The 57,671-nt window shown below is 68.2% G+C and carries 49 protein-coding genes and 5 pseudogenes (2 of these 54 running past the window's edge); 29 read left to right on the top strand and 25 right to left on the bottom strand.

Going from position 1 to position 57,671, the window contains the following annotated elements:
- Window positions 1-141, top strand: the 3' portion of a protein-coding gene (locus tag C8250_RS00290; RefSeq protein WP_138359539.1) for a dihydrofolate reductase family protein. It extends 432 nt beyond the left edge of the window; 141 of the gene's 573 nt are visible here — the last part of the coding sequence; its start codon lies beyond the left edge, outside the window; its stop codon occupies window positions 139-141.
- A 454-nt stretch (window positions 142-595) separates the two neighbouring features.
- Here C8250_RS00290 and C8250_RS00295 read toward each other — a convergent pair whose 3' ends face one another.
- The 4 genes and pseudogenes from C8250_RS00295 to C8250_RS00310 all read right to left on the bottom strand — a co-directional run bounded on the left by C8250_RS00295 (window position 596) and on the right by C8250_RS00310 (window position 3,604).
- Complete coding sequence (locus C8250_RS00295) at window positions 596-1,537, bottom strand: Tn3 family transposase (RefSeq protein ID WP_138359537.1); 942 nt, start codon at window positions 1,535-1,537, stop codon at window positions 596-598.
- Between the two features lie 201 nt (window positions 1,538-1,738).
- Complete coding sequence (locus tag C8250_RS00300) at window positions 1,739-2,296, bottom strand: XRE family transcriptional regulator (RefSeq protein ID WP_138359535.1); 558 nt, start codon at window positions 2,294-2,296, stop codon at window positions 1,739-1,741.
- Window positions 2,297-2,302: 6 nt separating this feature from the next.
- Window positions 2,303-3,034, bottom strand: a pseudogene (locus C8250_RS00305) (transcriptional regulator); the annotation flags it as partial.
- Window positions 3,035-3,409: 375 nt separating this feature from the next.
- Window positions 3,410-3,604, bottom strand: coding sequence for an antitoxin (locus tag C8250_RS00310; RefSeq protein WP_138359716.1), 195 nt, complete (start codon window positions 3,602-3,604; stop codon window positions 3,410-3,412).
- Between the two features lie 586 nt (window positions 3,605-4,190).
- Between C8250_RS00310 and C8250_RS00315 the strand changes: the two genes are divergently transcribed.
- Complete coding sequence (locus C8250_RS00315; protein ID WP_138359041.1) at window positions 4,191-4,982, top strand: IS5 family transposase; 792 nt, start codon at window positions 4,191-4,193, stop codon at window positions 4,980-4,982.
- Here the strand turns inward: C8250_RS00315 and C8250_RS00320 are convergent.
- A pseudogene (locus C8250_RS00320) lies at window positions 4,939-5,466 on the bottom strand (hypothetical protein). The gene C8250_RS00315 and the pseudogene C8250_RS00320 sit on opposite strands and share 44 nt — an antisense overlap.
- A gap of 304 nt (window positions 5,467-5,770) precedes the next feature.
- Window positions 5,771-6,520 carry a transposase family protein gene (locus C8250_RS00325; RefSeq protein ID WP_138358128.1) on the bottom strand — a complete coding sequence of 250 codons (750 nt, stop codon included), beginning with the start codon at window positions 6,518-6,520 and terminating at the stop codon, window positions 5,771-5,773.
- A 264-nt stretch (window positions 6,521-6,784) separates the two neighbouring features.
- Here C8250_RS00325 and C8250_RS00330 point away from each other — a divergent pair.
- The 4 genes and pseudogenes from C8250_RS00330 to C8250_RS00345 all read left to right on the top strand — a co-directional run.
- A pseudogene (locus C8250_RS00330) lies at window positions 6,785-7,799 on the top strand (IS110 family transposase); the annotation flags it as partial.
- 353 nt (window positions 7,800-8,152) lie between these two features.
- The gene (locus C8250_RS00335) at window positions 8,153-9,172 is read left to right on the top strand and encodes an alpha/beta hydrolase-fold protein (protein ID WP_244808912.1); all 1,020 of its coding nucleotides are present in this window, start codon (window positions 8,153-8,155) and stop codon (window positions 9,170-9,172) included.
- A 289-nt stretch (window positions 9,173-9,461) separates the two neighbouring features.
- On the top strand, window positions 9,462-10,244 hold the full coding sequence (locus tag C8250_RS00340; protein ID WP_138358124.1) for a polysaccharide deacetylase family protein: 783 nt from the start codon (window positions 9,462-9,464) through the stop codon (window positions 10,242-10,244).
- Between the two features lie 212 nt (window positions 10,245-10,456).
- Complete coding sequence (locus C8250_RS00345; RefSeq protein ID WP_244809768.1) at window positions 10,457-11,473, top strand: beta-propeller fold lactonase family protein; 1,017 nt, start codon at window positions 10,457-10,459, stop codon at window positions 11,471-11,473.
- A 73-nt stretch (window positions 11,474-11,546) separates the two neighbouring features.
- Here C8250_RS00345 and C8250_RS00350 read toward each other — a convergent pair whose 3' ends face one another.
- Both C8250_RS00350 and C8250_RS00355 read right to left on the bottom strand, forming a co-directional pair.
- Window positions 11,547-12,590: a bile acid:sodium symporter family protein gene (locus C8250_RS00350; RefSeq protein ID WP_138358134.1), complete on the bottom strand. Its 1,044-nt coding sequence runs from the start codon at window positions 12,588-12,590 to the stop codon at window positions 11,547-11,549.
- Window positions 12,591-12,666: 76 nt separating this feature from the next.
- Window positions 12,667-13,914: a CoA transferase gene (locus C8250_RS00355; protein WP_244808913.1), complete on the bottom strand. Its 1,248-nt coding sequence runs from the start codon at window positions 13,912-13,914 to the stop codon at window positions 12,667-12,669.
- A 479-nt stretch (window positions 13,915-14,393) separates the two neighbouring features.
- Here C8250_RS00355 and C8250_RS00360 point away from each other — a divergent pair, with 479 nt between their 5' ends.
- Entirely contained in the window at window positions 14,394-15,107 is a 714-nt protein-coding gene (locus tag C8250_RS00360; RefSeq protein ID WP_138358120.1) for a response regulator transcription factor, read from the top strand.
- On the opposite strand, the gene C8250_RS00365 is transcribed toward C8250_RS00360, so the two are convergent.
- Together C8250_RS00365 and C8250_RS00370 are read right to left on the bottom strand one after the other, a co-directional pair.
- The gene (locus tag C8250_RS00365) at window positions 15,100-16,500 is read right to left on the bottom strand and encodes a HAMP domain-containing sensor histidine kinase (RefSeq protein WP_138358118.1); all 1,401 of its coding nucleotides are present in this window, start codon (window positions 16,498-16,500) and stop codon (window positions 15,100-15,102) included. The genes C8250_RS00360 and C8250_RS00365 overlap by 8 nt on opposite strands.
- Before the next feature lie 179 nt (window positions 16,501-16,679).
- Complete coding sequence (locus C8250_RS00370) at window positions 16,680-17,750, bottom strand: glycosyltransferase family 39 protein (protein WP_187144659.1); 1,071 nt, start codon at window positions 17,748-17,750, stop codon at window positions 16,680-16,682.
- A gap of 551 nt (window positions 17,751-18,301) precedes the next feature.
- On the opposite strand from C8250_RS00370, the gene C8250_RS00375 reads away from it, so the two are divergent.
- Window positions 18,302-18,889 carry a response regulator transcription factor gene (locus C8250_RS00375; RefSeq protein WP_244808914.1) on the top strand — a complete coding sequence of 196 codons (588 nt, stop codon included), beginning with the start codon at window positions 18,302-18,304 and terminating at the stop codon, window positions 18,887-18,889.
- 19 nt (window positions 18,890-18,908) lie between these two features.
- Here C8250_RS00375 and C8250_RS00380 read toward each other — a convergent pair whose 3' ends face one another.
- The 4 genes from C8250_RS00380 to lanKC form a co-directional block, all read right to left on the bottom strand.
- Complete coding sequence (locus tag C8250_RS00380) at window positions 18,909-20,654, bottom strand: ABC transporter ATP-binding protein (protein ID WP_138358114.1); 1,746 nt, start codon at window positions 20,652-20,654, stop codon at window positions 18,909-18,911.
- Window positions 20,651-22,420 carry an ABC transporter ATP-binding protein gene (locus tag C8250_RS00385; protein WP_138358112.1) on the bottom strand — a complete coding sequence of 590 codons (1,770 nt, stop codon included), beginning with the start codon at window positions 22,418-22,420 and terminating at the stop codon, window positions 20,651-20,653. Before C8250_RS00385 ends, C8250_RS00380 begins: the two co-directional genes overlap by 4 nt.
- A 110-nt stretch (window positions 22,421-22,530) precedes the next feature.
- The gene (locus C8250_RS00390) at window positions 22,531-22,662 is read right to left on the bottom strand and encodes a SapB/AmfS family lanthipeptide (protein WP_138358110.1); all 132 of its coding nucleotides are present in this window, start codon (window positions 22,660-22,662) and stop codon (window positions 22,531-22,533) included.
- Window positions 22,659-25,319: a class III lanthionine synthetase LanKC gene (gene lanKC, locus C8250_RS00395; protein WP_138358108.1), complete on the bottom strand. Its 2,661-nt coding sequence runs from the start codon at window positions 25,317-25,319 to the stop codon at window positions 22,659-22,661. The genes C8250_RS00390 and lanKC overlap by 4 nt, the downstream gene beginning before the upstream one ends.
- A 499-nt stretch (window positions 25,320-25,818) precedes the next feature.
- Here lanKC and C8250_RS00400 point away from each other — a divergent pair, with 499 nt between their 5' ends.
- Together C8250_RS00400 and C8250_RS00405 are read left to right on the top strand one after the other, a co-directional pair.
- A complete protein-coding gene (locus tag C8250_RS00400; RefSeq protein ID WP_138358106.1) occupies window positions 25,819-26,349 on the top strand; it encodes a hypothetical protein in 531 nt (176 codons plus the stop codon).
- A 642-nt stretch (window positions 26,350-26,991) separates the two neighbouring features.
- Window positions 26,992-27,276 carry a hypothetical protein gene (locus C8250_RS00405; protein WP_138358104.1) on the top strand — a complete coding sequence of 95 codons (285 nt, stop codon included), beginning with the start codon at window positions 26,992-26,994 and terminating at the stop codon, window positions 27,274-27,276.
- A 299-nt stretch (window positions 27,277-27,575) separates the two neighbouring features.
- On the opposite strand, the gene C8250_RS00410 is transcribed toward C8250_RS00405, so the two are convergent.
- Complete coding sequence (locus C8250_RS00410; protein ID WP_138358102.1) at window positions 27,576-28,370, bottom strand: nucleotidyltransferase domain-containing protein; 795 nt, start codon at window positions 28,368-28,370, stop codon at window positions 27,576-27,578.
- 259 nt (window positions 28,371-28,629) lie between these two features.
- A complete protein-coding gene (locus C8250_RS00415; protein WP_187144660.1) occupies window positions 28,630-28,767 on the bottom strand; it encodes a hypothetical protein in 138 nt (45 codons plus the stop codon).
- 358 nt (window positions 28,768-29,125) lie between these two features.
- On the opposite strand from C8250_RS00415, the gene C8250_RS00420 reads away from it, so the two are divergent.
- Window positions 29,126-29,617: a ricin-type beta-trefoil lectin domain protein gene (locus C8250_RS00420; RefSeq protein WP_187144661.1), complete on the top strand. Its 492-nt coding sequence runs from the start codon at window positions 29,126-29,128 to the stop codon at window positions 29,615-29,617.
- 489 nt (window positions 29,618-30,106) lie between these two features.
- Here C8250_RS00420 and C8250_RS00425 read toward each other — a convergent pair whose 3' ends face one another.
- The gene (locus C8250_RS00425) at window positions 30,107-30,403 is read right to left on the bottom strand and encodes a hypothetical protein (protein WP_138358098.1); all 297 of its coding nucleotides are present in this window, start codon (window positions 30,401-30,403) and stop codon (window positions 30,107-30,109) included.
- 810 nt (window positions 30,404-31,213) lie between these two features.
- Here C8250_RS00425 and C8250_RS00430 point away from each other — a divergent pair.
- The gene (locus tag C8250_RS00430; RefSeq protein ID WP_138358096.1) at window positions 31,214-31,579 is read left to right on the top strand and encodes a hypothetical protein; all 366 of its coding nucleotides are present in this window, start codon (window positions 31,214-31,216) and stop codon (window positions 31,577-31,579) included.
- Window positions 31,580-31,679: 100 nt separating this feature from the next.
- On the opposite strand, the gene C8250_RS00435 is transcribed toward C8250_RS00430, so the two are convergent.
- Both C8250_RS00435 and C8250_RS00440 read right to left on the bottom strand, forming a co-directional pair.
- Window positions 31,680-32,015 carry a hypothetical protein gene (locus C8250_RS00435; protein ID WP_138358094.1) on the bottom strand — a complete coding sequence of 112 codons (336 nt, stop codon included), beginning with the start codon at window positions 32,013-32,015 and terminating at the stop codon, window positions 31,680-31,682.
- Between the two features lie 387 nt (window positions 32,016-32,402).
- Window positions 32,403-32,693, bottom strand: a pseudogene (locus C8250_RS00440) (transposase); the annotation flags it as partial.
- A gap of 101 nt (window positions 32,694-32,794) precedes the next feature.
- On the opposite strand from C8250_RS00440, the gene C8250_RS00445 reads away from it, so the two are divergent.
- The 5 genes from C8250_RS00445 (at window position 32,795) to C8250_RS00465 (ending at window position 39,463) form a co-directional block, all read left to right on the top strand.
- Entirely contained in the window at window positions 32,795-34,405 is a 1,611-nt protein-coding gene (locus C8250_RS00445; RefSeq protein ID WP_187144662.1) for a hypothetical protein, read from the top strand.
- Between the two features lie 10 nt (window positions 34,406-34,415).
- Window positions 34,416-35,060: a hypothetical protein gene (locus C8250_RS00450; protein ID WP_138358090.1), complete on the top strand. Its 645-nt coding sequence runs from the start codon at window positions 34,416-34,418 to the stop codon at window positions 35,058-35,060.
- Window positions 35,061-35,682: 622 nt separating this feature from the next.
- On the top strand, window positions 35,683-37,374 hold the full coding sequence (locus C8250_RS00455; protein ID WP_187144663.1) for a DUF4331 domain-containing protein: 1,692 nt from the start codon (window positions 35,683-35,685) through the stop codon (window positions 37,372-37,374).
- A gap of 12 nt (window positions 37,375-37,386) precedes the next feature.
- A complete protein-coding gene (locus tag C8250_RS00460; protein WP_244808915.1) occupies window positions 37,387-38,082 on the top strand; it encodes a class F sortase in 696 nt (231 codons plus the stop codon).
- Window positions 38,083-38,095: 13 nt separating this feature from the next.
- Window positions 38,096-39,463 (top strand): tetratricopeptide repeat protein, encoded by a 1,368-nt coding sequence (locus tag C8250_RS00465; protein ID WP_244808916.1) that lies wholly within the window; start codon window positions 38,096-38,098, stop codon window positions 39,461-39,463.
- Between the two features lie 177 nt (window positions 39,464-39,640).
- On the opposite strand, the gene C8250_RS42885 is transcribed toward C8250_RS00465, so the two are convergent.
- Entirely contained in the window at window positions 39,641-40,780 is a 1,140-nt protein-coding gene (locus tag C8250_RS42885) for a transposase (protein ID WP_244808917.1), read from the bottom strand.
- Between the two features lie 206 nt (window positions 40,781-40,986).
- Window positions 40,987-41,400 (bottom strand): annotated as a pseudogene (locus C8250_RS44650) (transposase); the annotation flags it as partial.
- Between the two features lie 194 nt (window positions 41,401-41,594).
- On the opposite strand from C8250_RS44650, the gene C8250_RS00475 reads away from it, so the two are divergent.
- The 3 genes from C8250_RS00475 (at window position 41,595) to C8250_RS00485 (ending at window position 45,978) form a co-directional block, all read left to right on the top strand.
- Window positions 41,595-42,971: an IS1380 family transposase gene (locus tag C8250_RS00475; RefSeq protein ID WP_138359177.1), complete on the top strand. Its 1,377-nt coding sequence runs from the start codon at window positions 41,595-41,597 to the stop codon at window positions 42,969-42,971.
- 1,035 nt (window positions 42,972-44,006) lie between these two features.
- Entirely contained in the window at window positions 44,007-45,452 is a 1,446-nt protein-coding gene (locus C8250_RS00480; RefSeq protein WP_138359179.1) for a DUF4331 domain-containing protein, read from the top strand.
- A gap of 115 nt (window positions 45,453-45,567) precedes the next feature.
- Window positions 45,568-45,978, top strand: coding sequence for a hypothetical protein (locus C8250_RS00485; protein WP_138359181.1), 411 nt, complete (start codon window positions 45,568-45,570; stop codon window positions 45,976-45,978).
- Window positions 45,979-46,025: 47 nt separating this feature from the next.
- Here the strand turns inward: C8250_RS00485 and C8250_RS00490 are convergent, their stop codons facing one another.
- Both C8250_RS00490 and C8250_RS00495 read right to left on the bottom strand, forming a co-directional pair.
- A complete protein-coding gene (locus C8250_RS00490) occupies window positions 46,026-46,448 on the bottom strand; it encodes a hypothetical protein (RefSeq protein ID WP_138359659.1) in 423 nt (140 codons plus the stop codon).
- Window positions 46,445-47,275: an IS5 family transposase gene (locus tag C8250_RS00495; protein ID WP_138359657.1), complete on the bottom strand. Its 831-nt coding sequence runs from the start codon at window positions 47,273-47,275 to the stop codon at window positions 46,445-46,447. Before C8250_RS00495 ends, C8250_RS00490 begins: the two co-directional genes overlap by 4 nt.
- Between C8250_RS00495 and C8250_RS00500 the strand changes: the two genes are divergently transcribed.
- The 9 genes from C8250_RS00500 (at window position 47,186) to C8250_RS00540 (ending at window position 55,272) form a co-directional block, all read left to right on the top strand.
- On the top strand, window positions 47,186-48,313 hold the full coding sequence (locus tag C8250_RS00500) for a tetratricopeptide repeat protein (protein WP_187144664.1): 1,128 nt from the start codon (window positions 47,186-47,188) through the stop codon (window positions 48,311-48,313). The genes C8250_RS00495 and C8250_RS00500 overlap by 90 nt on opposite strands.
- A complete protein-coding gene (locus tag C8250_RS00505; RefSeq protein WP_244808919.1) occupies window positions 48,310-50,067 on the top strand; it encodes a nickel transporter in 1,758 nt (585 codons plus the stop codon). Before C8250_RS00500 ends, C8250_RS00505 begins: the two co-directional genes overlap by 4 nt.
- A gap of 54 nt (window positions 50,068-50,121) precedes the next feature.
- The gene (locus tag C8250_RS00510; RefSeq protein ID WP_138358330.1) at window positions 50,122-50,439 is read left to right on the top strand and encodes a hypothetical protein; all 318 of its coding nucleotides are present in this window, start codon (window positions 50,122-50,124) and stop codon (window positions 50,437-50,439) included.
- A 202-nt stretch (window positions 50,440-50,641) separates the two neighbouring features.
- On the top strand, window positions 50,642-51,427 hold the full coding sequence (locus tag C8250_RS00515; protein WP_138358328.1) for a ferritin-like domain-containing protein: 786 nt from the start codon (window positions 50,642-50,644) through the stop codon (window positions 51,425-51,427).
- Entirely contained in the window at window positions 51,424-52,230 is an 807-nt protein-coding gene (locus C8250_RS00520) for a ferritin-like domain-containing protein (protein WP_244808920.1), read from the top strand. Before C8250_RS00515 ends, C8250_RS00520 begins: the two co-directional genes overlap by 4 nt.
- A 225-nt stretch (window positions 52,231-52,455) precedes the next feature.
- A complete protein-coding gene (locus tag C8250_RS00525; protein WP_269289597.1) occupies window positions 52,456-52,791 on the top strand; it encodes a cupredoxin domain-containing protein in 336 nt (111 codons plus the stop codon).
- Between the two features lie 49 nt (window positions 52,792-52,840).
- Entirely contained in the window at window positions 52,841-53,329 is a 489-nt protein-coding gene (locus tag C8250_RS00530) for a hypothetical protein (protein WP_187144665.1), read from the top strand.
- A 20-nt stretch (window positions 53,330-53,349) separates the two neighbouring features.
- Window positions 53,350-53,910: an STAS domain-containing protein gene (locus C8250_RS44655; RefSeq protein WP_346268715.1), complete on the top strand. Its 561-nt coding sequence runs from the start codon at window positions 53,350-53,352 to the stop codon at window positions 53,908-53,910.
- Window positions 53,911-54,942: 1,032 nt separating this feature from the next.
- Window positions 54,943-55,272, top strand: coding sequence for a chaplin (locus tag C8250_RS00540; protein WP_138358324.1), 330 nt, complete (start codon window positions 54,943-54,945; stop codon window positions 55,270-55,272).
- A gap of 155 nt (window positions 55,273-55,427) precedes the next feature.
- Here C8250_RS00540 and C8250_RS00545 read toward each other — a convergent pair whose 3' ends face one another.
- Window positions 55,428-56,582, bottom strand: a complete 1,155-nt coding sequence (locus C8250_RS00545; RefSeq protein WP_138358322.1) for a multicopper oxidase domain-containing protein — start codon at window positions 56,580-56,582, stop codon at window positions 55,428-55,430.
- A gap of 592 nt (window positions 56,583-57,174) precedes the next feature.
- Window positions 57,175-57,671, bottom strand: partial view of a hypothetical protein gene (locus tag C8250_RS00550; protein WP_138358320.1) — the 3' portion only. It continues 91 nt past the right edge of the window; the window shows 497 of its 588 coding nt (coding positions 92-588); its start codon lies off the right edge, out of view; it ends in the stop codon at window positions 57,175-57,177.

The following is a 57,671-nucleotide window of genomic DNA, read 5'->3' on the forward strand; positions in this document are numbered from 1 at the left end:
CTGCTGGTCTTCCCGCTTCTGCTCGGCGCCGGCAAGCGGCTGTTCAGCGCCACGGACAAGGACACCCAGAAGCTCAAGCTGGTCGAGCACGAGGCCTACCCCAATGGTCTGCAGAAGAACGTCTTCGACGTCATCCGCTGACAAGGTCCCCGTATGACGACGCCGGTGATCACGTCCGGCACGGGTGCCCAGAATGAGCAGGCGGGTGGCCTACGGGCACTGACGATTGCTCCGGCGGACTGCTCGACACCTACCGCAGCCAGCACGGCAACGGAGCCAGGTCCTCACGGGCCGGGGCCTGTCAGGGACGCAGTCCGAGAGGACCCTGGACGGTCGACCTATCGACCCACCTGTCACGAGCCCGGTGACAACGCCCCGGCGACGAAACGTCATGACGAAATATCACCCGATAGGGGTGGCTCTGAAACTCACTGCCGATCATGATCCACCGGCACCGCCAACGCTCCACGAACGGAGCAACGTGGCTCCCACTCCCGCTAACCAAGTGGCTCCCATCCGACCTGTCGAAAACACTGGTCTCGTAGGGCGGCACCGGGCGGGCCGGTGCCGCCCGCTTCCGAAGCGGCGGTGACGATCAGGAAGCCGCGGCCGGGTCTTGCGGGTCGAGCTTGGTGAAGTCGACGTCCAGGTGCGGCTCGTACGCCTCCGGGGCCAGGTCCAGCTCATGGGTGGAGTACTCGCCGAACCGCATGATCTTCTCGGTCAGGTAGGGCGAGACCTCGGCCAGGTCCTCCGGCTCGGTCTTCCAGCCCTCCGCCTGCAGCTCGCGCACCGCCTGGGCGATGTCCAGGGTGTTGTGGAAGATCAGGCAGTTGGTGAGCAGGGCGTTGAACTTCACCGCCTTCTCCTGCTCGACGGGGTCGTTGTCGGCGATGATGCCCCGGTTGCCGAAGCGCACCCACTCAGAGAAGCCGTTGAACGCCTCGACCTTGTTGGTGGCGGCCGTCACCCGCCGGCGCATCTGCGGATCCGTCAGGTACCGCAGGAGCTGGATGGTGCGGATCACCCGGCCGACCTCGCGGAACGCCGCGTAATGGGCGTTCTTGCGCGACCCGGAGCGCAGGCGCCGCAGCAGCAGGACGGAGGACACCTTGCCGCCCCGCACCGACAGCGCCACCCGCATGAGGTCCTTGAAGTGCGACTCGATCAGGTCCCAGTCGATGACGTTGCGCCCGGCCGCGCCGAACAACGCGTCGATGTGCACATAGGAGGTGTGCTTGGTCGGGCGGAAGAACACCAGGTCCTTCCAGTTCCGGATCCGGGGCATCAGCTCGAAGCCGAGCAAATGGGCGAGGCTGAACACCGGGAAGCTCTGGCCCTGCGTGTCCGCGTGGATCGTGGTCGGCTGCAGCTCGGACTCGTTCTTCAGCAGCCCCTCGATGATGTAGACCGCCTCCCACACGCCGCACGGGATGAAGTGGGTGAACAGCGCGATGTTGGTGTCGGCGATGTGGTGATACGCGATCCCTCCGGGCCGGCCGTAGCGCACCGAGGTCTCGGCGACCAGATTGTTCAGGTAGGTGTCCGGCTCGCCGCGCGTGCAGGAGGGAAGGGCGGTCGCTGGGTCGTCTGCGGGGGGAGCGCAGGATCAGCTCCCTACGCTCAGCTGGCCAACTACACCGCCCAGTGGCCAGTTCAGACGGGCGGCATCTCGCACGCAGCACGAAGGGGCCGGGGAGTTCCCCGGCCCCTTCTGTGTGTCCGCCCCCGTGTCGGCCTACAGGCCGAACCGGATGCTCTGCACATCGGTGAAGTGCACTTCCTCCAGGCTTCCGGCGCGCCGGCCGTTGTCTTGGAAGTACACCTCCTTGAGGGCTTCGGCAGTGATCTCCTGGAGCTCGGTGTCGGTGGCGCCGCGCTCTTGGGCGTCGAACAACCGGGCGGCGTAGCGCGGGGGCAGGGCGACTTCGAGGTGGCGCATCCGGTCTTCGTCGGTGGTGTTGATCGGGGCCTTGTAGCCGATGCGGGCGTAGGTGTCGATGACGATGCCGTCGCTGGTGGCCGCGGTCTTCCTGGCCTTCGCCCGGACCTGCGGCTGCCAGCGTGTCTTCACCTCGCGCTCCAGGCGCGCTCTGAGGTCCTTGCGGGGCTTTCTGATCTGCTCTTTGACGTACCGCTCGACGGTGCGCTGGGAGATCCCTAGCGCCTGGGCTACGGCCTGGGTGCCCTTGAGTTGCTTGACCAGGTATCGCACTTGGGCGCCGGCCGCCTTCGGGATCGGGCGGGTGAACGCCTTCTGGACCGCCGTGTCCAGGCTGTCGCCGAACATGCTCATCGCGGTCTACTCCCCGTCGTCCTGGTTGGTGACGTGTCCGTCCTTGATGTAGCGGGCAAAGTTGAGCTCCGGGGCCTTGAACTGCTCGCGAACGCTCTTCCCCCAGAAGGTGGTCTGGGTGCCTTCGTGCTTGACCATGCCGGGGTTCACCCCGATCCGCCAGCCGCCCGGCAGCGGCTTGCCGTCCGAGTAGGGCAGGAAGTCGAGCGGGGTTGGTCCGTCGGACGCGTACACGGCGCAGTCCGAGTTGACCGCGACCGGGTACTGGCCCGTCGCCGCCGCATGCTTGACGATCTTGCGGTGCATGTTGATCCGGGTGCGGGAGATGACCGCGGCCCGGATGTCGGGCCGCCACGTCGGACGGGACAGCGCCCGCCACGGCTGACCGGGGCGCCAGTCCTCCCCGCGGGGGCGTTCGCGCAGCTTGCCCAGGCCGCCCTTCACAGTCGCCTTCACCGCGGTGACCACGATCGCCAGGTGCGGGTCGCGCTGCCGGTAGCCGTCCATCGCCGTCAGGAAGTCTTCCGGCGACAGGTCAGCGCCCACGCCGAGGTCGGCCATCGTGGCCAGGTAGGCGTCACGCAGCCGGTTGTACCAGCCGTCCAGGTAACGGCTGTTGTCGTCCCGCACCCACGCCTCGATCGGCGCGACGTCGTATCCGAGCTCCACCGCGTACGCCACGCTGGGTGTGGCGTACCAGGCCGGACCCGTCGGACGGTCGCCCGTGGGCGTGAACGGGCACCAGCGCGTCCGCCGCCGCTGGGGAGACCCAGGCCGGTGGCGCAGACGACGCTGAACGATCACCGGTGCCGCCGACCGGCCCGGGGTCAGCCGGCGCCGGGGCACCGGCGCCTCAGGCCGCCACGTCGGCCGCAGGGGACCGATCCGCCCGTTCCGCCGCTGCCCTGCCCGCGGCCCCACCCCGCCATCCCGCCCGGGTCAGGGGAAGGGCAGGCAGAGGGGGAAGCCGGCGTCCAGAACCCCCCATCAGACATCACTAGTGCAGGTCACAGCCCCCAAACGCGGGAAGCGGCGGGGAGCGGTGCACGCATGGTTGAACGGGCGGTTGCCGAGATCATCACCGCCCCGGTACGAGCCGGACGGGCGGACGGGTTACCGGCCTGCCTCGTCGTTGGGCGGACGCGTGCCGCCGAACTGCTCGTTCATCTTGTCCTGGGCCGTGTCGACCTGACCGGTGTACTTGTTCTCCGTCTTGCGGTCGACGAAGTCGCCGCCCTTCTCGACACCTTGCCGGGACTGGTCCTCGTGACCCTTGAGCATGCCTTTGATCTTGTCGAGCATGGACATGTCGACCTCCTCGTGTGATGGGCAACATGTCCAGGATCTACGCAGCGGACAAGGCTCGCATTACGAGCCACGAGCCACGAGCCACGGGCTACGAGCTACGAGCTACGGGCGAAGCCGAGCGCCCGGCGCCGCGCCCCCCGCCCCGCCCGGGCGCACGGGACGGGACGTGGCGGGCCCAGGTCCGCCAACCCGGCCCCGCCGCCCCACCACCCCGGGTTACCGGAGCGCAAGCCCAGTCTCCCGGCTTTCTCCACCCCCGATGACACCGCCCGCCGGCGGACGAACACCGGTACAGCGGTAACCACGGCGTGGAGTCCTTAGTAGCTGTTGTCGTTCCGATCTTGAGGGGTGTGCGTCGAACGGGAGTCTCGATCGGGTGATCGCAGCTGGTCCCGGGCATGAAGGCAGGGCCTCTTGGTAGCTCGGGGTTGCGAAGCCAACCGAGATCCAGGAGACCCTGTTGCCGCAGTTCTACGTGCTCACGCCGGTGGAGTTCAACTCGGCTGCACCGACGTGTGATTGTGTCGCTCATCGGTTCGGAAACGCGGCCGATCACCCGGAACGTGTTCGGCGGTATCCCTCGGACATGACGGACGTGGAGTGGGACCTGGTCCGGCCGCTGCTGCCGGTGCCCGGCTGGCTGCGCGGCCGGGGCGGACAGCCGGAGGCGTACTGCCACCGGGCAATACTCGATGCGATCCGCTACCTCGTCGACAACGGCATCAAGTGGCGGGCGATGCCCGCCGACTTCCCGCCGTGGGACCGCGTCTACGCGTTCTTCCGCCGTTGGCGCGACCACGCCCTGGTCAAGGAGTTCCACGACCGGCTGCGATCGAGGATCCGCGAGAGGGAGGGGCGGACTGCGGAGCCGACAGCCGGGGTGATCGACTCGCAGTCCGTCAAGGCGGACTCGGTCGTCGGCTTGGACAGCCGTGGCTTCGACGGCGGAAAGCTGGTCAACGGGCGCAAGCGGCACGTCGTGGTCGACACCCTCGGCCTGCTGCTGGGCGTGATGGTCACCGCCGCGGATGTCGGCGATCGCACCGCCGCACAGGTCCTGCTGCGGCAGGTCGCCGATGCCCACCACCGGTTGGAGCTGGTCTGGGCCGACGGCGGCTACACCGGCCCCCTCGTCGAGCACTGCCTCACCGTGCTCGCCCTGGTCTTGTCGATCGTCAAACGCAGCGACGACATGCGTGGCTTCGTGGTCCTGCCCAAACGGTGGATGGTCGAGCGCCTCTTCGCCCACCTGATGCGCACCCGCCGCCTGGCACGCGACTACGAACGCCGCACCACCAGCGCCGAAGCGATGATCTACTGGTCGATGATCCTGCTCATGACCCGTCGCCTCGCCCGGCCACACCCTGCGCGAGCGTGAACCGGCCCGGCTGCCGCTCTGCCAGCCAGCCCCGCGCGACCAGGCGTTTCGCCTTCGACCGCAGCGCCTCCACCCGTCTTAAGCACCGCGTCCAGACCGAACAGCACGGCCAACTCCTGGCAGGTCAGCGGACCTTGATGGAGCCGGTCCCGGTCCGCTAGCGCGGTAGGATGCGCTGATAGTCCACCGACAGCACCGACCCCGCCAGTCCCTCACGCCATACCGGGACCTGCGACCTCGCCCTCGGCGCCTGCCGGGACGTCGAGCCCGCGACCGGGCCGGAGACGGCCTCCTCGACAACGGTGCTCTCGCCGTCCGGAGCCAGGACCGTGCCCACTCGCCTGCGGGCGATCACCCACTCCTGCCAATCCTCTTCGGCCGCGGCCAGCTCGGCCTGGATGCGATCGGCTTCCTCACGCAACCCCTCGACACGACGACGAGCAGCGAGCTCGTGCTGTTCCAGCAGTCCGACCACCGACGGCATCCGTGACCTCCCGGGGAGTGACGACACGACATGCCACCACTCCCACCGAATCGCCGACCCTATGCCGACCAGCGAAAACATCGCCCTCAGATTCGGAACGACAACAACTTCTTACAGTCTGCGGTTGTCCACCTGCTCGCCCAGCGACCCCGCCGTTGCCCCCAGAGAACACCCGCACCGCCGGGAGCGCCGCAGGCACCACCCCGGCCGGCTGACCCGCCTGACGTCAGAGCGGCACCCCGACCACGGTCCGACCTGGGACAAAGGGGCACCCAGTCGGGAGCGTCAGTGTCAGTGAGCATTTTCAGCGTTGTCTCTCCAGGGTGAGGACTGCCTTGGCGATTGACGTCATTCGATTTGGGCTGCATCGCGATCTTCGGAAGATCCGCCAGGATTTGAGTAGTGCCATCCCGCGTTCGACGGGAGCCCGGGACGTGGCCAGTGCCCGGTTGACCGTCCGTTCTGTTGGGGTCAGCTGGCCGCCGGGCGGGCGTCTTCGCCCGGTGGTGACCCAAGGTCCGGCGCCCGTATAGGCGCGGTCGGCCAGGATGGGGACGCCCTGGCGTTCGCAGATCCGGATGATCCGGTGAGTGCGGGCTGCGGTCAGGTCGTGGCACCGGCCCGGCAGGGCCGGAGAGATCCACAGCACCTGCCCGGCCGTGTCGGTCACGACCTGCACGTTCACACCGTGGCGACGGTGCTTGTGCGAGTAGTCGGTCCGGCCGTCGCCCACCCGGTCGCACTCGGCGAGCGTCCCGTCGAGCAGGACGTACTCGGGCTCGTGGTCGCGCAGAACTTTCAGCAGGCCGGGTGCCCGGGCGGCCAGCAGGTCGATCACCGCGGTGGTGTAGGCGTGGGCGGTGCCGACCGAGATGCCAAAGCCGGCCGCTATCTGGGCCAGGGTGTCGTGCTTGCGCAGGTACACCAGAGCGACGAGCGCGCGTCGGTGCGGCGGAAGCTTGCAGCGGCGGTCACCCTCGCGGGTGACGATGAGCATGGTGACCCACTCGACCAGCGCATGAGGCAGGTCGAGTGCGGCAGGATAGGGAACCAACGAGGCACCTGCGCTGATGAGTTGAGACGTCGAACACCTCCCTCAACGGCACGGGTGCCTCGTGCGTTGCGGCCAATCTGGCCGTCACCCCATCGGTGGCCAATCTGAAAACGCTCAGTGTCGTCGGACCCGGAGGCATCGACGGACCGCTGATGAGGGGCTTGAGTACCGGCTGCACCCGAGCCGGAAGAGCTCTCATAACGTGGGTGTGGCAGCTCGGTGCCCTGGCAAGGCCGGACGAAAGCGTGATGGAGGGGCCTGCACGTGATCGACACCAGCGACATCGACGTCTTCCTCGGCCTGGACGTCGGCAAGGGCAACACCACGCCACCGCCGCGACACCAGGTGGGAAGAAAGCCTTCGACAAGCACCTGCCCAACACCGAACCCAAGCTCCGCGAGCTGTTCGCGAAACTCCAGGCCAAGCACGGGACCGTGCTCGTCGTGGTCGATGAGCCGGCCTCGATCGGGGCCCTGCCGCTGGCGGCCGCGCGGGACATGGGCTGCCCGGTCGCCTATCTGCCGGGGCTGACGATGCGGCGGATCGCCGACCTCTACCCGGGCTAGGCCAAGACCGACGAAGGACACGTTCATCATCGCGGACCCATCCCACGCCCTCACCCACACTCTGCGGGCGATCGACGGCGAGGACGCAACGATCGCCGAGCTGGGAATGATCGTCGGGTTCGACGACGACCTGGCCGGCGAAGCGACCCGGGTCGCGAACCAGCTGCACGGCCTGCTGACCAGATCCATCCCTCGCTGGAGCGAGTTCTGGGGCCGCGGTTGCAGCGCCCGACAGTCCTCACGCTGCTGGAACGGTTCGGGCCACCGGCCCAGATCCGCAAGGCCGGCAGGCGCCGACTGGTCACCCTGTTACGGTCGAAGGCCCCGAGAATGGCCGAGCGCCTGGTCGAGGAGATCTTCACCGCACTGGACGAGCAGACGGTGATGGTGCCCGGCACCGAGGCGGCCGCGCTGCTCGTCCCGAACCTGGCCGGATCCCTGGCCGCCGTCCTTGACCAGCGGAAACTGCTGGCCGGGCGGATCAAGGAACTCCTCAAGACCCACCCCCTTTCGATGGTCCTGATCTCGATGCCAGGAGTCGGCGTCAGGACCGGAGCCCGCATCCTGATCGAGGTCGGCAACGGCAGCACCTTCCCGACCGCCGGCCACCTCGCCGCCTACGCCGGCCTCGCCCCGCCCCCGCCACCCGCAGCTCCGGCTCCTCGATCCGCGGCGAACAACCCTCCCGCAGAGGGAACAGGGGTATTTCACGGATTGAGCCAGGTTTTAGCACTTTCCCCGGCCATCCGTCACTCAATGAGGCGCCTGGGGCTCCAGCCGGGCGGGAGGTTAGGGAGACGCTGCGGACGTCGGGGTCGCAGACCCGGCCAAGGCCGTGCACCAGCGGCGTTTTGTCACATGGGATGGAATGTCAACGGCAGGCGCCGGGCGACTGTCCCACCAAGGGGACAAAGTAGACAATGGGGAAATCTCCTGACCGGACGGCGGCGACACCATGGGATTGACCAGTCACAAACTGCTGGTCCTGTCGGCAGTGATCACAGTGCTGACGGTCGTTGGTACGCTGTGGATCTGGCCCTGGCTCGCGGTACGAAGCTGGCCGGCTATGTTCCTCCGTCTCAGCGCCCTCTTGCTCACCCAGGCATTCCTCCTCTCCACGCTCGGGCTGCTGGCCAACGACTATTTCGCCTTCTACAGCAGTTGGTCCGACCTCCTGGGTCGCAACCAGGACACCGGCGTCATCCAGGGCGCCGTCGACCCTGGCGCGCACCGTGGCCATGTCCAGGTGCTCGGCAGCGACAACATTCCCGGCCACGGCGCTCTCCACAGCAACCCGGCGCAGGTGGGCAGGCTCGACCGGGTGCGCATCTCCGGCACGGGCACGAGACTGTCCACCGACGGCTACATCTATCTGCCGCCCCAGTACTTCCAGCGCGCGTTCAAGAGCAAGCGGTTCCCGGCCCTGCTCGCCCTGACAGGTTTCCCCGGTGACGCGAGGAATCTCGTCACGAAACTGCGGTATCCCTCCACCGAGCTGCAAATGCTCAAAGACAAGGCCATGGAGCCTCTCATCCAGGTTTTGATGCGGCCATCCCCGTCGATGCCCCGGGACAGTGAGTGCGAGGACATCCCCGGTGGCCCGCAGTCGCAGACGTACTTCACCACTGAGATTCCCCAGAGCATTCGAGCCTCCTACCGGGTACTGAGCGGTCCGGGCAGTCTGGCCCTCATGGGCGACTCCACGGGCGGTTACTGTGCGGCGAAGCTCGCTATGGAGCACCCCAAGGTGTTTTCCGCCGCGGTTTCCTTGTCCGGATACTTCAAGGCCGCGGAGGACATCACCACCGGCGACCTCTTCGGTGGCAGCAAGGCACGCCGTGACCGGGCCGACCTCAACTGGCGGCTCGCCCACCTTCCTGCGCCCGCTGTCGCCCTGCTGCTCGCCGACAGCAAGCAGGACGGCCATACCTACGCCGACTCCCAGCGCTTCGCAGCCTCGGCACGCCGTCCCATGATCGTCACTCAAGCGACTGTGGAAACCGGAGGCCACAATTTCACAACCTGGATCCGGCTCCTGCCGCCCTCCTTCGGCTGGCTCAGCACTCACCTGGCCAAGCCCCAGTGACCATGCAGGGCCCCGTGACGGTGCCGACCGCTGGAGCGTGCTTGCCGTTTCCGTCCTATGACCAGCTGCCGCGTGGATGCGTTCGGCCATCTGGCCGAAAATACGCGGCGCGTGTCGGCTCGGGTGTCAACCGAATGGTCCTCGGTAGGGTTGGGCACGCTGACAGCTGTCCGGCGCGGGGCCGACCCTCGGCCTGGCACATGGTCACGTGCGCACGCGCTCCGTAAGCGCCTGGCCTATCTCTGGCCTCCAGCCCGGTCCTGCACGCCTGACGTCGAAGGTGGCATGAATGAGTGTCGAACGCCGCAGTGTGCTGCGGAATCTCTCCCGGGCGGCGGCCGCCGCCACGGCCGGACTGGTACTCAACGCCTGTGGTGATGGCGGCTCGGCGCCACGCCCGTCTCCGGTAAGCCCGACCCTCCCGGCATCGAGCAGACCGGTACCTACTCCCTCCGAAACTCCGGCAGCGTCCCTTCCCGAGCAGATCCTGAGCGGCCCCCGCGCTCGTCCCATGGTGGCCCTGACCTTCCATGGCCAGGGCGATCCGGGGCTGGCCGACGCCGTGCTGTCCCTGGTGGAGCGCGCGGGAGCCCACTTGACGGTGTTGGCGGTCGGCACCTGGCTCGACACGCATCCGGCGATGGCCCGCCGCATCCTGGACAAGGGACATGACCTGGGCAACCACACCCAGCATCACCTGGACATCTCCGCGATGGGCGCTAAGGCCGCGTACGACGAGATCACCATGTGCGCGCAGCGCCTGCACCAGCTCACCGGTTCGATCGGCAGTTGGTTCCGTCCCTCTCGAGCCGCCCAGGCCACACCCCTGGTGCTCCAGCAGGCCCGCAAGGCCGGATATCAGCATTGTCTGTCCTATGACGTGGACTCCCTGGACTACACAGACCCAGGGGCCGCCGCCGTCCAGCACACGGTACTGACAGCCGTACGCGCCGGTTCGATCGTCAGCCTGCACCTCGGTCACCCGGGAACCCTGGGCGCGCTCCCCGGCATCCTCACTGGGCTGCACGCGCGTGGTCTGCGCGCGGTCACCGCGACGGAGATGCTGAGTTGATGCCACGACAGACCCGCCGCCGCGCCCCCGCCGTTACCCGCACGCTCCTGCTACTGGTCCTCGGTGCGACGCTCGCGGCCGCCGGCTGCTCCAGCACCCCCGCCGGCCACCCGCCCGTGCCCGGCGTGCCGCGTCCCAGCGACGCGAGTGGTGCCCCCCGCACCCAGGGCACGGGGACGACCACGGGAGGTACGACCGGTCTGCTTCCTGGTATGCCACCGCCATTGGACCCCCACGACCTGTACTCGGCTGACCGACCGAACGCGCTGTCGGAGGCGGTCAAAGCCTTCCCCGCGCGGATCTACGTCCCCAACACCCTCTCGGACACCGTCACGGTCATCGACCCCGCGACCTACCGGGTCACCGCGACCCTCAGGACCGGCCATCAACCCCAGCATGTCGTCCCGTCCTGGGACTTGAAAACCCTCTGGGTCAACAACGACCTCGGGAACAGTCTGACGCCCATCGACCCCGCCACCGGGACCACAGGACGCGCGGTCGCCGTCCACGACCCCTACAACCTGTACTTCACACCCAACGGCCGGTACGCGGTCGTGATGGCATCCGCAGACCGACAACTCGTCTTCCGCGACGCCCACACCATGGCCCTCGTCAAGACCGTGGACGCCGGATGCGGGGGCGTCAATCATGCCGACTTCTCGCCCGACGGGCGGTACTTCATCGTCTCCTGCGAGTTCTCCGGCGATCTGCTCAAGGTCGACACGACCAGCATGAAGGTGCTCGCCCGGCAGAAACTCCCGCTGCACGGTGCCATGCCCCAGGACGTCAAGATCTCCCCCGACGGCCGCACCTGGTACATCGCCGACATGATGGCGAACGGCCTGTGGGTCCTCAACGGCGACGCCTTCGGGCCGCCCACCCTGCTGCGCACCGGGAAGGGTGCCCACGGCCTGTACGTCAGCCGCGATTCGCGCCGCCTGTACGTGTCGAACCGGGGCGAAGGCTCCGTGTCTGTTCTGGACTTCGCCACCGGCCGATTGGCCGCCCTGTGGCGCATCCCGCACGGCGGCAGCCCCGACATGGGCGGAGTGTCCGCGGACGGAAAAGTCCTCTGGCTCTCCGGCCGCTACAACTCCGAGGTCTACGCAATCGACACCTCCGACGGACACCTCATCGCCCGCATCCCCGTCGGCCACGGCCCCCACGGACTGTGCGTATACCCACAACCCGGCCGCTACTCCCTCGGCCACACCGGAATCTTCCGCTGACCCCAGGGGCCTGTCCGAGAACTTCAGGGGGCTCACGGGACTTCGCTCTCAACTCCGAGTAGAGGTGATCCGTCTATTTCGCTGAGACGGACGGAGCGTTCCGTTCCTGCTGCGAGGCCTCGATCGGGTGCCGTGACCAGCGTCTAGCAATGACCGCGCACACCATCAGCTGCATCTGATGGAACATCATGAGCGGAAGGACGGCCACGGCAGCCTGCGCGCCAAAGAGAATGGAAGCCATGGGAAGGCCGTTGACCAGACTCTTCTTCGACCCGGCGAAGACGATTGCGATCCGATCCGCACGCCCGAACCCCAACGCCGTAGCCCCGATCCCGGTGACGGTCAGAACCAGGGCAAGCAAGACCACTTCCACCGCCAACAGCGTAAGCAGTCGCAGCGGTGCCGTCTGGTGCCAAACGCCCTGCGCGGTGCCCTGGCTGAAAGCCGTGTAGACGACCAGGAGCACGGAGCCGCGGTCGACCAGGCGCAGTGCCGTGTGCTGGCGATTGATGAAGGTGCCGATCCATGGGCGCAGAAGGTGCCCGGCGAGGAACGGGAGCAGCAGTTGGGTGGCGACAGCGATGAGCCGGTCGGGGGCGAAGGTTGCGGCTGAGCCCAGCAAAGTGGTGGCGAGCAGGGGGGTGGCGATCATGCCGAGGAGGCTGGAGTAGGTGCCCGCGCAGATGGCGGCGGCGACGTTACCGCGGGCGATGGAGGTGAAGGCAATGGAGGACTGGACGGTGGATGGCAGGAGGCACACGTAGAGCAGACCCGGATACAGCTGTGGTGCGATCACGTAGGGCACCAGGAAGCGGGCGCCGACGCCGAGGAGCGGGAACACGATGAAGGTACTGGCGATGATGGTGAGGTGGAGTCGCCAGTGGCGCACGCCGGCTGCTGCTTCCTGCGAGGAAAGCCGTGCGCCGTAGAGGAAGAAGAGCGCGGTGATCGCGGCGTTGGCGGCGGCGCCGGCAGGTGCAACGGCGGCGCCGGTCGCCGGGAACAGTGCGGCGCACCCGACGGTGGCGATCAGGGCCGCAATGTATGGGTCGATTCGCAGCAAGGTCGTCCATACGCTGCGGGACGCGGCGGCCGTCGGCGGTGCGCTGCCCGGCATGGTGTCGTCCATTCTGTTGCGGTGTCGTCGCTGTCCTGTGCTGGTGCGTGGTGCGTCTTTCGGCTGAGGGTCTTGGCTAGCCTGGTGCTCGGGGCGGAGCCGGTGGATCACTCCGATCGAGCCAGGCAGACACGGAGGTCGTGTGCTGCCCTAGGGTCGGCGGCGCAGTGTGGCGACTGCGGCCGCCTGTCTCGAAGCGCCACGGGGGTCCAGGCAAGGTGATCGTGCCGAGAGTGGAATGGTCGACATCGATCAGTAGCCCCTGCTGGCGGGTCTGCTCCCAGGCATAGACCTCGGCCAGGGTGCGCACGCGGCCGACAGGCACGCCAACTGCGTCGAGACGCTCGATCCAGGCGTCGACAGTGTCGTGCGCAAACACGGCATTAAGGGCTGTGGCCAAGTCGGTACGGTGCCGTACCCGGTCGGCGTTGGTGGTGTAGCGGGGATCAGCTGGGTCCAGGCCCGTGACGGCTGCCATATTGCGCCACAACCGGTCGCTTCCCGCTGCGAGTTGAAGGTCCCCGTCCGCGCAGTGGAACAGGCCGTACGGAGCAATCGCGGGGTGCTGATTGCCGGTGGCTGATGGTTCCTTTCCCGCGATGGTCCAGCTTGTTCCTTGGAAGCTGTGGAGGCCCACCACTGCGGAGAGCAGTGAGGTGCGCACTACCTGGCCGCGTTGGGTGGTGTGGCGTTCCAGGAGGGCGGCGAGCACCGCGGTCACGCCGAAGATTCCGGCTAGCAGGTCAGCGACTGGGGTGCCCACCTTGGCGGGGGCTCCGGGCTCGCCGGTCAGGCTCATGAGACCGGCTTCGCCTTGGGCGATCTGGTCGTAGCCCGCACGGCCGGCGTGCGGGCCGTCATGGCCGAATCCACTCACGGAGAGTACGACCAGCGTGGGGTATGTCTCCCGCACCTGCTGCAACGGGAACCCGAGGCGCTCCAGAACGCCGGGACGGAAGTTCTCAACGAGTACGTCCGCCTGGCGCAGCAGCCGCGTGAGCAGTTCCCTGCCCTGCTCCGTTTTGAGGTCAGCGGTGACGGATTCCTTGTTGCGGTTGCAGGAAAGAAAGTACGTCGACTCTGGTGTCTGATCCGGACCGACGAAGGGCGGACCCCAACTGCGGGCCTCATCTCCGTGACCGGGTGTCTCGATCTTGATTACCCGTGCGCCGAGATCACCGAGCATCATCGCAGCGTGCGGGCCGGCCAGAGCGTGGGACAGTTCGATCACCAGGCAGCCGTCGAGCGGGCCGCTTCCTGACGCTTCGGGGTCGAACATGCTGAGGTGGTCCCTTTCATCGATCTTCGCGTTGACCTGGGCCACCGTATGCAAACGGACATCAGAGGAATCGCCGGAGAGGGTTAAAAGCGTCTTACCCGCCGCGATACGTTTATCGCCTTAACTCGCGCGGTCGAGGGACCAACCTTGCTCGTTCCGGCCCTGAAGGGCACCCTACTAACGGGCTGGTCCGTAGCTATCCAGGGCGTCCCAGCAGCATCTGAGACGTTTACTGACCCGGACAGGAAGGGCGTCCGGCATTGAGCGCGTGGATAGTTGGCCCGATCTCTCCAGCTCTCTGCTGTCCTTCGCCGAGTCGCGCTCCTGGCGCACTGCAACCGCCCCGTGGCCTCACAGCCGGGTCGCATCCTTTTCGACAACACGCCACCAAATCAATACCGTTGAGCTGGACACCTATTTTTCCGACGCTCCCGCCTGTGCTTTCTTTTCCGGGCGAAAGGTCCGTCGGATAGGCGTACTCTGCGTATCATCGCTGGTCAGGACGAGTGGAGGAGGGCGAAATCGTGCGTAGGGCGCTCGCGGAGTTGCTAATCGTCGAAGACGACGCTGAGATCGCGTCCGAGCTCGATCGTGCCCTGGTCGGCCACGGGTATCAGGTAGTTCATGCCGCTACTGGAGGGCAGGCTGCCGAGCAGGCCAGGCGTCGGCCGCCCGACTTGGTTCTGCTGGACCTCGGACTGCCGGACGTCAATGGGGTGGAGGTGTGCCGCAGACTGCGCGCCTTCCTCCCGGTAGAAACGGTCATCGTCGTCCTCACTGCACGCACCCTGGAGTTCGAAGTAGTGGTCGCTCTCGACGCCGGCGCGGACGACTATCTCACCAAGCCGTTCCGTCTGACCGAACTGCTCGCGCGGCTGCGCGCGCATCTACGCCGCCGGGCTACTGCGGCCGGACCGCCGGTCATGCGGATCGGCGGCACCCGTATCGACACCCAGACCCGCAGGGTGCATATCGGCGACAGGGAGGTCCACCTGCGCCCGAAGGAATTCGACCTGCTCGCTACCCTGGCGGCGTCGGCCGGAGCGGTCGTGAGTCGTGAACATCTGATGGCTGAGGTCTGGGACGAACACTGGTTCGGCCCCACCAAGACCCTGGATGTGCACGTCTCGGCCCTGCGACGCAAACTTGCCGACGCCGACGAGCGTGGTGGAGAGTGCATCACGACGGTGCGGGGCAAGGGGTACCGGTACGAGACAGACAAGTCACCAGTCAGTTGACCGTCGATCGCCCAGGCAGTGACTCGCAACTCCCCGCGTCCGTCGCCGGTAACGGTTCGCACGCCGGAAGAAGAAGGCTGAACACCGGCCGGGGTCCGGGCCTGCGCAGTAGCAGTCTGCCGCCTTCGGCTTCGGCGAGAGAGCGGGCGAGCGGCATCCCGATTCCGTGGCGCTGACCGTCGCGCCGTACCGTGCCGAAGACTGCGTCACCGTCACCGGCGGGACCCGGTCCGTCGTCCCCCACCTCCAAAGCCACGCCTGCGCCCACGTCCGTCGCACTCAGTCTGACTTCACCCCTTCCGTGGACCAGAGCGTTGTCCATCAACGTGCCCATGATCTGTGCCACAGCCGCTGCCGAGGCGCTGACCGGCGGCAGTCCGGCTTCGCACCGCACGGTCAGGCGGCGTCCAGCCTCTCCAATTGCGTCACGGTGGCGCCTGGCAATGTCGTTGAGCAGACCTTCGACCTCGACGATGTCGGCCTGGTGGTGGGTCTCGCGCGCCAGCCGCAGCAGGTCCTCGATCGTGTCACCAAGATGTTCGGCTCTGCGCAACGCGGTGACCAGCGCCCGCCCCCGGCCCTGGTCGTCGAGTGACTGCGCTGTGTCCAAACCCAAAACGAGCGCCGTCAACGGCGTACGCAACTGATGGGAGACCGCCGTGCTGAACCGGCGCTCACGCTCCAAGAGAGCTCCCAACCGCCCCGCCGTAGTAGCCAGTGCTTGCCATGCGGCATCCGCCTCGCGTATGCCGGTGCACTCCGGACGGATACTGAAGTCCCCTGATCCCAGAGCTTGGGCACTGGCCGTCAGTCGCTCCAGTGGGGTGGCAACCCGACCCGCGACGCGCCAGGCGAGTAACGCGGCCAACGCGACGACTACCGCACCGACAGCCGCCAGCAACAGCCAAGCGAGCATGGTGCTGTCGGCTACTGGATCCCAGGGCATCCATGCCCGCACCACCTCGCGCACCGTGCCACCCTGGACGACCGGAGCGAACACCGCGAGATTTCCGCCTTCGACCCCCCGATGCAGTGACCCGTCACGCGATGAGGCCGCCCCTGGGGACAGGGCAGGACCGCTGCCGTGGACGCGCCGACCCAGCGGGCTGTATACCCCTACGTGAACACCGTGCGAGGGAGGATGGAGCGTGACCAGACGATCGGGGGCTCCACCGGTACCGCCTGACAAGCTCGCCGCCGCCCAGATGGCGTCGCGTTCCAGGCATGCCACCGCCCCGTCACGGTAGATCCGGTCGACCGCGATGGCCAACGGCACAGTGAACACCAGGACAGCGCACGCGGTGACGGCGACGATCGAAACCATCACTCTGCCGCGGACAGATGACCCGACGAATCCCCTACCGAGGATGACGTGGCCGTCCACACTGCTCATCGGCGTGGTACCAGAATAATCGTCCTAGCCGGTGCACCCCCGTCAGTGCCCCCTCCCCCAACACAGGCATTCAACTGGCCGTAGGAGCCACGGTCAGGTTTGGGAGCGGCGTCGGCCTCGGCGTCGTCAGAGAAGGGCAATTCGAGCATGGCGTCTCAACGAGCGGTGCCATGCCATCGTTACCCGCCGCCCAGCAGGAGCCCCGCCAGCGCCACCCGATGCCCGCCTCGGTGCCCCGGTCCCGCACCGCTCGGGCGGCTCCAGGCCAGCAGTATCAGCCCTGCCGAGCAGAGCACCAGGACAGCGGACCCCAGGCCCGGCCAGAAGCGCGGCCAGACACCAGCCACCACGGCACTCCACACCGCGGTGCCGCCGATCATCGTGGGCAGCATCCACGCGCGGGAGCCGCCCGCAAGGTGGGCGCGCCAGCACTGAGCCGTGCCGATCCCCGTCAAGGCCGCGAGCGGGGCCGCCACGACACCCATGTAGTACGTGTGCCCCGCGACCGTCCCCGCGCTGAAGACGGCGAGGAACGTCGTCAGCCAGCCACCCCAGAGGAGCAGGGCGGCCCGCTCGGGGTCGCTGCGCGGCCGGCGCCGCAGCCACACCAGGCCGCAGCCCAGCGTCAGGGCCGCTGCCGGATACAGCCAGCCGGTCTGCGAGGCCAGGGGCGCGCGAACCATCTTGGTCCAGCCACCCTCGTCGCCCGTGGCGGCGGCCGTCCCGGCTCCGCCTCCTACCGACCGCTTTGCCACAGGGCCGCTGGGTACGGAGTTGACGCTGCCGGTGTCGGCCGGGGACAGCCCCAGCTGAGGGAAGCGGTTTCTGCGGCGCAGCGTCATGGGAGCCACGACCAAGAAGAGGGCGGCCAGGACGGGCCCGAGGGCCCACGCTTCCAGCATCTTCGCCTGGAAAGCGAGCCCCACCCAGACGGCGCTCCAGATGAGCGGGCGCTGACGCGCCGTGCTGGATGCCCGGAACGCCGCATCGGCGGCAAGCAGCAGGAACAGCGTGAACGGTGCGTCCTCGACAGTCGAGCGGAACAGTCCGGTCGCCGCCGGAGTGCTCGCGAACGCCGCCGCGGCCACCAACGCCGCATGAGCTCCGGCCTGCCTGCGCACCAGCCTGAACAGCACCAACACACTCAGCGCGCCCTCGATCACCTGGGACAACGCCAGCGCCCAGGGATGAAAACCGAACAGCCGCGCGGAGACCGCCTGCGGCCACAAGAACCCGGGCAGTTTGTCCAAAGTGATGGAGTTGCCGGGCTCGAAGAAACCGAAGAAGAACGCCTTCCCCGTTTCTGCTCATGCTGAGCACGGTGTCGGCGTAGAACGGATGAAACTGACCACGGTCGATGTTCCACCCGTACACCGCGGTAGCGATGGCCGTGATCACCAACAGCAAGGGACGCACGTACGCAGGCTGCGCGGCCGGCGAACACCAAAAGCGGTGCCGGATACGGCTACTGGTGCAGGTCTCGAAACGGGACGCCTGGGTGGCCACATGCGAAGTCATAAGGACGATCTTCAGACGAAAGCGCCCACTGCGTGGTCCGTTTACGACATCTCGCCGTCGGCCAGCCAGTCGATTTGGCTCTGCAGAGCCGCGGAACATGGATCACAGGCGCGCTTGACACGTTCCCCAGCAGGGCGCCCCATGTGTGCGCTGGTGCATCGTTTGGCCGGTAGTGGGGTCCATCGTCATCGGCTGCCGGGGTACAAGGGGTCGTACGAGGCGGCGAGCGGTTCCGGAGGCTGGAAGGGTCGGCGCCGGGAGTCAGGGACGAAATGAGGCGAACGTGATCCGGGTTCTTTGGGTGCACGACTCACAGCTGATGCGCTCGGCGCTGGCCGCGCTGCTGGACGATGAGCGCGACATGCAGGCGGTCACCTCCTGCTGGAAGAACGCGACGGCGCGGGCCAAAGCGTTGCGTCCGCAGGTCTGTGTGGTCGACGGGGACTGTCCTGGTTCCAGCCGGTTACCGACCCGGCCCGCCCAGCGGGACTGTGCGCTGGTGGTGCTGACCCGCCAGTTCCGGCCGGGGGTGATGCGTTGGGCGACGGAGGCCAGGGCGCTGGGGTTCGTGGACAAGGACGCTCCCCCGTCGACCCTCCTGAGCGCCATACGGCAAGTGGCGGCGGGTGAGAGATATGTGGATAGGTCGCTGGCCTTCGATGTGCTGCAGGCAGCCGCGATACCGCTGTCGCCACGGGAGTTACGGGTCCTGGCCCTCGCCGCCGGCGGCGCCTCGGTTCCGGAGATCGCCGAGAGCCTGCGCCTGCGGGAAGGAACGGTGGGGAACTACATGAGCGCCATCATCCGTAAGACCGGCGGCCGAAACCGGGTGGACGCCATCCGGATCTCGCAGGAGGCCGGCTGGGTGTGACCGGTCGGCTCGATGGTGCTCACAGGTGGCTGGCGTGCCAGCGTCCGACGAGGTCCTGGTAGAGCGCCGACGCCGCGAGCAGCTCTTGGTGGCTGCCCTGGGTGGCGTGGATTCCGTCGAGTAGGAGGATCCGGTCCGCTCGCCGGGCCGAGCTGATGCGGTGGGCGACCACGATCAGCGTGCCGAACCGCTGGGCGAAGGCTCCTTCGACCTGCGCTTCTGCGGCCGGGTCCAGGTGGCAGGTGGCTTCGTCGAGCAGGACGAGCGGCGCGGGCGACAGGTGGGCACGGCCCAGGGCGATCAGTTGCCGCTCGCCTTGCGACAGGGACGCCGGGTCGAGCGGTGCGTCAAGGCCGCCGATCCGTCGTGCCAGGGGGCCGAGTCCGACGGCTTGCACGGAGGCCCGGACGGCTTCGGCGGGTGCGCCGCGGGCACATAGGTAGAGCAGGTTCTCGCGCAGCGTGCCGGTGAAGACGTAGGCCTGCTGTGGGATCAGGACGCGCCGCAGCGATGGATCTTCCCCGGTGGCCAGGCTGGCTTCGCAGCCGCCCACCGTGATCCGGCCGCGGTCTGGTGTCAGGACTCCGGCGATCAGTGCGGTCAGGGTGGACTTGCCGATGCCGCTAGGGCCCACGACCGCCCAGTGTTCGCCCGCTTCAATCGTCAGATGGAGGTCGCACAGCACCGGGGCCGCCTCGGGGCCGTAGGCGAAGGTCAGCCCGGTGACCTCGACCTTCCCGACGGGCCGCTCTTGCCCACCAGCAGCAGGTGCCACCGATCGGCCGACGATGGAGGCGTGGCCCGGTGGGGTGTCGTCGGTGAGCCGGCGCAGGACGACCAGGAGCCTGGTGCCGGCCGCGCCGAGGGCGTTCATCAGTGTGTGGAGGGCGGGCAGGAGCGCCTGCGTCAGGTAGGTGAGGGCGCCCAACAGAGAGCCGGTGCTCAGGCCGCGGTCCAGCAGCCAAGGGGCGCAGAGCAGCAGCAGGCCGATCGGCAACTGTCCGGCGATGCCTAGAGCCAGGGTTCGTACGGCGGCCCAGCGGGCCAGGGAGCGCGCCGCGTCGGCCTCGGCGTCGATCATGCGGTGGGTGTCACCGGCGACGGCGCCCTGGGAGCCGCAGGCCACCACGTCACGTACCCCGCTGGCGATGGTCCCGAATCGCGCGGACAGCGCCTCGTCGGCCCGCAGGAACGCCTCTTGGCGGGCGGCCATGGGTGCGAGCGTCGCGAGGAACAGCGCGAGCCCTGCGACCAGGGGCGGGAGCACGATCAGCAGCAGTTGCGTGTCCAGTGAGGCGAGCCCGACCAGCGCGCCGACGGCGGTGAAGACGAACGACCGTGCGACGAGGACCAGTCCGGCGAAACTGTCGCGGGCCATCTCCGTCTGATTGGTCAGCTGGGAGACGGCGGCGCTGTCCGCGGCGCGACCGCTGTCGTCGAGCGACCGGGTCACCGCCCGGGTGACGACGGAGCGTACGAGGCCGTCGCGGAGCGGTTCGACGAGGTCGGCGAGGCCCCGGAAAACCTGCCGGGTGGCTAGACCGCTGACGACGATGGCGCCTGCGGCGGCGGCGAGCCACCACAGTCCGGTATCGGTACGGCCGGCGAGGAAACCGTTGTCCAGGGCTCTGGCGACACCGTAGCCGCTAAGGAAGGTCTGCGCCGACTCCAGGAGCGACCAGCCGGCCAACAACAGCAGGACCCGGGCGCGAGCCCGCAGGAAGGACCAGGCTCGCGAGCGTACGGACGTGCGCGAGCCGGTCATGGGCCGGGCTCGTCGTCGTGCTCAGGATCCGCAAACACGGCCCGGTAGCCGGGTTCCCGCCACAGCTGCTGATGGGTGCCGACGGCGCGGACCCGGCCGCTCTCGATCCACGCGACCTGGTCTGCCCGCGCGGCGGACGAGACACGGTGGGCGATCAGCAGGCGGGTGCCGGGCATCACCTCGTGTGCCAGCGCCCGGCCGACGTGCAACTCCGTGACACTGTCCAGGCTGGATGTCGCATCGTCGAGGATCAGCAGCCGGCCCGCGTGCGCGAACGCCCTTGCCAGGCCGAGGCGTTGCAGTTCGCCGCCCGACAGCGGCGCGTCCTGGATCCGGCAGGCGTACCGGCCCGGCAGCCGCCCGATGAACTGGTCGGCGTCAGCGGCGCGGGCGGCCGCCTCGATCTGCCGTCCGGTGGGCGTGTAGGGGCCGAACGCGAGGGCGGCGCCGATGGTGTCGCCGAACAGCGTCGGCCGTTCGAAGGCGTACCCGATCTCGCGGCGCAGCTGGGCGGGATCGGTCTCCTCCAGCGGCACTCCGTCCAGCAGGACCTGGCCGTTGTCCGGATCGGCCAGCCGTCCGGCGATCGCGGCCAGCGTGGACTTGCCGGCTCCCGAGCGGCCCACGACTGCCATGGTCGTGCCGCCGGGCACTGTCAGATCGACTGAGCGCAGGACCGGGACACCGGCCCGGTGGACGGTGACTGCGCGCAGTTCCAGGGTTCCGGGTCCGTCGGCGGGCAGTGCCCGGTGGCCGCCCCGCATCGCTGGCACCTCGAGGATCGCGAGCGTGCGGGCGGCCGCTGCGCGGCTGCGGATGAGGGTGTTCAGCTGCCCGAGGACGCCGCCCAGGCCGGCGGCGAGTGCGGCGTAGCGGGTGGCGGCCAGTAGTTGGCCGACGGAGAGGTGTCCCGCTGCCAGTCGCAGTCCGCCGAGGGCGAGGACCGCGGTGATCAGCAGGGGGACGAGGATGCTGCTGGAGGCGACTGCGCGTCCGTAGACCTGCCACATGCGTCTGCCTTGTGTGTTCAGTTCGCTCAGGGGCGCCAGGATGCGGGCGCGCTCGCGCCGCTCGGTGCCGGCGGCGGCGACTGTGCGGGCACCCGCCAGAGTTTCGACGAGTCGGTTGGCGAGCTCCGCCTGTACCGCCTGGTAGCGGGTGACGCTGTCGGAGGAGGTCCGGGTGAAGGCGCGCAGCAGCAGAGCAAAAACCGGCAGTCCGGCTGCGTAGACGACAGCGAGCGGCCAGTCGGTGAGGGCCAGCGCGAGCAGTCCGCCGATCGGCGTGAGGAGTGCGGCAAGTCCAGTGGCGGCGGTCACCGGTGCGGCACCCGCCTCGGCGGCGTTGCCGGTCAAGCGGGCCACCAGGTCTCCCGGGGGGAACCGTTCGGCGGCCTGGTGCGGGGCGAGGGAGAGCAGTCGGTCGGTACCGCGGCGGCGTAGCCACGCGGTGCTGCGGGCCGTCATGACACCGCCGGACAGGGCGACGACGCTGTCGAGGAGCACTTCGGCGGCGATCAGCGCCAGGCACAGCGCGATCGACCGGCCGGCGCCCGCTGCGTGCGCCAGGATCAGGTCGAGGGTGCGGCCCAGGACCGCGGGCAGCGCCACCGCGGCGGCGGCCGAAGCGGTACTGCAGGCCAGCACGGTCACCGCGTGCCGGGCACTGTGGCGCAGTGCCCCGGTCAGGGCGGGTCCGGGACCGGCCGTGCCCGCCGGCGCAGTGGTTGCCGAGGCTGGTACGGGGGTGGTCCGTGGGGATGCCATGGCGTGGTGGTCCCCTTCGTCGCTGGGTCGCTACGTCGGTGTGGCGTCCCGGGCGATGCTCCGCCCGGGACGCCGCTGCCGCGTCACATCGCGGCTGGTGACCTGTGAGGTCAGTTGCAGGTGGTGACGCTCAGGCTGCTGTTGCCGCAGAGCAGCAGGCTCGCGCGGCTGCCGCCGGTGGCGAGCTCGCCCATGTCCTCGGCGGCCGGGGTTTCCAGGGTCTGCAGGTCAAGGAGTGTCATGATGATGTTCCTTTCGCTTGGTGGGGACGGGGTTGTGCTTCGGTCCTCTGAAGGGAGGGCCGGCTCTGGGGCCGCCGTGGTGGCGGGAGGAAGGGCAGGTGCACGGGAGTGTCGTGCAGGGCGCTGCCTAGTGCGAGGAGACAGCCGGCGGTGCCGGTGCTCAAGTCCATGGAGAGGCGCATCATCTGCTCGCCGGCGAAGGCCAGATGTCCTTGGTAAGGGACGGCGCCCCAGGCCAGGGAGTCGATCTGGCGGCGGAGGTCCGCACTGTGGGTGCCGGGTCCGCCGGTGGTGGTGCGCGCCAGGTGCAGGACCATGCCGGCCGCTCCGCGGAACAGTCCGGGCTGGGCGTAGAACTTGGCCTGCGCGGCCTGCACGATCTCGCCGCGCGCCTGGTCGAACCGCGTGTCGTAGCGGTGCGGGAGGTAGTCGTCCAGGACCATCCCGATGCCCACGCTGCCCGCGCCGAGGTATGGCATGGTGCGCCGTCCCTCATCGACCTGGAGGGTGCCGCCCACCGCACGCACGCAGCGCGCCAGGTCATGGCGGAGCGCCTCGGCGGCCAGGTCGAGTAGACCGCCGTCACCGGACCGCTCGTACAAGCGCAGGTACATCAGCGCTGTGCCGGTGGCGCCGTGTAGGAGCCCGGCGCGTACCGTGGGGCGCCCGCCGGCGGCCTGGGGCGTGGTGTCCGCTGCCAACTGGGCGCAGCGCAGGGCGTGGTCGCGCAGAGCGCCCTCCCCCGTGCTGGCGGCCAATGAGTCCAGGGCCAGCCCGATACCCGCCAGGCCGCCGTGCAGATCGGGGCTGATGCCGTCCCAGTTCTGCGAAGTGATCAGGTCGGCGAGATCGAGGGCGCGTTCGCGGTGTCCCAGGCGTTCCAGGACCCAGGCGACGCCCGCCAGGCCGTTGTAGAAGCCCAGCGGCGTGCCGGAGGCTGGTGACTTGGTGGTGCGCAGCAGCCATTCCTCGGCGACGGGTGAGGGTGCGGCGCCTGTCTCGGCGAGGGCGTGCAGGACACCGGCCGCCCCGTAGGCGAAGCAGGCGCCGCCACCGGGAACGGAGAACTGCGCGATGTCGCCGGGGAAGATCCGGTCCTCGCGGTCCGGGGTCGCTGAGGCGGCGATGGCCGCCGCCATGGAGTCTCGGGACGCAGGCCAGTCACCCAGGGCGACCGGGAGATAGCTGGCCTCAGCGCTCGCCGCCCCTCCGCTGCGCGGATGCGGGGCGCTGTGGCCACGCACGATCTCCTCGACCGCTTCGTCGAGGAATGCGCGCGGTACGGGAAACTGCTCGGCGGCGATCTCCGCCAAGTGGCGTGCTTTGGCGCGGTCGACCGCGAACAGGCTGGTGAGCGGCAGGAACAGTGCGAGGCGTAAGCAGGCCAGTGCGTAGGTGTCGACCGTAAAACCGCGCCGGTCAGCAGGGGCCACGAATCCGGGGTTGGCCACCACCTGGCGACTGTTGACGTCGTCGACGGAGGCGGCTTCGAAGTCGAGCAGCACCACGGACGACTCGTCCTCGGACATCATGATGTTGAACAGGTGCAGGTCGTTGAAGACCACACCACGCGAGTGGATGGCTGCCACCGCCTGCTCCACCAGCCCGTAGACCCGCCGAGCCCACGCGGTGTACTCGGCCAGGCTCTCCGGGCTGGGATCCGGCTCGATCAGCGGGTGTCGGTGGGCGAAGAAACTGTTGAGCGGGCGTCCCTCGATGAACTCCAGGGCCAGGAATTGGTGATCCCCGACAGTGAACCAGTCATGGACCTCCGGTGTACACCCCAGCCCGGTCAGCCGCAGCAGCGCGTCGCGCTCGCGCTCCAACCGGGTGACGGCGTCCGCCTCGTCGGCGGCCAGCCCGGCGTGCGGGCGGGCCTCCTTAAGGACGACCCGTGCGTCGGTGCGCAAGTCCGTCCCGACGTACACCCCGCCGCCGTTGGAGAAGTGCAGGGCACGCTCGAACCGGTAGGGCAGGTCGGTCACGGTAGCCGCGGCGCGGGCCTCCAAATGGGGCCGCAGGAACTTCGGGAGAGTGACCCACTGCGGTACGTGAAAGGTGGGATCCCTACGATCGGGAACCAAGCGGCCCTGGTCGTCCTCAATGGCGGGACACGACCGGCCCTGGTCGTCGTAGCAGTTACGTTCGGTGAAGCTGCCGTAGCGCACGTACACCGGGCCGGCCCCGACGCGCAGGTCGGTGAGGATGTACGGACCCGGCTCAGCGCCCAGCAGCGTGTTGAGATCCTCCGCGGCGGTGCGGAACTGCTCGTCGTCCGTGGGGTAAATCGTGATGAACTTCCCGCTGCCGCTCCGGTCACCGTACTTGGCGTTCCGGGTGTGCAGGAGGTACCTGCTCGGCATGCACTTGAACGCGATGGAGCGGGGGACGCAGTAGTCCCAGACACGGGAAAGAATGGACTCGGCGTTGTCCAGACAAGCCGATACGTGGATCTTCCACCCCTGGAAGGGCAAATTCGTCTCGACGGGCCGGAACGCCAGCCAGTCCCCCGAGCGGTGCTGCTGCCAGCCGTCGGGCAACTCGCGTCCCAGCGGCGGGTACATCGCGCCTCGGCCCCGGCCGTCGGCGGACAGCCGGTAGGGAGCGTCGTAGAACTGACGGTCTGCGTCGCAGAAAACCGCGTACCCCTCGTTCATCGCGCTCCCTCGCCCGGCGGTTGAGGCCTTGACGGTGTCACGGGGTCCAGGGGCGGAACAGTCGTCAATGTAATGAAAGGCCCGTGAAGAATGCACGGATGAAAATCGACCTGCTGGTCGTGACGGCTCCCGACCCGAGGGAAGCAGCGGTGCTCACGGGGACCGCCCAGGGCGGCCGGTCACGGACCTCCGGCTGCAGCGCAGCCGCGCCCGCCCATGACGATTGCGTTCATCTGCTGGAAACGGGCCGACGCAGAAGCCATGAGCGGCAGGGGCTACGACGCGTTCCGCAGGCGTTCATGTCGACACATGTGGGGCAACAAACCGGTCGCCCTGTGCCCTGCACAGACGTTCAGCGGGAATCACCGACCTTCAAGGACCCGCCCTAGGGGAGCGTCACGGAGTAGACTCATGCGTACTCAACGTTGTTCGCGTGCTCGAACAGCGGTCAAATGGGCATGACGTCACCAGAAGCGTCCATCAGTGCCCGAGGAGTGACGTGACAGACGCCCACGAATCCGTCGGTTTGTTCACCATCGCGGGGACGCAGCACGGCCCCTACCCGGGTGCCGTCTCCGGAGAGACCAGCCCCTACGATTCCATCGCCTTCGATCGCGCGATCGTCGATCAGCTGGTGGATGACGTCAACCGAGACATCAGCCTATTTCGTGCCGCTTGGGAAGGTCCGGTCCTCCGGTTCAGCTGGACGACCGCTGCGGACGGCGTCGCCAGCGCACACATTAGGCCCGACCCGCACGGCCGCTACCGCATCGGCGGGCTGTGGCCGTGGGCCGACTGGGACGACTGGGACGACGAGTCGGCACCCTGCTCACACAAGCACGCATTCGCCCTGGGCGTCATCGAATTCTGCCTCACCCACACCACCCCCATGCCCGACCACCTCCTCGAGCCGTACAACCGGGGCCGCGAGGCGGCACACCACGTCACGCTCTACCAGTACGCATACCGACCAGACGCACCACGGCCAGCGCCAGGCCGAACGGCATGCCGTCCAGGCCCAGAGGGCTGACAGCCAACCGAGAGCAAGCCGGACTGGTGAACCAGGTGTTGGCCACCTGCTGGCACACCACCGCCGAGGCGATCGGGAAATTGCGGGACTGGCGCGACCAGGGACATGCTGCCGACTAAACCCTTCCTCTACCCCGCCGAAGACGCAGCCCTGGCCAAGTGAGAAGAGCGGGCAGCACAGGTGACACCCGCCGGGAACATCTGGCGTGCAGCAGTGCAGCACGCCATCGTTGCAGCGCCGGTCAGACCTGTGCCGGCGAAGTGGCGCCAGGCAGGTGGCCGGTCACGCCCTTGGTAGGTGTGAGGGCGCCCGCGGTTCCCGGCCGACGGGCCGGCGGCGAGGCGCGGAAAGGTTCGCGGCCCATGAGCCGCTGTGATCATGCCTACCGGTGTGCCGATACGATCCATCACAGGATCACTACTCCCTGAGGTAGTCAGGTGGAGCGGTGCTCTCAGGCCCCGGACTGGTGCTGATACACCGGTGCGGGGGCTGCCCCATCGCCTGGACGCACTCGCACAGGAGATGCGGTGACGGCAACGCCCGGCGCCGCCGTCACCGCGCGGGAGTACGAGGCGTGCGCCACGAAAAGCACCCGCGCACCACCACACCCGCAACCATCCGCCCCACCGAAGTGGACTAGCGATGAGCCTCTTCCGCCGCTCCAAAAGCACGCCCACCACCGCCGCCGAGCACCTCCGCCGACAACTGGCGAACGCCGCCGACTGGTCGATCACCATCGCCCGCCGCCGAACCACACCCGGCCAACCCACCCGCGTCACGGTCGACGACGTACTCGCCCGCGCCGCCCACGACTTCAACCTCCTGACCGTCCCGCCCCAGGCCGCCGCCGCACTCCGCGACCGCCTACACGTACGCGGCACCGACAACATCACCACCGACGCCTACCACTACGACCCCACACCGTAGGAACGGCACCACACGGCCTCTACGACGTCACCCTCACGGACTGCCCGCCCACCCGCCGCGCAGACCATTCCGGCTCCGACTGCGGTTGCCCTTCTCAAAAGGGCGCAGCCCCAGTAACAGTCCGCGACCACCCCGACTCTCGATCTGCGCTCCCTAGCCGTTCGTGAACCGCAGCGGATAGAGCAGCCGGGACGGCCGGGACAGGATGATGTGCGGCATGAGCGAGGCAGGCACCATCACCGTCACTGCCCGCGTCAATCTGGGCCGACAAGGTGGTGAGGTACTTCAGCCCGCTTCAGTCAGCAGCCTTGATCGATGACGTCGTGGAGGTACTGCATGGCGAGCTTCTCGGCGTGGTGGCGCCGTTCAACGATCGCTTCACCGGCGTCGGACCATCGGCGGTAAAGATCGACGGTGGCGAGGAGCGCCCGTCCGGCTTCGTGGCGGTCGTAGCCGCACAGCGTTGCCTGAAGGTTGCGCGCCTCTTCGGGCGCGCTGGACTCCAAATGGCGTACACCGCGGGGGATCGCGCCCACCCGGCGGGCGGCCAGGGGGCCGAGTACGGTCTCGCGCAGGTAGGTGAGGAAGCTGATGGTCTCGAACAGCTCCCCGCGGCCGAGCTTCGTCGCACCGTAGTGCACCCAGATCCAGAACCGGTCCTCGATCCATTGGAGGTCGAACGCCGGAGTGACTGGCGGCTGCTGGGCAAGAGCGCCGGCCAGCAGGCCGTCCCGGTCCCACAGGATCTCCGGGTCCTCGGTCCGCTCGGCGAAGTCGCAGGCCCGGACGAACTTGAAGTCGACGTGCAGGATAGGCGGCCCGACGAGCGTGATGATCACGCGCGGCTCGCCGACATGCTCCCCGGTAAATCCGGCCACCAAGGAGGCCCAAGAGCCGATCAGCGCGAACCGCTCCCGCATGACCACGTCGTACGCCTCTTCATCGATGACCAGGATCAGGTCCACGTCCGAGTAGATATCGGAGCGGCCTCCCACGATGGACCCGGTGATCGCCACGCCAGCCACGCGCGCATCCTGCCGGATCCGAGGAAGCGCGTCGCTGAGAAACTGGTTGTGCAAGGAGGGGACGTCCATTTGCTTTCCTTCCGCTCGGAGCAAAGCAGATGAACTTAACACTCAGCCAAGCGGGATTCGCAACCCGAATTTCTCACAAACGAAACGATCCGTTGCGCGAGCAAGATCGACAACCGGCCGCCGAACCCCGCCCGACCCTCGATCAGTGTCACGCTGTCACCCCCGCCCCCGCTGCAAAGGGGGAGTTGAGGGGTATCCGCCAAGGTCAGAGACGTGTCAGCGGTTAGCGGGCCACCGGCCGTGACACCCGCCGTGACAGCTACACATCACTCGACGCCTTCCGCATCCGGCGCAGCGCCCCACGCAGCCCGCGGTTCGGGAAGGCTTGGCCGTGGCGGCAGGGCCCGCAGTAGGTGCCGTCCTGGGGTGGGACGGTGATGTCGGTGTACCAGTCCACCGGCGCATCAACCAGCTGCTCGCAGCCCGGTGTCGCGCACTGCGGAACAACCGGTGCGCTCCCTTCCTCCTCTTCGGCCTGCCACTGCTGCAGTTGCTGCGCCTGTCCAGCCCTACCCAGAGCTGACCCCAGAGAAACTGGCCACCACCCGCCCCAACAGCTCTTCTAAAGATCTTGTAATGTCTGCAGAGCGACAGGTAGTTTGTCGCATCTCACCTCGCATGTAGGTGGCACGAGTCCCGTGCAGCCAAGACACGCAGCAGAGCAGACCATTCCCGTACCGGTGCCGCTGGCCGCGCGTCACATCCGCTGCCTGCGCTGTGCCGGTTTCTCATGAGCAAGGAACAGCATGCGCAAGATGGCTTCGCTTTTGACCATAGTCCTCGCCCTATGCGGTCTTTCCGCCCTTTCCGCCGCTCCGGCCAGCGCCTCCGTGAACAGCTGGGGCGTCGTTTCCAACGACTGGTCAGTCATCACCGACTGCATGACCCCGCAGGGCAACGGGACATCCAACGGCACCAAGATCACCACCTGGGACTGTACCGGCAGCAACCTGCAGCAGTGGGGCTGGGACCGCAACCACCTGGTGCACAAGGTCAGCGGCAAGTGCCTGACCCCCTCGGGCAATGGAAGCGGCACCAACGGCGCCGTCCTGACCCTGTGGACGTGCGACTACTCCTACGGATCCCCGCAGGAGTTCTCCTCCACCACGAGACACACCTTCACCCTCTTCGGCGGCAAGTGCATCACCAACTACGGCGGAAACATGGCCGAGGGAACGGTGCTCACCCTGTGGTCCTGCGCCCCGGATCTGCCCCGCGAGCAGAACTGGACGGGCTATTACATCTAACGTCCCGCCACACACTCGTCGCCGGGTGGACCTTACACAGGTCCACCCGGATCGACTCCACGGCAAAGGTGCCACCGCCGGGAGCCTCATCCGATCCAGGGCCCAGCTTCACCTGGACAGATACGGCGACATGCCCTGCCATACGGCTCGTTCATGCGGTTGTGACGACACCCAGCCCTTCAAGTGGCCCCCGTACCCCAGGCCGCCGCCGCACTCCGTGCCGCCTACACGTACGCGGCACGGACAACATCACCACCGACGCCTACCACTACGACCCCACACGGCAGGAAGGGCACCACACGGCCTCTACGACGTCACCCTCACGGGCTGCCCGCCCCCTCACGGGTAGCCGGACTCCTGGCCCCCGGTGGTGAGGAAGACAGCCCAGCGTAGGCATCGGGCCGCCCTTCCCGCACCCGGGCAGACTGCTCGGCCGCCTGGCGGACATCCTCAGCCGGCGGGGCTGCCTACGGATGGTTACAGGCCTAGCTAGACCGCCGCCAGAGCGAACGCCTCCGCGACGCCCATGTCTTCCCCGCCCTCCCGGCCGGCATCGGTACGCAACCGGTCCGCGCGCGCCGCCAAGCGCAGCGCGAGATCCCGCTCGGGGCCGGTCAGGTTCCGGCAACCGCGCCGCCGCTCCACCATCGAAAAGTCCATCAGCGCACCACCCGGCGGGGCCCCAAACCGCGGGCACTGATCGTCGTCACACACTCCGCGCGGATGCGGCTGAGACAGGTACGAGCCCTGCACCCCGGCGAACATCACGAAGGCGTCGTACGGCATACCTGTGAAGGTGTCATCTGGCACAGCCGCCACGGTGAAGACGTCGCCCGGCACAACTCTGTCATCGCTCGCACTCATACCCAGCCCAACGACCCACCCGCGCGCCCGGCACGGGCGCCCTCCCACGCGCGAGCCACCAGCCCCTGCCACGCCGACCTCACCGCCGACCACCGCCTCCCGCCCTCCCATGGCCGCCAACCCCTGCCTACCGGCGGCCACGGGAAGCACCCGCGGTAAAGGCGGTGTCGGCGACGTAGGTGATGCCGGTAGCGGCATTGACGGAGGCTTGGGCGGCCAGGACCGCGTGTCCACCGACGGCGGCACCGACCAATGGCGGCACCAGCGGCGCGGGACACACCACTGTCCCCTGCTGAACACCACAGCCGAACACGCTGGTGAAGGGAAACCCGCAGGTACCAGAGGGCCCAGGAGCCAGCACCTCCTGCGGAGGGTCCGTCGGGGGTCGGGTCGACTGTATGCATCGGGGTGTCGGCCGGGCGACCGGGGCAGCACGGTGCACGATGAGTGCAAGGTGGTCGCGCGCACGCATGACCACCTTCCTCCCGCCCGGTGCCCGTGACATGGCTGCTCCGGCCCACGGCACCGGGAACGCGGCCGTCGCCGGCCGCACGCAGGCGCGCCCGACACGCTTCGGCTAGGAGACAGTCGGGCGCGTCCTGCTGATATCCGGCGACCACGGCTCCTGTGCGGCCTGCCCTTGCATCCGATGGCCCATTCCGCCGCGCCGGATCACCCCCTCCCCTTTAGCGTCCAAGATGACCCACTCACCCCGCTTTTGGGAGTTTGATCGTGAAGAAAGTACTTGCTCGCAGCGCCGCTGCCGCCGTCCTGTCCGCTGCCGCCCTGGTCTCCCTCAGCGGGTCGGCCCACGCCGCGACCCCGCAGGCGGCGCCGGCCTCCGTGGCCCTGGCGTCCGACGGACACCACCACGGCGGACACGGCCAGAGCCACGAGGGCCGGCACTGGGACGACGACAACCAGTGCGACGAGAACGGCAACGAGCACAGCGACGACAAGGGCGGCCACAACTACGGCGGCCGCAGCAACGGCTACCACAGCGGGTACGACACCGGCTTCGACAACTACCAGGGCGGCTACAACAACGGCTACTACGGTGGCGGCCTGCTCGGCGGGCTCCTGGGGGGCATCCTCTAACCACCCCTCACCACGGTGTGTTTCCCGCCGGCCACCCACGGCGGGAAACACACCGCGCGCTACTGCCCACCCTCGGGCTGCCAAAAAACAACCCGCGGTATCAGGCCTGTGCCGTAGTGGAGGGGTAGCGGGCCTGGTGCAGGATCCAGGCCAGCGGGCAGCCGGCACCAGGGCAGTAGCGGGGGGCTTGCTGCCAGATCCGCTCATAAGCGACCACAGCCCGGCCGCCACGCGCCTCAAGGTGCGGCTGCGCCGCCAGCACCGGCAAGGTCAGAGCCAAGAGACAGGACGCGCAGCCGGTCCAGAAGAGCACCCGCGGCAGCAGCGTGCAGTCGTGCGGCGCCACCCGTCCGGTGCCGAGTGCACCCAGGAGGATGCCGAGAAGACGAATAGTCAGCCATATTCCGCAGAACAGAACAGGCTCACCGGTGGCCATGTCGTTGAGCGCTGCATGCGGCTCCAGTACGCCCGGCGACTTCTGCCGTGCCCGCTCCTTCGCCAGTCGCTGCTTGATCGCCGCGGCGCGGGACTCTTCGTAACTCCCGCGGAAGGCGGGGCGTCGGTCTCAAGTTGGACAATACGGCTGTTCTACCAGCCACCCGCGCCTCCTCCTCGGTGGCGATCGAGTGCGTCGCCCAAAAACCGTTTGCCTGGGGCCGCAGTCGACGAAATTCTGAGGTTCGCTCCAGCAGTCCACTGGCGGCGTCGGGAATCCACTGGCGGCACTCGACACGTACCTGAGCTTCGAGGCGCTACCAGTTGAGCCTGGCTGACGCGTCCTTGCAGAGTGAGGGCGTCCGCGCGCCGGGTCTTCAGCTCGCTGAGCGGAGTCGGAGACCGCGCGTGAGAGGTCGAGCAGGCCAGCGTCATTGGGGCGGTGCAGGATCCTCTCGTGGAGCCGGCTCCACACTGCGGCCCGTGACCGCATCACGAATCGGCGGTGAGCCGTCGACCTCGACATCCCGAAACAAGGTGGCAACGCCCGCCAGGCGTATCCGCTGACCAGCACGTGGACGATTGCGGCGAACAGCGTCTCATCAGGCGTGTCCTGCGTCCCGCCGCCCTGCGGCCACACCTTCAACGGCGGGATCAGCGGCTCGGCGATCTCCCACAACCCGCCGGTGTCCTATCGGGCGTTCGGACGTTGCTCCGGGAAACGCGGCCCGGCGCCCGGAGCCAGCGCGATGGACCCACTGCATTGTCGTCCGACGTCAGGTGGGCCCCGAAGTCCAGGTGCAGCAGCGTGCCGCAGATCTGCTGGTTGTCCGCCAGGTGCGAGCGGAGCGCACATTACTCAGCCAGAACCGCGGGTCGCCAAGAGGACCAACCGACAGCAGCAGCGAACGAGGCAGGCCGCGCGCTTGCGATGCGGTGTCTTTCGGCCGTATATCCGGCCAACCGGTGTCCCAGGATCACTGGAAGATTCGTGGGGTACGGATACGGCTTTCCGGAGATCTCGACTGCGAGGGTTGGGGATCAAGGATGGATGCCGGGCAGGGGCTTCTTGTTCTGATGGGTTCGGGGGAAACCAGTCCCACGATGGTGACGTTGCACCGGGAGTTGGTGGCGCATCTGGAGCCGGGCGCCGAGGCAGTGATCTTGGAGACCCCGTACGGGTTCCAGGTGAACCGTGAGGACATCTCGTCGCGGGCCCGGGAGTACTTCCGGCGCAGCGTGGGGCTCGTGACCACGGTGATGGCTGATACGGACGCCGATGTCCCGGCGGAGGTCGACTCCGACACCCTGCACGATCAACTACACCGAGCCGCCTGGGTGTTCTGCGGCCCCGGCAGTCCCTCATACGCGCTGCGGCGGTGGCAGGAGCAGGGACTTGGACAGGCCCTGGCCGACCGAGTGCGGCGGGGCCGTGGGGTGACGGTGATGGCTTCTGCGGCCGCGTGCACGGTGGGGCTGGTCGCACTGCCCGTGTACGAAGTCTACAAAGCCGGGCACCCGCCGGTGTGGCTGGACGGCTTGGACCTGCTGGAGAGTCTCGGCCTTCCGGTGGCGGTGATACCGCACTACGACAACGCCGAGGGCGGTACACACGACACCCGCTTCTGCTACCTCGGCGAGACGAGGCTGGTCGCTCTGGAAAAGCACCTGCCAGGGGAAAGCGCCGTCCTCGGCATTGATGAGCACACCGCCGTCGTCATCGATCTCGGCGCCGGCAGTGCGCGGGTATGGGGCCGTGGAGTGATGACGGTCCGGCGCCGCGGGGCCGTCACGGTGATCCCTTCGGGCACCGTTGTGCCGCTGGACCGATTGAGGCGCCTCGTGGCCGGTACTGCGGCGACCCACTCGCCCGGACTCTGGGAGGCGACCGAGTCAGTCCAGCCTGATGCGCCATCGTCTGTCGGCGGGCCAGTCACCCTCCAGGAAGCCGTCACCGCCGCGGACACGCTCTTCGAGTCGGCGCGGGCGGCTCGTGACGCCGGCGGGATGGTGGCGGCAATTCTGCAACTGGAGGCGGAGATCAGCTCGTGGTCCGGCGACACGGAGGAGGACGAAGGCGGGCAGGAGTGGGCGCGGACGATCCTGCGCGGAATGATCCGCCAGCTCGTCGCCCCCGCTCAGCAGGGCATGGCGGAGCCGGAGCGCACCTTGGGCAGGGTCCTTGACCCGCTGCTCGACCTGCGCGGGGCCCTGCGGGCCCAGGGGGCCTACGACCTTGCCGACCGTCTGCGTACGTCCCTTGCCGCAGGCGGTGTACGGATTCGCGACGATGCCCGAAGCAGTCGGTGGCAGCTCCTGCCGGGTGACCACACCGCGGCGATCGGGGCGGACGAGCCCACCGGGCCTGCGGAGGACCCTCCCATGACCTGATGCCTAAAACATGCAACTGCGACGTAGTGGCAATAGAATCGGCGGCGGGCCGCTTCAGCATCCCGGCGGCTCCCCCACGGTCCTGGAGTCGACGCATGGTTGCCTGCTTGCCGCCCTCCGCAGACGGGCACCGATGATGAGCCGGACGCCCGGCGCCGCGTCGACGCCCCCAGTCCTGGTCGAAGCGCTGCTACTGCGGTACGACGCGGTCACCGGCTTCGCGTACCGCCGTTTGCTGACCGCGCTCGGCCGGTCCTCGGCTCCTGATCGCGCGGCCCGCCGACTGGCCGGCCTTCCCGATGACGGCGACCACCACCTCGTGCACTCCACCAGTTGGCGTGCCGATGACGAGGGGGCCATCGTGCTGACCTACGTCGTCCACCCCGATCCCGACCCTGATCGTCCCGCGCGTCCTCTGGCGGATCCGCACACCATCGCCCGCAGCAACAGGACGGGCCATCCGGCGCCGCCCGACCTGACGGTCGATCATGTGGCTTCTCATGCGGTCAGGCATCTGGCGCTTCTGGAGAGCACCGACCCTGTGGTTGCCGCGTTCCTCGCGGCCCGGCCGCAGGCCCAAGACGCTCTGAGCCGGGTCAGCGCCCTTCCCGCGGGTCAGCTCCGATCAGCACCGACGTGCTCGAACCCGCGGTAGCCCGGGTGAACTCGCCGGGAACTGCCAGATCGTGGCGTCCACCTCGTCCCGAGGTGGCAAGCGGGCGGCGCTGATGCCGATTCTCGTTGACGGAGAAGTTGCCGAGCGGATGGACCTGGGCTCCGGTGGCTACCGGTGCCCCGCATGGGGCGGTGCGATGCCATGGGAAGGCCCTTCGGGAGCGGCAAGGTTGCGTGAGGTCCCGTCGCGCGGGAACGGCGCGCAGCAGCGGGGCCGCAGCCGCGCCCCGGTAGAAGGCCCTCTCAGGCGGCACGGAGAACCGGCTCGCCCCTGCGGCGGGCAGCGGTCACGGGTGCAGGATGCAATCTGATGGGGGGCCTGGGCCGACGGCCCGTCCGGCAGCAACCGGAAAGGGGGAGGGCCGTTCCCAAGCCGGCGGTGGGGCCCGGGCGGCCCCATTCGGCTCCGGCAGATTGCGGGAGCTCGCGACCCGTGGTGCTTTATATGTAGCTTAAGCCGCATTTCGGAATCCGTGGACGGCTGCCGCCGATGATCGGTGCGGTTGCCGCGTTTTTCGTTGCGGCCTGGAGTGTCCGCCGCTCTCCGCCGTGCTGACCCCGACCCGTGGGGCCGGTGCGGCCCCACCGGAAACGGATGGCCCATGCAGTCCTCTCCCCCCTCACGCCGAAAGCCCGCCCGCACCGCCGAACGCGCACTGGCCACTCTCGGCACCCTCACCCTGGTGAGCGCCGCCGCCCTCGCCGGCCTCACACCAGGCGTCAGCTCCGCCTCCAGCCACCGGGAGGCACCGCTGATCGCGGGTGACCCGAAGGCCGACAACACCGACGTCTACGCCTTCACCAGCCCGGACGACCCGGACACCGTGACGATGGTGGCGAACTGGATCCCGTTCGAGGAACCCAACGGGGGCCCGAACTTCTACCCCTTCGCCAACGACGCCCGCTACAACATCAAGATCGACAGCGACGGCGACGGCAACGCGGACACCACCTACACCTGGAAGTTCAGCGACCACATCCGCGACGACGCGAACCAGTTCCTGTACAACACCGGCGTGGTGAAGAACCTGGACGACCCGACGCTGAACTTCCGTCAGACCTACGATCTGACCGAAACCGACGCCCACGGGGCCACCAAAACGCTCCTCAAGGACGCCCCCGCGGCACCGTCGAACGTCGGCAAGGCCTCGATGCCCGACTACGCCTCGCTGCGCAAGCAGGCCACCGTCGCGCTGCCGGACGGCGGCCAGACCTACGCCGGGCAGGCGTCCGACCCGTTCTTCCTCGACCTGCGGGTCTTCGACCTCCTCTACGGAGGGGATCTGAAGGAGTCCGGCCACAACACCCTGGCCGGCTACAACGTCAACACCATCGCCATCAAGGTCCCCAAGAAGGACCTGGCACTGCACGGTGACGCGACCCGCAACCCGGTGATCGGCGTGTGGTCCACCACCGACCGTCAGGGCGCCGCGGTCACCGCACCCTCCTCCAAGGGCGGAGAGGGCAAGAACGGCAACAGTTCGAGCGACGACAAGGGCTCAGGAGCAGCGGTCGAGGACGGTATGCCGAAGCCCGACAAGGGCGGCGAGGGCGGCTGGCACCAGGTCTCCCGACTGGGCAATCCGCTCGTCAACGAGGTAGTCGTCCCGCTGAAGTACAAGGACGCCTTCAACACGCTGAACCCGTCCCAGGACCACACCGTGCAGCCGGTCGTGGACAAGGTCCTCGACCCGATCGTGCCCAAGCTCGTCCAGAGCATCTACGGTATCCCCGCGCCCGCCACCCCGCGCAAGGACCTCGCCGAGATCTTCCTCACCGGCGTGTGCAAAACCTGCGGGCCGATCAAGGCGGACCTCAACTCGCAACTCCTCAACACCGACGTCGACAAGAACAAGTTCACCCCGGCCGAGGAACTGCGCCTGAACATGTCCGTACCGGTGACCGCCAACCCGAACCGCCTCGGCGTCCTCGGCGGTGACCTGGGCGGCTTCCCCAACGGCCGACGCCTCAATGACGACGTCGTCGACATCGAACTGCAGGCCCTCGAAGGCGCCGCGCAAACCGGCAAGATCGTGCCGGCCCTCGCCGCTGGTGACGCCGTGGACACCCCCTACCGCCAGCCCGGTGCGACCTTCCCCTACGTCGCACTGCCCAACACCGCAGCGGTCAACCAGGCCGACTCCCTGCAGCCCGACGGCGGGATCGGTGCGGGTTTCGGCGGCACCGCCTTCCAGGACCTCCCGATCATGCCGGTGGCAGCCGCGGCCGGCGGCACGCTGCTGGCCTGCGCCGGCGGCCTGGCATTGCGCCGTTTACGCACCGACCGGGCGTGAGCACTCCCACCCTTGCGGGCCGCCCGCCCCCGCACCCGGGGCGGGCGGGCCCGCACCCGCTGGCTGCTGGCCGCGGCCGCCGTCGCCACCGGCATGGCCCTGGCCGCAGGCGGCAGCACCGCTCTGCTGGCCCGTTCCCTACGCCATCCCGCGCCCGTCAACGTCGGCACCCTGCCGATACCGCAGACCGCGACCGTGCCCGCACCGGCCACCCCAGCAGCCCGCCCAGTGGGGATCAGCATCCCGGGCATCGGTGTCCACCACTCCCTGACCAGTCTGCGGGTCCAGCAGGACGGCCACCTGGCCGTACCAGACGACCCCGACCAGGTGGGCTGGTGGAGCGACGGACCGCTCCCCGGCGACCCCGGCGCCGCGGTCATCGTCGGCCACGTCGACTCCGCCACCGGACCTGCCGCGTTCTACAACCTGTCCTCTCTTCGGCCGGGCGACCGAATAACCGTCGAACGCGCCGACCACTCCCAGGTCAGCTTCACCGTCCTGGCGCTGCGCGAGTATCCCAAGGACGCCATCCCCGACGGCCAGGTCTACGCGACCAGCGGCCCCCCGGCCCTACGGCTGATCACCTGCGGCGGTGACTACGACAGCCAGCAGGGCAGCTACCGCGACAACCTCGTCGTCTACGCCACCCAGACCACCACCGGGCCGGTTCACCCAACGATTCCTGCCCCTCCCCACCCGCAGCAGTGAACCGGAGTGCGCCGTGAGCGAGCACGACCCCCAGCCCCCCACCTTCCGGCGCCCCGCGCACCAGCGGCTCCTGCCGGCCGCCGTCGCCATCGTCCTGGGTGTCGGGCTCTTCCTCGCCGGAGGCCTCGGCCTGGCACCCTGGCCCGCCTCCTCCACCGGCCACAACGCAAGCTCATCCGCCGACGCCGGCCGCACGGCCGCCGATCCGCTCACCGCCCAGATCACCGGACTCCAGGCCCACCTACGGCACAAGCCCGATGACGCGACCGCCCTTGCCACTCTGGGGCTCGACTACGTCCAGCAAGCGAAGACCACCGCCGACCCCACGTACTACCCCAAGGCCGAAGCGGCTTTTCAGCGCTCGCTCACTCTCGAAAAGACGGACAACTTCACCGCGATGGGCGGCATGGCCGCCCTCGAAGCCGGACGCCACCACTTCAACCAAGCACTGGACTGGGCCCGACGAGCCATCGCCGTGAACCCGTACAACTCCTCGCTGTACGGCACACTCGCCGACGCCTACACCCAACTCGGTCGCTACACCGAGGCCGCCGACGCCGTCCAACGCATGGTCGACCTGCGACCCGGGGCGCCTTCGCTGTCCCGCGCCTCCTACGTGGCGGAACTGCGTGGCGACACCGCCACCGCCCGCACCGACATGCAGCGAGCCCTCAACGACGCCGCCGGACCGGCAGACCAGGAGTTCGCCCACTACTACCTGAGCGAACTCGCGTTCAACAACGGCGACCCGACCACCGGGCTCCGCGAGGCCGAGGCGGGTCTGCGGGCCGCTCCCGCCTCCACCTCGCTGCTCCAGGCAAAAGCCAGAGCCGAAGCGGCGCTGGGCCGCGGTACCGCGGCGATCGCCGATCTGACCCGGGCGGTCCAGCGCGTCCCGCAGCCCGAGCACGTTCTCCAACTGGGGGAGTTGTACCAGTCCCTCGGCCGCACCCGGGAAGCCGACCAGCAGTACGAGGTCTTCCGCGCCGAACAACGGCTCTTCGCCAACAACGGCGTCACCCTCGACTCCGACGCCGCACTCTTCGAGGCCGACCACGGCAACCGCGCCCGAGCCGTGACCATCGCCCGGCAAGGCCTGAACAGCCGCCCCTTCATCGACAGCCATGACGCCCTGGCCTGGGCCCTCCACGCCAACGGCCAGGACAGCGAAGCCCTCACCGAATCCGACCAAGCCCTCGCCCAAGGCACCCGCAGCGCACTGTTCCACTACCACCGCGCGATGATCCAGCGATCCCTCGGCAACCCGGCCGCCGCCCGGACCGACCTCACCGCAGCCCTCGCCATCAATCCCCACTTCAGCCCCTTGCAGGCACCCCTCGCCCACAAGGCTCTGATCACATTGACGAAGTCCTCGGCCTGATCTCCATGTCGGCAGGCACCGGCCCGGTGGAAGCCGGGAGTTGGCGCACCCAGGGCAGACCGTGATCGTCCGCTGCCACCACCCAGCGGGCGCCCAGCGCGCCAGTCACCATGCACCCGCCCAACTCTCACTCGCGGCATGACCCCTGTGTACGCATCCCAGACTCTGCTGGTCTATTCACGGTGGCGTGAGTGAGAGGCGGAGTGTGCTGAGGCGGGAGGTCCAGCTACCGCCGAGCGGGGTGCCGGTGAGCCAGGCGTCGATGCGGACGAGGTTGAGAGCCATCGCGGTGAGTACGTGTTGCAGGTGGGTCTTGGCGAGTCCTTTGTAGCGGGCGTGGTGGACGTCGCAGCGTCTGGATGCCTGGGCCATCGTGCCCTCGATGCCCGCACGCAGGGCGTACTGCTCGCGCCAGGCGTCGGTGGCCTGCTCGGCGCGGAGTCGTTGCTGGGCCTCGAACTGCTGGCGGGGACGGAATGTCAAGGAGCGGGCGTTGACCGTCGAGCGGGTGCAGCGGGCGCGCTGCGGGCAGGGTGTGCAGTCCGGCTGGCGGAAGGTGACCTGGACGGTCGGCAGGCCGTCGGCGCTGATCGACTCGCGCCAGTTGCGGCTGACGGCGCCGGTCGGGCAGGTGACGTGGCGCTGGTCGAAGTCGACGGTGAACCGGGCCAGGTCGAAGGCGTCCGGGGTGCGGGTCTGCCAGGAGAAGTCCGGCGGCAGCGGTCCGACCAGGTCGATGCCGTGGTCTGCGTCGGCATCCAGGATGTGGTCGACGCTGACGTAGGCGGCGTCCACCAGCTCCTGGTCGGGCAGCAGATCGGCGGCGGCGAGGTCGTTGTGTCGGGCGGTGACGGTCTCTACGTCGCTCACGGTGGCCGCGGTGGTGGCGACATGCACGATCATGTGCGGCCGGTCCGGCTCGCAGACCTCGGTGAAGTGACCTTTGTAACCGCGCCAGCCCATGCCGCGCTTGATGCCGTAGCGGGCGTCGGTGTCGTACGGGCTGCCGATCGCGACCGCACCGGGCGGCAGATCGACCTTGTCCCGCCAGCGGTGGCCACCGGCGTCGCGGTAGTACTGCTGGACCCAGAGCTGGCGCAGGACCCGCAGCGTGGGAAGTTCCCGCAGCCAGGCCGGGGTGGCGGGATGATGGACTGCGTCCAGGAGCCGGTAGCCGTCGGCGCCGACCGTGGCGGCCAGGGCACGTCGTGCGGTATCGGACTGGGGCAGCCGGAAATCGTCCGCGCGTCGGGCATAGCGGTCCCACCAAGCGGCCGGTGCGTGTTCGACCAGCCAGACCGGGGTGGCGACCGCCAAGTCTCCAGGGCGGCCCGCATCGTCTCCATCGCCAGTTCCAGGCGGTTGAGCATCCGGATCGCGCCGTGCACATGGGTGGCATCGGTGCGTTGCCGTCCGCCGCGCTCCAGCAGCCGGTGCTCGCGCAGGTGCTCGAGCATCACGGTCAACAGACGGTCGGCCTGGCCTTGGCCGGTCAGTCGGGTGCGGAACTCGCTGAGGACCGAGGCGTCGAAGCCCGGGTCCTCCAGCGGCAGGCCGAGCAAGAACTTCCAGTCCACACGTCCGCGGACGGCCTCTGCGGCCTGGCGGTCCGTCAGCCCCTCCGCGAACTGCAGGAGCAGCACCATGACCAGCCGTGCCGGCGACGTGGAGGGATGTCCCCGGGCCGCGAACAGATCGCTGAACTGCTCGTCGGCGAAGACCTCGCCCAGCGCATCACGAATTCGGATGGCCAACGAGCCCTGGGGGAACGCGGCCCGGGCGACCCGCGCCGTCATCTCGGGAATCTCATAACCGGACCTGGGCCACAACGACATCACGGACCACCCCATCGGTTCCCCGCGAATCAGCGTCCACCCCACTCTCCCAGCCATCGGAAGATCACGCGGGCCACACCGTGAATAGACCAGCAGAGTCATCCCAGAGGCAACCTCACGCACGCGACCGCCCCTAGACGGATGGTGGGCCGCACCATGCTGGCGTAATCCTAGCCTCGGGCTTTCATGTGGGTGGGTGTCCGAGGTGTGATCGGAAACGCGAAGAGTGCTCCTGACCAGGAACGATGGGACTTGTCTAGGGTCCAGGTCGTCGCGTGGAAAGAAGCACTCCTCAGGTGAAGAAGCGTATCGGGTCCTACCCGCGTGTCCGCGTCGAGGGCGGTGGCCGGGCAGTGGTCTCCCAGGCCGGTGGCGTTCTGCTGGTCGAGACCATCCGCAAGATCGGGCTGGACACGTCGATATCGACGGCGCTCGCACCATGGCGAAAGCTTCGGGCGGTGCACGATCCAGGCAAGATCCTGCTGGACGTGGCCCTCGCGGTCGCGCTTGGCGGGGACTGCCTGGCTGATGTCGGGATGCTGCGGGCCGAGCCGGCCGTGTTCGGCCCGGTGGCCTCCGACCCGACTGTCTCCCGCCTCATCGACAGCCTCGCCGCTGCCGGCCCGAAGGCTCTGACAGCGATCCGGTCAGCACGGGCCACGGTCCGCGAACACGTCTGGAAGCTGGCCGGGACCTCGTCGCCGGACACCACCGGACAGGTGATCGTGGACCTGGACGGAGTGCTGGTGCTGGCTCACTCAGACAAGCAAGACGCTGCCGCGACCTGGAAGAAGACCTACGGACACCACCCGCTGATGGGCTTCGTCGACCACGGACGCGATGGCACCGGGGAGCCGGTGGCTGCCATGCTGCGGCCCGGCAACGCGGGCAGCAACACCGCCGCCGACCACATCGAGGCCACCCAACTCGCTCTGGCCCAGCTGCCAAAGAAGTACCGGCGGGGACGTCAGACGCTGGTCCGAACCGACTCCGCCGGCGGCACCCACGAGTTCGTCGCCTGGCTCACAAAACAGGGCCGGTGGCTGTCCTACTCGGTCGGGATGACCATCACCGGCGCCATCCACCAGGCCGTGCTGAAGGTCCCCGCCTCGGCCTGGACACCCGCCGTCGAACCGGACGGCGAGATCCGCGACGGTGCCTGGGTGGCTGAACTCGCCGGCGACGTACTGGCGGGCTGGCCCCAGGGGATGCGGCTGATCGTCCGCAAGGAACGGCCCCACCCTGGCGCCCAGTTGCGCATCACCGACGCCGACGGACTACGGCTCACCGCGTTCGCCGCCAACACCACCGGCGTCCCGATCGCCACACTCGAACTGCGACACCGCCAGCGAGCACGTGCCGAGGACCGCATCCGGGCCGCCCGCGCCACCGGCCTGCGCAACCTTCCCCTGCATGACACCGCGCAGAACCAGATCTGGCTGGAGATCGTCCAGCTCGCGCTCGACCTGCTGGCCTGGCTGCCGATGCTCGCCCTGACCGGCAAACCCCGGCTCTGGGAACCCCGCCGGCTCCGGCTCCGGCTGTTCTCCGCTGCCGCCCAGATCGTCACCACTGCCCGCCGCCGACACCTCCGGTTCGGCGGTCACTGGCCCTGGAGCGACGTGATCACAGGCGCGGTCCAGCGGCTCGACGCTCTCCCGAACCCCGGCTGACCAGCAGAGTTATCCGTCCCAACAGCCTCACTACCCCACCGGAGCCGTGGAACCCGGCGCCCACCCGACGCGACAGCCGGGCCACCGGCCTACCCACGACCAGCCCACAACACCGAAACGGCCCGCCGAGAAACCGACGGACCGTCACGAAAGATCGAGGCTAGCGCTGGGCCTGTGCCGTCAGGGCTTGGGGAAGAACAGATCAACGATGTTGTCAGGGTCCCGGAACGCAGAAGCCCCTGACTGGAATCGTCGATCCCCACTTATGCGCTTGCGTGTCCTCCAGTAGATGGCTGCAACGTGTTCGACGGCGAAACTACGCCTCACACCCGAGGCGTACGCGGTCACACCCATGGCGCTACCGAACACCTTCGCACTCACCACGCAGTACTAGCAATGGGCCTCCAGGGTGAACCGGCCGATCACTGGCAGCGCCCGGATGAACGTGGCGTGCTCCCGGGCGTATCCGCCCGTGTCGGGTCATCAACTTGCGTGGTTCTTACCGCGCGGCGGTTGCTGCCAGAGAATTGAAGAAGGTAGAGATTGGTGCCATCGGGGTGCTTCTCGTCGGTCCGATCAGACGTGGCCAGTTCACTGTTAAAGCACCTGCCTCGCTTCCTGCAAACCAAATACAGGCAGGAACGGACCATCTCCTGAAGCGAATAGTTCGAGACTCGTCGTCGCGCCCGCGTGTGCGAACGGACGACGTGCGCCCCGAATGGCCGCACTAATCTACCGGTTCACTTGTCTCACTCCGGCGGCCTCGAGCGGGGAAAGGTGGCACGCGACCCCGTGCGCAGTCCGGGATAGCGGCAGAATTCGGCCCCCAACCTCCGTGCCTGCCGGCGGGACCAGGCATCCCTCGGGCCCGGTAGAAAATAGTTCCATTGAAGTCACCGGCGAGGTGGCTGGAAAAGTCACCCCATGAAGTGGAGTTTCATACGGGACCAATCCGCACTGTCGCTTGGTTGCTAAGAGCGACCGGAGGCCCAGTCCTCCACGCCGGTCCCCCATCCTTGAGAGAAAAGGATCTTCATGATCGCAAACACTTCACCGGTTGGCATCAGCCGGTGGAAGTCGGCGGCAATGCTGCTGGCGCTCGGTTCGGCAGTCGCCGGTGCCGCGTTGGCAGGGCCCGGCAGCGGCGTCGGCCAGGCGTCGAGCCACCGGGAAGCCCCGCTGATCGCGGCTGATCCGCAGGTCGACAACACCGACCTGTACGCGTTCACCAGTCCGGACAAGTCCGACACGGTGACGCTGACGGCGAACTGGATTCCGTTCCAGGAGCCGAACGGCGGGCCGAACTTCTATCCGTTCGCCGCCGACGCGCACTACGACATCAACATCGACAGCCAGGGCACCGGCAAGCCGGACCTGACCTACCGATGGACGTTCCGCAACGAGGACCGTCGAGGCGAAAAGACGTTCCTGTACAACAACGGCGTCGTGAACAACCTCAACGACCAGACGCTGCTGTTCCGCCAGCACTACACCCTCCAGGAGATCCGGGCGGGCAGGAATCCGGTCACGCTCATCGCGGACGGCATCGCCACGCCCTCCAACGTCGGCAAGGCCTCCATGCCGAACTACGGCAGACTCCGCAACCAGGCCACGCGAAAGCTGCCCGGTGGCGGACAGACCGTCGCCACGCAGGCCGCGGACCCGTTCTTCCTGGACCTGCGGGTCTTCGACCTGCTCTACGGGGGGAATCTCTCCGAGACGGGCCACAACACCCTGAACGGGTACAACGTCAACACGTTGTCCATTCAGGTGCCCAAGTCCAAGCTCGCTTACAAGGGCAACGCCAAGCGCAACCCGGTCATCGGTGTGTGGAGTTCCACCGAGCGGCGCACCATGCAGCTCAGTCCCGGCAAGCAGACCCCGACCGGCAAGTACGTGCAGGTGTCGCGGCTGGGCAACCCGCTGGTGAACGAGGTCGTCGTGCCGGCCGGGCTCAAGGATGCGTTCAACGCGCTGCCGCCGTCGGAGGACCACAACCAGCCCAAGGTCGTCGCCAAGGTCCTTTACCCCGAGCTGCCCCGGCTCATCCAGTCCATCTACGGCATCGCGGCCCCGGCGACTCCGCGCAAGGACCTTCAGGAGATCTTCCTGACGGGCATCGCGAAGGCGGCGAACGGACCGCTGGCGGTGGACCTGAACTCGCAGCTGATGAATCTTGACGTCGACAAGAAGCGGTTCGTTCCCGCGGAGGAACTGCGGCTGAACATGTCGACCCCGGTGATGGCCAAACCGAACCGACTCGGCGTGCTGGGTGGTGACTTCCAGGGCTTCCCCAACGGCCGCCGCATGGGTGACGACGTCGTCGACATCGCCATCCAGGTCATGGAAGGTGCCACCCCCGGCCACCTGATCAAGGCGCTGGCCGCAGGTGACGGCGTCAACGGGCCCGGTTCCGCGTTCGGCAGGGCGTTCCCGTACGTCGCGCTGCCCTACACCGGTTCGGTGAACCAGGCGGGCTAGAGCAACGGCAGGCCGGTGCGGGCCGACGCCACCTGCCCGCACCGGCCCCTGTTCACCCGTCCCGCTGAGGACGCCACGCTCGTCGGTCCACCCATATCTTCCGAGGGATGACGTCATGCGCCGCCTCGCCCTGATCGCCACCGCCGCCGCACTGTGTGCTGGCCTGACTGGATTCGCGGCGTTGGAGCACACCTCCCCAGCCCCTCTGCCTTCATGGGCTTCCGCGCCGGCGGCCGATGCGGCGCACACACCGACGTCCATTGGCAACGTGATCGGCCGACTCCAGGTCAGGCTCCGCCGGCAGCCGGCCGATGCCGCGGCCTGGGCACAGTTGGGTTCGGCGTATGTCGAACAGGCGCGTCTCGCGGTGGATCCAACCCTGTATCCCAAGGCCGAGACCGCTCTGCGGCGCTCCCTGGAGCTGCGGCCGGATACCAACACCGTGGCGCAGACCGGCATGGCCGGCCTTGCCAACGCGCGCCACCAGTTCATTCAGAGTGCGGTACGTGACCTGATGTCCGGTTGATGCTTGGGGTTGGGTGAGGAGTCCTGGTCGGCGGGGCGGACTGGTACTCAGGTGCGGGGCTGAGCGAACAGGCCGGGTTCGGGTTCGGTGAGAATGCCCCGTGTGACCAGGCGTTTCAGTTTGGACCGGATGCCTTCGGTGTTCTTCGGGAGGATCGGCAGGTCGAGTGCCTCGCACAGGTCTCGAGCACGCATCGGATGGCCGGTGTCGGTGAAGACAGCGAGAATCTGCTGGTAAGCGGGGTGGTCCGGCGCCTCGGGCCGTGGCGGATCGTCGGCGGGCTCCGGTGCCGGGATGTTCAGGAGCGTCTTGCGGGTGATGCGCAGGTTCTCGGTCTCCGCGTCGAGTTCGCCGAGGCGGGCGGTGAGGTCCTCGATGGACGCGCGGAGCTGCCCGGCCTGCTTGTCGAGTTCGTTCTCGCGGGCCTCGACGTAGGCAAGGACGTTTCTGATCTGCGGGTTGTCGCTCACGCGGTCCTCCAGGAGGGCAGGGTGGCGCCGGTGAGCCGGCGGGCCATGACAGAGGTCATCGCCCAGAAGACGCGAGAGCGCGAGGTGGCGAGCCGGTGCTCGTAGTCGCGGACCAGGCGCCGGTAGAACATCAGGATCCCGTTCGTCTGCTCCACGACCCACCGCTTGGCCTGCGGAATGAAGCTCTTGTCGGCCGGGTTGCGTTCAACGATCTCGACGTCGATGCCGTACTGCTCGCCGTGGTCGACGACGGCCTTCTTGAACCCCTGGTCGACCAAGGCCTTCCTCACGGTGCCCATCTGGGCGGCCACGCCGTCCAGCAGCGCGATTCCGGCGGCGTTGTCGTGTGCGGACGCCGGCAGGGCGACAGCCTCGACGACGAGTCCCAATACGTCCACGGCCAGGCATCTCTTCCGCCCCGGCACCCGTTTCGCCGCGTCCTTGCCGGTCGTGGCGGCCGGGACGCCGACGGCCACGCGGATGCTCTGCGTGTCCATGACGATGAGGCTCGGGTCGGCTAATCGCCGCTTCTTCTCCCGCAGTTGCCATCGCAGCAGATCATGAATGGTCTGATCGGTGCCATCGTCGCGCCACTTGTAGAAGTAGTACTTCACCGCACCGGCGGGCGGCAGGTCGTGGGGCAGCAGGTCCCACTGGCAGCCGCTGCGGTTCTGGTACAGGATCGCGTTGACGATCTCCCGCATCGCGTATCTGCCCTGGTGGCCACTGACCGACGGATGCGCGGCCTTCCACGCCGTGACCACGGGCTCGACCAGGGCCCACTGCTCGTCGGAGACATCACTCGAGTACGACTTGCGATCGCTCATCCCGTCACCCAAGCGAATCCCGAACGCCTGACCGGCAATAATGCTTCACCGTCACCCCATCGAGTGATCATAAGCAGGACAGAAGATCACGTACCGCACTCTCAGGCCCGCACCTGGGCCGATCAGGCGGTGACAGGCAACCCTTATGCCTGGGCCGCCTATGGAGCTCTCGCCGACGCGCTGACGCAACTGGGAGACGACCAGGGTGCTGAGGCGGCCGTTCAACGGATGCTGGATCTGCACCCATCCACCGCGTCGTTCACCCGTGCCGCGTACATTTTGGAGTTGCAGGGCCGCACCGAGGAGGCGGCCCAGGCACTGAGACGGGGACTCGAGGACGCCTCGAATCCAGCGGACGAGGCGTTCTGTCAGCACTACCTGGGGGAGCTGGCCTTCAACACGGGGGCCACCACACCGGCCTTGCAGCGCTACCGGAAGGCCTTGGCCCTGGATCCGTCCTTCACCGCCGCGCTCGCCGGAGCCGCCCGTGCCGAGGCGGCTCTGGGGCAGAGCGATCGGGCGGTCACGGACTACCGCACCGCCATCTCCCGGGTGCCCCAGCCCCAGTACGTTCTGGAACTTGGCGAACTGCTCGAATCCCTCGGCCGTCCCACGGAAGCGCGCGCCCAGTACCTCGTCCTGGAGGCGGAGCAAAAGCTCTTCGCCATCAACGGCGTCGTCGACGACCTGAACCTCGGCCAGTACCAGGCCGACCACGGCAATCCGCGACTCGCCGTCACCTTGCTCACTGCCGAATGGGGCCGCCGCCGTAGTGTCTTGGTAGCTGACGCGCTGAGCTGGGCTCTGCACCGCGCCGGCCAGGACGCCCAGGCACTCCCCCTGGCACGTGAGGCCAACCGGCTCGGCTGGCGCGACGCCACCGTGCGATACCACCGCGGCGTCATCGAACAGAGCCTCGGCGATGATCAACCGGCGCGCACCGACCTTGCCGGTGCGCTAGCCGCCAACCCCGTCTTTTCTCCCCTGCACGCACCCGACGCACGAGCGCGCCTGGCCCGCCTCGAAGGACAGCAATGAGCTTCCCTGCCGAGTACGCACGACGAGCCGCACTTCTCCTCATCGGAGTCCCGGTACTGCTGGCCTTGGCCACTCCCAGCGTGTCCGCGCACCCGTTGGGAAACTTCACGGTCAACCGCTACGACGGCTTGAGCATCCACCCGGACCGGGTGGATGACTTGGCCGTGGTGGACACCGCCGAGATCCCCACCCTCCAGGGGATGCCCGCCCTGGACACCGACCACAACGGCCGGCTCAGCCCCGCAGAAGCCGCCACCCACGCCACCACCGCCTGTACCACGGTCGCCCAGGGCATCAGCGCGTCAGCGGCACCGCACAGCGCCGGTTCGGCGCCGCGGGCCGCGCTGCGTTTTCACGTTCTGTCGCACACCTACCGACTCGTTCGCGGGCAGGCGGGGCTGGACACCGGGCGTCTGGAATGCCACCTGACCGCCCCAGCGAAACTGGAAGCGTCGGGTGTCGTGGAGCTGGCCACCGGGGTGGACCCGGCCCGCATCGGCTGGCACGAGATCACCGTCAAAGGCGACGGGGTACGGATTGGCTCGTCCGACGTGCCGGCGCACTCCGCGTCCAACGAGCTACGGAAGTACCCTGCCGATCTGCTGTCCAATCCGCCCGATGTACGACACGCCCACGTCACCCTGGGCTCCGGCCCCGGTGCGGATCCAGCGAGACTGTCAGGCACCGGCATGCTGGGAAGTTGGTACGCAGCCCTCGACGCGCATCTGGGCTCCCTCACCGAGCAGGACCGACTCACCCTCCCCATCGGTCTGCTGGCTGTGCTCCTCGCACTCGTACTGGGAGCCGGACACGCCGCTCTGCCCGGCCACGGGAAGACCATCATGGCCGCCTACCTGGCGGGACGTCAGGGCCGCCCGCGCGACGCCGTCACCGTCGCCACAACCGTCACCTTCACCCACACCGGCTCCGTGCTGGCCTTGGGAACAGCCCTGAGCGTGTCCTCCGCGCTCGTCGGAGAACAAGCCCTGGCCTGGCTCGGCACCATCAGCGGCTTGTTGATCACCGCAGCGGGCATCTGGCTCCTTCCGGCAGCCCTGCGAAACCTGCGTGCTCACCGTCAACGAGACCACGCGCATCACGACCACACGCACGATCGCGGACATCACGCCCACACCCGAGCGCACAGCCAGGATGACCCGTCCGACCCGGGCGGCGAACACGTCGCAGCAGACCACCTGGTCGCCGTGCATGCTGGCCACCCCACAAACCTCGAGACAACCACCGCTGCGGATGCCACCAAACCCCACAGCCTGACCGCGCAGCACGAACACCCGGATTCCCAGCAACCTTCCGACGACGGGCACTCCCCTCATGTCCGGCATGATCATGCACACGTCGATCACCGTCATGGCGGACATGATCACAGCCACGGGTTGTTCGGGCATCACCATCACGGTGACGACGCGCGTCACAACAAGGGCGGCCTGATCGGCATCGGGATCGCCGGCGGCCTGGTTCCCAGCCCCTCCGCACTGGTGGTGCTCCTCGGGTCCATCGCCCTGGGTCGCACCGCCTTCGGCGTCGTCCTCGTCGTCTGCTACGGCATCGGCATGGCCGCCACCCTCGCCGCCGCCGGCCTGCTCCTCCTCAAACTGCGCGACCGTATCCCGGCCCTCAACGGCGAACGCGCCAGCCGGCTGGCCACGTGGGGAGCCCGGATCACGCCCCTGGGTACCGCCCTGCTCATCCTGGCCGTCGGAGTCGGCACCGCACTGCGCGCCATGCCGCTATGAGGCCATCGGCGCTTACGGCCCCACCCGCAAATCCCCCGAAGGCAGGAGATCCGCATGCCATTGCCCACCAGGACCCACTGGGCCGCCCTGCTCGTGCTGGGCGCTCTAGCACTCACCGGATGCGGTTCATCCGAGGAGCGCACCGGTGCGCTCGACACCGCCTCCGACGGCAAGAAGCCCGCCTGCCGGGCCCACCAAAGTCTCCTGCCCAGCCCGGACTACACCGCGGGAAGGAATGCCAAGCCCCTCGCCGTGCTGGGAATGATGAAGTACTACACAGCCATGGGAGCCGTTCGCTTCTGCGACGGCAAGCCCGCTACGACACAAGACACCGCTTGGACCCAGCTCTACATCAGCCTCACCAAGCCCTGACCACGACGCTCCTTCCCACCGGCGACAGATTCCCTTCCTCAGCACGGAGTGCTGTGGGCGACCCCACGAGGGACGTGGCATGTCACCCCTGCGGGTGAATGTGGCCTCCTGCCGGTGTGGAGAGCAATCCGTTCACGCTGTGGGGCCGAAGGTCACGTGGGAGCCCCCGCGATGGAGCGGGTGCGAGGAGAGATGGGGCGTGATGGGCGTAGAGCGCATCGACACCCGGCTGCTGGAAATACTCACCGAGCAGTCGCAGGACCTGAACAGCGACGCACTGCGGATCACCAGCAGCGCACTGGACGACTTCACCGAGGCCACCGCACCCCGGTCCCGGCGCTGGTGGCAACGCGGCGGAGCGGTCGCCGGCGCAGCCGGAGCGGCAGCACTGCTGAGCTCCGCACGCGCCGCGGCCACCACGGGCGACGACATCATGGCGCTGCAAACGGCGGCGTCACTGGAGAATCTGGCAATCAGCGTCTACCAGACCGCTGCGGGGCTGCCGTTCATCAAGGACGGCAACAAGACGGTCGCGGCGTTCATCGCCAAGACCACCACCCAGCACCAGGCCCACGCCAAGGCGTTCAACGCCGCCGCCACCCAGGCGGGCGGCAAGGCCCAGACCGGCCCGGACCCCAAGTACGCGGCCGTGGTCAAGGAAGCCCTGCCCACCATCAAAACTCCGGCCGACGTGGTCGCGCTGGCGATCACGCTGGAGGACGTCGCCGCCCAGACCTACACCAAGAACGTCGGCCAGGTCAGCGACGCACAACTACGCAAGCTCTTCGCCTCGGTCGCCCCGGTCGAGGCCCAGCACCGTGCGACACTGCTGGCCGTCCAGGCGCTGCTGGCCGGGAACCTTCCCGACCTCATCGCCATCCCCACGGACGCAGCCAAACTGCCCGCCGCCGCCGGCAGCGTCGGGTTCCCCGACACCTTCTACCCGACCAAGAACGCCTCGCCGATCTCCGAAGGAGCCGTGAAGTGAGCACTGCACACGACGGCTGGGAACTGCAGATCAGCGAAGCGCAACTCGCGCGGCTGACCCGGGACATGGAAGAGGCCCATCGCGAGACGCTGCCGGCGATGCGGGCCAGCGCGGTGGACCTGGCGCAGGAGATCCGCTCCCAGCCCGAGCAGCGCCCCGACCTGGGGCGCCGACGCTTCCTGCTGGGAGCAGGCGGAGTCGCGGCAGCCCTCACCCTTGCCGCCTGTTCCAGCAGCGACAAGAACGCAGGTTCCTCGGCCTCGCCGTCGACCTCTGGGGCGGCATCGGGCAGCGGCCAGTACACCGGTGATCTGAAGGTCGTCGCCTTGGCTACGGCATTGGAGAACCAGGCGGTGGGCGCGTACCAGGCGGCCTTGGCGGCAGCGAAGGCCGGCAAGCTCGGTACGGTTCCGCTGGCGGTGGCGACCTTCGTGACTACGGCGATGGCCCAGCACGCCGACCATGCCAAGGCGTGGAACGCGGTGCTGACCGGTGCCGGCAAGCCCGCCATCACCGACGTGCCGTTGTCCAACCAGGCCGAGGTCACCGCCGCCCTCGGCAAGGCCACCCATGTCGGAGCCGTCGCCAAACTCGCCCTCCAGCTGGAGGACCAGGCCGCACAGACCTACCTGTTCGCGACGTACAACGTCACCAGCCCTGCCGGGATCAGCACAGCCGCCACCATCGCCCCCGTCGAGGCCATGCACGCGGCGATCTTGAACTTCGTCCTGGGCCAGTACCCCGTGCCCGACGACTTCCTGCCCGTCGACAAGGCCGCCAGCCCCTCCTTGCTGACGGTGTAACGGCGCGTCCCCCAGGGGTAAACCTCCAAGCACCTCATACCAAGACCGAGGCACCCGCCCTGGCGCAGCGGTCTCGTCCGACGCCCATTTGGCCCGGACGAGATCACTGGCCCTTCTCCTCCCCCCACACCCCTTCGCTTCTCCCGAAAGGCCGGGCCTGCGCATGACCGCGCTCCGCACCTCCGTCAGGCTCGCATCACCGTCGCCGGCGCCGCTTGCGGACTGCTGGCACTCACCGCCTGCTCCGGCTCCAGCGGCGGATCACCAAGCACCAGCGCACCCGTTTCCACTCCCCCACCCGCAAGTGCGGCCGCACAGATCGTCATCAAGGACTTCATGTTCGGCCCAGCCTCGCTGACCGTCGCTCCGGGCACGGTCGTCACCGTCAGGAACGAGGACAAGACCCCACACACCGCCACGGCCACCGGGTCCCAGGCCTTCGACACCGGCACCATCGCCGGCGGCAAGAGCGCGATTTTCAAAGCCCCCGCGGCCGCTGGGACCTACGACTACATCTGCAACATCCACCAGTACATGAAGGGCAAGCTCACCGTTCGCTGATGCCCGCCAGCACGCCCGGACCGAAGGATCCGAGGAAGGAGAGCCGGCCATGACGATTGATTCCACGCCCGGCGGTGCCCGCCGTGCCCTGCGCGGCGCGTGCCGGATCGCTGCCGCGGCGGGCCTGGCTGTCGACGCCTACGTCCACGTACACCTCGCCGATCAGTACGACGCGGTCAGCGCGACCGTCAGCCAGGGCACCTTGTTCCGGGTCGAAGCGGGCCTGGCCGCCGTGGCTGCCGTGCTCGTCCTCCTGTGGCACCGTCTGCTGTCCGACCTCTTGGCCTTGCTCGTCGCCGCAGGCGGTCTCGCCGCGCTTTTGCTCTACCGCTATGTCGACGTCGGGGCGCTTGGCCCAGTGCCCGACATGTACGAACCCATCTGGTCGGACGACAAGAAGCTCACCGTCGTCGCGCAACTCATTACCATCGCCGCCGCCATCGTCCTGCTTCTCACCCGGCGCTTTCGTTCATTTCGCAGCCCGACACCGCGCCGTCCTGGCCCCCAGCGGGCGCGGCCCGACCGTGAAGAGCAGTAGTGACAGTGACCCAGTTGAGCGTGACCACCCGCACCCTTCCCTGCGACCCCGTCATCGAAATGGCCGGAGAGCTGGACCACCACACCGCCTCTCACGTCCGCGATCTTCTCCCTGGACTCGCCATTGATGCCGGTCAACAACTCCTCCTCGATCTGAGCGGTCTCACGTTCTGCGATTCCACGGGCATCACCGTCCTGATCGCCGCCCGCCACTATGCGTTGGCCGCCCACGCCTCCATCGTCCTAATCGCCGTCCCCGCCCACATCCGTCGAATCCTCCACATAGTCTGCCTGGAACAGGTTTTCCCCGCCTACGGCACCGTTCCGGAAGCCGAGACAGCGCCGGGGAACGTGCTCCTCAGGCTGGTCATCGCTCATCAGGCCTACCTCGCGCGCCGTCCGTTGCCGCCCCCGCACACGGGACCCGTCCAGCGACCGCGAAGACCACCGCGACATCCTTGGCAGCTGGGCAGGCGGCAGCGGCCAGGGCGCGGAATTCTGGCTTCATCGCCACCGGTCCGACGCAGGTCACCACAGACTTGGACCTGGCGCCGTCGTAACTGTGGGCGGTGCCTCTCATAGCCCAGGAGATCGGTCATCTCGCCCTCAAGAGCGGACTCCCGAACCCGCTAGATCAGCCGCTGCAGTAGCTCAACCGCGCCGGTCGGCTGCCGGCCCTCGCTCCAGGCCGGGCGGCCACCATCGCGACCACTCACCCGTCCGATGGAGCCGCACCTGCCGCCTCCACCACGGCCCGTGCTCGATCGACACCTCACCCACTTGACGCATCCATGATCAAGGGATACGCCATCCGGTGGACACTCCCCGTGCCTCGCGTCACTGCGGAACACCGCGTCGAAGACAAGGAAGCGTGAACGACAAACGGGTTTGGCCCAGGACCAGGGAGATCCGGATCGCCTGAATTTGGCTTCACGGAACCACCACGTCACGATCCCGGCCGCGGTTGCCCTCACGGTCACGGATCGGATCGACACGGACTTGCCGCAAGAGCGCCAACTGCGAACAACGCTTTCGCAAAGAGCTCGAAACGCCTGTCAGCATCGCGAAAGGCCCCGCGAAGTGAAGGCACAGCCAGCGGCTCTGCAGGGCCCATTTGGAGAGTCACCGCGGGGCGAGTTACTACCACACCCGGCGCTGCCATGCCCGACTCCTGCAGGGGTACCCGCTCGCTTAGGAAACTGCGCTCGCGAGAACGCCAACTACGTTGCTGTCAGCCGCATACACCGTGCGAGCGTAGTCCTGAACATGCCCGGGCGCCGATCCCTGGCGGATTCCAGCCGACGCACAAGTCGGTGCGCGCAGGACTGCGAATGATCTGGTCGGGCCTGGCAGGAAAGGGCAAAACCGCCAGACCCGACCGGATCTCGATGTCGCACACCATGAACGAGCGGCTCGCGGTCCATGACACGGGCGGCACCACCTCCGACCACCCGCATTCACCCGGACGGCCCCTCCCCCGCCAGCGTCCCGGGACTGCGGCGCGCAATGCAGGCACTCGTTCGGCGGAACACCCGTGACCTGCGGCCAAGCACGCCCGTTGGTGAAGAAACGCCGTGACCTCACGGCGCACTCAACCTCCCAAGGAGACTTTCGATGTCCCGTATTGCCAAGGCAGCCGCCATCACCGCCGTCGCCGGCGCCATCATGGCCACCGGTGCCGGCATTGCCGCCGCTGACGCCGATGCCCACGGTGCAGCCATCGGCTCCCCGGGTGTTCTGTCCGGCAACCTCATTCAGGTCCCCATCCACGTGCCGATCAACGTATGCGGCAACACCGTCAACGTCGTCGGTCTCCTGAACCCGGCGTTCGGCAACGTCTGCCAGAACATCAGCAGCGATGACGACGACCACAGTGACCACAAGGGCGACGACAAGGGCGACGACAAGGGCGACTGGGCCGGCCACGACAGCTACAACCGCTGACCACCGCCCCACCACCATCACCCGGGCCGCCGTAACCCGGACACCAGCCCGCACGGGATCAGGGGGCAGACGCCCTCTGATCCCGTGACGCTTCCCCCGGCGGCTTCAGTCAGCGCAGCTTGCACCGCTCGCGCAGGGAGCGCCCCGACGGAAGGTCAGGGTCGAACGAGGTAGCGGCCCACCATGCCGCCCATCATGTGGTCGGTGACATGGCAGTGGTAGATCCAGTCGCCGGGGTTGTCTTCGGTGTACTCCACAGTCAGTGTCGTGGACGGGCCGATGATCTGGGAGTCGACCCATCCCTGATAGCCCTGCCGGCTCTCCCACCGGTGGCCGTGGATGTGGAAGACGTGGAACTCCTTGCCCAGTGCGGCAATGCGCCACCTCACCCGCTCACCCACCTGCGCGGTGAAGGTGGGCGTGTTGTCGAGGAACGCTCCGCCGTTGAACATGTCGAGGTCCTGTGCAAGCGATGGGACGTCGTCGGTGTAGGCGTCGTGGAGGAGCAGCGTGAACTCTCGGTCGACCTCGGGGGTTTTCTCGTCGGTGACCACCAGCAGACCCAGCAGACCCAGTTCGGCCCCGATCTCCATCACCGTATCGGCTTCCATTCCGTCGCTGGCCACCTCCCCGGAGGAGGCTTCTGGTGCGGGGATCTTTTGCGGCACGGAGTGGTCGTGGTAGAGCCAGGTGCCGACCGAGCTCGGTCGGCAGATCCAGGTGTATGTGTAGGTCTCCCCGTATTGGATCGCGGTGCCGGGCCGGTCTGGATCGTCGGCCAGCCAGCCCCCATCATTGTCCCGGTCGTATTGCACGCCGTGGGGGTGGATGCTGTGCGGCCATTGGTAGTAGGCGTCGTTGTTGCGGAAGTGCACCGTGATCGTGTCGCCGACCGCCGCGCGCAGCACCGGGCCGGGTATGCCGGAATTGGTCCCGATTCCCTCGACACCCGTGTCGGCCTTCAGAGGGACTTCCCAGCCTGGGGTGTAGGCGCGGAAGCCGACGGCCCAAAAGGTCGTCTGGTCGGGGCCGAATTGTCGCCCCATCATGCCGTCGTACCCGTTGGACACCGCGTTGTGCTCGAAGGAGTCTGCCTGGATCCAAAACTCCCGCACCTGCCCTGTCGACTCGGCCCCAGTCCTCGTCTCCGGCATCTTCAGACGCGATTCAGGGGCGGTGGGCTCGGGCGTCGCGGCGCGGGCGGAAACTTGTTGCGCGGCCAGGACAGCGGCCGCGCCACCGCCGAGCAAGCCACGGAGCACAGCCCTGCGCCCGCTGCTCCCGGCGGCCGCTGACTCGTCAGTCGGCATGACAGCCTCCGCTCCGGGCGGGGCGGCACAAGACGGGGGGTTCGGCTATCACTACGGTGCCTCCTCAAGGCGGCGCGATCCACCGAAGCCGGCAGGCGACGGAATTAGCATCTCTACCCGAAAACAGTGCAAATCAGGCAAAGCGTACGACCGCCCCACCCGCTCGGCTCAGGCATCACCGCGGAGATGAACTTGGCCCGGACCGGCGCTCCGTTGATTCCCCGGTCAGGGCAGTGCAATACGATGGCCCGGGTCGGGGCGGTGCATCGAAGAGATCCGGAGGCGCTGGAGCGGAGTCGTCTCGTCGCCTTCGTGCCCAGCCGAACAGTGATCGGGGTTGCGGCGCAGTCATCTCTGTCGGCCATCGGCATGTTGTCAACGGCGGCGGTGCTTACGCAATCGATGGATAGTTTGGCCGGGAGCCGTGGATGGATTCAGGCTTTCCATGGCTGCCTACCAGGTCACAGCCGATGGGCAGTAGCGATTGCGCATTCACGGCGGGGAAGCGCCCGCAGCGCATCATCACCCGCCCTCGGCCCCGGGAAATTCCAGCGGAGCGTGTGGAATGTTCCACGCGTCACGGCAGGTCAGGTCAGCTCTCCGAGAGACCCTCGCAACGCAGAGGCGCGCCCGACGTTTCATCAGGGTTCGAGCCCGAGGGACCGCAGCACCTGGCACCCGTCCTCGATCTACTGCCGGGCGCCTGGACTTCCCGGCGTGCGGTGCGCAGCGCATTCCGCACACCCTGCAGCTGCTCGTGGGGGGAGGTGTCTGCCGGCGGGTTACTCGTGGACAGCAGCGCTTGGGTGGCGTCCAGGAGGTGGTTGACCGCCGGCGGCACGGTACATCCTTCGCCATCGTCGCCTATCCGGGTGGCGACCAGGTCGGTTAGCGTGCGGTTCACCCGGGCCTGTAACAACCGCGACCACACCCCGCCCAACGCCTCGGATCCGTCGTTGGCGACACGCAGCGTGTCGCGGATGCCAGCGAAGTAGCCCTCGCGGACCGCCTCCAGATCCAGGCGATCGGTGTCGAACGTCACGGCCGACTCCACGCAGTACAAGAGCATCCCCATGGCCGCCGCCCTCG

Source organism: Streptomyces sp. So13.3, from assembly GCF_005860785.2.
In the GTDB taxonomy this organism is placed as follows: Bacteria; Actinomycetota; Actinomycetes; order Streptomycetales; family Streptomycetaceae; genus Actinacidiphila; species Actinacidiphila fildesensis.

Bases quoted from the DNA above. Each gene is read 5' to 3' on its own strand.
- C8250_RS00350 (WP_138358134.1), bottom strand. From the start codon at position 12,590: ATGCCGGGCAGCGCACCGCCGACGGCCGCCGCGTCCCGCAGCGTATGG.
- C8250_RS00450 (WP_138358090.1), top strand. From the start codon at position 34,416: ATGCAACTGCGACGTAGTGGCAATAGAATCGGCGGCGGGCCGCTTCAG.
- C8250_RS00480 (WP_138359179.1), top strand. From the start codon at position 44,007: ATGATCGCAAACACTTCACCGGTTGGCATCAGCCGGTGGAAGTCGGCG.
- C8250_RS00345 (WP_244809768.1), top strand. From the start codon at position 10,457: ATGCCACCGCCATTGGACCCCCACGACCTGTACTCGGCTGACCGACCG.
- C8250_RS00420 (WP_187144661.1), top strand. From the start codon at position 29,126: ATGGCTTCGCTTTTGACCATAGTCCTCGCCCTATGCGGTCTTTCCGCC.
- C8250_RS00380 (WP_138358114.1), bottom strand. From the start codon at position 20,654: ATGACCGGCTCGCGCACGTCCGTACGCTCGCGAGCCTGGTCCTTCCTG.
- C8250_RS00435 (WP_138358094.1), bottom strand. From the start codon at position 32,015: ATGGCCACCGGTGAGCCTGTTCTGTTCTGCGGAATATGGCTGACTATT.
- C8250_RS00545 (WP_138358322.1), bottom strand. From the start codon at position 56,582: ATGCCGACTGACGAGTCAGCGGCCGCCGGGAGCAGCGGGCGCAGGGCT.
- C8250_RS00540 (WP_138358324.1), top strand. From the start codon at position 54,943: ATGTCCCGTATTGCCAAGGCAGCCGCCATCACCGCCGTCGCCGGCGCC.
- C8250_RS00505 (WP_244808919.1), top strand. From the start codon at position 48,310: ATGAGCTTCCCTGCCGAGTACGCACGACGAGCCGCACTTCTCCTCATC.
- C8250_RS00515 (WP_138358328.1), top strand. From the start codon at position 50,642: ATGGGCGTAGAGCGCATCGACACCCGGCTGCTGGAAATACTCACCGAG.
- C8250_RS00300 (WP_138359535.1), bottom strand. From the start codon at position 2,296: ATGAGCATGTTCGGCGACAGCCTGGACACGGCGGTCCAGAAGGCGTTC.
- C8250_RS00410 (WP_138358102.1), bottom strand. From the start codon at position 28,370: ATGGACGTCCCCTCCTTGCACAACCAGTTTCTCAGCGACGCGCTTCCT.
- C8250_RS00425 (WP_138358098.1), bottom strand. From the start codon at position 30,403: ATGCCGTACGACGCCTTCGTGATGTTCGCCGGGGTGCAGGGCTCGTAC.
- C8250_RS00510 (WP_138358330.1), top strand. From the start codon at position 50,122: ATGCCATTGCCCACCAGGACCCACTGGGCCGCCCTGCTCGTGCTGGGC.
- C8250_RS00405 (WP_138358104.1), top strand. From the start codon at position 26,992: ATGAGCCTCTTCCGCCGCTCCAAAAGCACGCCCACCACCGCCGCCGAG.
- C8250_RS00335 (WP_244808912.1), top strand. From the start codon at position 8,153: ATGTTCCTCCGTCTCAGCGCCCTCTTGCTCACCCAGGCATTCCTCCTC.
- C8250_RS00310 (WP_138359716.1), bottom strand. From the start codon at position 3,604: ATGTCCATGCTCGACAAGATCAAAGGCATGCTCAAGGGTCACGAGGAC.
- C8250_RS00390 (WP_138358110.1), bottom strand. From the start codon at position 22,662: ATGACACTCCTTGACCTGCAGACCCTGGAAACCCCGGCCGCCGAGGAC.
- C8250_RS00530 (WP_187144665.1), top strand. From the start codon at position 52,841: ATGACGATTGATTCCACGCCCGGCGGTGCCCGCCGTGCCCTGCGCGGC.
- C8250_RS00485 (WP_138359181.1), top strand. From the start codon at position 45,568: ATGCGCCGCCTCGCCCTGATCGCCACCGCCGCCGCACTGTGTGCTGGC.
- C8250_RS00385 (WP_138358112.1), bottom strand. From the start codon at position 22,420: ATGGCATCCCCACGGACCACCCCCGTACCAGCCTCGGCAACCACTGCG.
- C8250_RS00455 (WP_187144663.1), top strand. From the start codon at position 35,683: ATGCAGTCCTCTCCCCCCTCACGCCGAAAGCCCGCCCGCACCGCCGAA.
- C8250_RS00500 (WP_187144664.1), top strand. From the start codon at position 47,186: ATGCGCGGCCTTCCACGCCGTGACCACGGGCTCGACCAGGGCCCACTG.
- C8250_RS00340 (WP_138358124.1), top strand. From the start codon at position 9,462: ATGAGTGTCGAACGCCGCAGTGTGCTGCGGAATCTCTCCCGGGCGGCG.
- lanKC (WP_138358108.1), bottom strand. From the start codon at position 25,319: ATGAACGAGGGGTACGCGGTTTTCTGCGACGCAGACCGTCAGTTCTAC.
- C8250_RS00365 (WP_138358118.1), bottom strand. From the start codon at position 16,500: ATGAGCAGTGTGGACGGCCACGTCATCCTCGGTAGGGGATTCGTCGGG.
- C8250_RS00315 (WP_138359041.1), top strand. From the start codon at position 4,191: ATGACGGACGTGGAGTGGGACCTGGTCCGGCCGCTGCTGCCGGTGCCC.
- C8250_RS00495 (WP_138359657.1), bottom strand. From the start codon at position 47,275: ATGAGCGATCGCAAGTCGTACTCGAGTGATGTCTCCGACGAGCAGTGG.